Here is a 56790-nt window from a genome sequence, read left to right on the forward strand (position 1 = left end):
AACAAAATCAATGCCTTCTCTACACTCTTGATATTTCCTGCATCATAATCAATAATCGCTATCATTTGTCTGCCCTCGCTGTCTTCATTTGTAACTTGCATCATGTGATTATTATAGACGTTTTTCTCTATAGGGGCAAGAGTTTTCAATTACTTTACATCCAGCTCAAACCAGAATTCCACTCCATTATCATAATTTTTCTCACCATACGCCTGGTGCAGAGATTCCATAATTGCCTTGACGATAGAAAGCCCGATACCATTTCCTCCATATTCTCTTGTTCGCGCCTTATCCACTTTGTAAAACTTCTCCCAGATATGTTCCACGTCTTCTTCCGGAATCGGATTGCCTGTGTTAAACACACTGATATGTGCCTTTTCATTTATTTCTACGATTTTAATCTCGATAACCTTTTCGCCTTCCGCATGATTCAGTGCATTATTCACATAATTTCGCAGCACCTGCTCCACCTTGAATTCATCTGCCCATACATATACCGGATTTTCCTGTCTGAAAATAACGTGTACTTCCTTCTGGGTGATCATAATATCCAGGCTCTGCAGTACCCCACGAATCAGATCCGTAAGATTAAACCGTTCAAACTGCACATCATTATCTCCAAATTCAAGCTGATTCAGTGTCAGAAGGTTCTTCACCATCTGATTCATCTTTCCGGCTTCATCCATAATCACATCACAGTAGAATTCCCTGCTCTCCGAATCATCGCTGACTCCCTCTTTTAAGCCTTCCGCATATCCTTGAATCAGCGCGATCGGCGTCTTCAGTTCATGGGAAACATTCCCAAGGAATTCCGTTCTCATACGTTCGAGCTTCTCTTTCTGCTCAATATCCATCTGCAATTCATTATTCGCCTTCTTCAGATCGGAAATCGTCTGTTCCAGTTTTTCAGACATCTGATTAAAACTCTGACCCAGAATACCGATTTCATTGCTTCCCCCACTTGTATACTTGGCCTCAAAATCCAGATCCGCCATTTTCTGAGAAAGAGCAGCCAGCTCCATCAGAGGTTCTGAAAGTTTTTTCGAAAAATACCATGCAGCAAACAGGCTCAGTAAGATAACAATGCCCCCTACCATTCCGATAAACTGATTAAAGATTCTCACCGCCGACCGAATACTGTCAAGCGGACTTCTCAGCAAGAATACGGAGCCGTTCTCAAACTCTCCCCACATCTCAATGTACTCTGTACTGTTCTGCATATCCATTGATCTGCTGATAACATACTCATCCGTTTTTTTCAGAATCTCCTGATTGTTCTTATTAAACAGATATCCCATAAGCTGGTTCTTCATCACCGTTTCCAGATTCCTGGCATTCGTATAAATATAAGAAGCTTCCGGATCGATCACAACAACAGCAATATTGTTCTTTTCCGTCAATTTACTCAGCTCACTTCCCGGAGTTTCTTCCATCAATGTCCCGCTTATAACACCATTTTTCAAAAGAGAATAGGTTCTGACAAATTCCGACTGCTTCTCAGCAATATAGTATTTTTCCAGGAACCCCCCGTTCACCGCCATAAATACCAGCATCATAACGACAACAATACCGACGAATACCATCATCATCTGCTGCTTAATCGAATGTTTCATTATGCCACCTCAAACTTGTATCCCATACCCCAGATCGTCTTAATGTAATCCCCTTTATCCCCAAGTTTGCTCCTCAGTTTTTTTACATGGGTATCAATTGTACGGGCATCGCCGAAATAATCATAATTCCACACATTATTTAAAATTTTTTCCCTTGAAAGTGCAATTCCCTGGTTCTCCACAAAATACGTGAGTAATTCAAATTCCTTGAAACTTAACTCTACCGGCTTTCCATCGATTTTCACCATATGCGCGGTCTTATCAATCTCAATTCCACCGGCCGAGATCGTCTCTTCCGCCGCAAGCGCATTCGTTCTGCGCAGAATCGCTTCCACTCTGGCAACCAGGATCTTTGGGCTGAAAGGTTTGGATATATATTCATCCACTCCAAGCTCAAATCCCTGAAGCTCATCCCGTTCATCCCCCCGCGCTGTCAGCATGATGATCGGCACCTTCGATTCCTTGCGAATCTCCCTGCATGTCTGCCATCCGTCCATCTTCGGCATCATAACATCCAGAATAATAAGCGCAATATTCTTGTCCTCATAGAACCGGTCCATTGCTTCCAGACCATCGCCTGCCTCGATCACCTCAAATCCTTCCCTTTGCAGGAAATCTTTGACCAGTTTCCGCATCCTGCTCTCGTCGTCCACTACCAGAATTTTTAATTTATCCATAAAAATGCTCCTCTCACTTTGGTATCTTCTTTATTTTCCCATTGTAACACGAAAATGTGTTGCATATGTGAATTAATTTCCGATATCATTCTCATAAAAAGTAAGAAAACCACCAGTCGTTTTTGATACGACTGGTGGTTTTCTATATTATTTCTTTTCTCCGGCAAAGATAAATCCCATAAATCTGATAAATGTATATACTACCAGGACAACGGCGATAATAGTTTCAATCAGCACCAGATACTTGAGTGCCGGTATCGGCTGTCCCATATTAGCCAGACAGGCCATCGTCTGCTTCGTAGCAATCGCACTGATTACGAACGGGAATGTAAATGCAGCATAGCTTGGATAGAATTTTAATTTCAGATATCCGATTGCTTTTACAAGCGCGAAAATATAAATCACTGTCGCTACAACTAACATCGCAAGAAGGAACCCTCTTGACTTAGGTGTCACAGACTGTACATAACCTGCGATGCAGAGGCTTGTAGGCGCTGCGTAAATACAGATCAGCGGCTGTGCCGGTTCCGGTACTTCCGGACACTTCACATAACGGATCGTCACAAGTACCAGCAGAATAATCAGCGTTACGAATCCGAACCAGAACGCTGCCGTTCCGATTCCAAGCTGTTCATATGCCGGTGCCGTAACTGCCGCAACAGCAATTCCCACATATACAATGTAATAACTTGCAAATACCTTTGGAAGCTGAAGTTTTAAAACAAACTTCACTGTAAAATAGACAATCAGCACAATATGTAATGCAATGGCAAAGAACCAGATATACATAGCTGCCGCTCCGATATAAGGTTTCACATAAGTGCTAAGCAGCATAAGCGCCATCGGAAATGTTCCCGCAACACTCGCCATAATCGGATTCTTCATATCCTCTTTGATCATCTGAGGAAACAGAAGCAGTTTTGCAAATATCAGAATCAGCAAAAATGCTGCCACGATACCGCATACAGAACGGATTCCCTCACCATAGCTTTGTAATAAATTTCCCAGTGCCGCAAATCCCAGCATAACCCCACAAAGAGGTACCGGAACTTTTTTAATCATATCTTTCATGTCACTCTCATCCTTTCTGTCAAAAAAAACTGTTTTCAATTTGTGAACTTCCGGGCAGATACACCGCCGGAAGTTCACATATTCTTCTAGATTTCAGCGAGTGTTCTTCTTGGTGCCGGTTCATCAATCTCATCCAGATTCTTGATACCAAGCTCGCGACAGACAATCTGAGCAACTTTCCATGCACACAGTCCTGTGAAGAAAATACACTGTTCTTTGTGTTCGCCTTTCCCTTTGTCAAACTCCTTCGTCAAGACTCTGCAGCATATTGCATTTTTCTGGTTTGCAACCTTGAACCAGTCATGAAGTTCTTTGGTCAGCTCCATACATTTCACGCTCTTTGGATTTGTCGGGCCATCCTGCTCTGTACGTCCGAAGAACATTCCAAGTGCCATGATACCTCCGTTAAATGCTCCGCATACACATCCTGATTTTCCGGCTCCAACTGCCATACCGGAAGCCATTGCGATAACCTCTTCCGGAACATCCAGCTTGAATTCGTCACGAATCGCACTGATCAGTGCTTCACAGCAATAGTATCCACCTTTGAATTTTTTCTCCGCTACCTGCTGCACCGCTCTCGGGCTGATTTCTGTTACACCAATTTTCATTTTTGTTTCCTCCTTCGTGTATCAATTACCTGAAGGATATTTTATCATATTACATTTTTATACACTAATTTATAATTTTGATAAATATATTTGCGTTTTCTATAAGTTAAAATTTTCAAGAGAAAACCATCTGAAATCCTGTCAATTTTTGTGAATTATGTAGGATTTTCTAATTCAAGTCAACGTTTCGTTCCGCCCTTTCAACTATCTATTGATATCCCCTTCCCGGATTCTGTCCATCCATTCCTTCACATGTTTCTGGAAAATGTCAACACCGTTTCCAACCGTTTCATTCTTCCGCGTCAGCATACAGATCTTCCATTCATAGTCTCCGTCCGCAAACGGAATCAGTACCATGTTATCGTGCCCCATATCATCGGAAACAAAATCAACCGTAACAGAAATGCCCTTGTTTTCTCTGACCATTTTGTGGCATAAACTGAATCCGCTTGTTTCAAACATGATGTTCGGCTCAAATCCGGCTTCACGGCACTTATTCACGATCAGATCGTGAATCTTAAACTCTCTGCTTTCTATATAAAGAGGCTCTCCTCTTAAATCCTGTATCGTAACCGTTTCTTTTCTGCTGAGCGGATGGTTTTCATTCACCAAAAGTTTTACCGGAAAAGCGGAAAGCTCTGATACATCATATTTTTCTTCATCACAGGGTGCCAGCGAAAAGGCAACATTCCCTTCCCCGGCAAGAAACCATCGTTCCACCTGCTTATCAGGGCATTCTCTGCTGTGGAACTCAATCTCAGGATACTTCTTCTTGAAATCCAAAATGCACTCCGGAGTAACCAGACGCACGATACCAAATGCGGAAAGCAGATCCACCACCCCATGTTCTTTTTGTTTGATCCGAAGGAGTTCATTTCTCATATCAAAGTACTCTTTCATTGCCTTTTTTGCATACTCAAGGAAATGTCTGCCTGCTTCCGACAATTCCATCCCGTTTCCCGTACGCAGAAACAACTCACAGTCACATTCATTTTCCAGATTTTTGATGACTTTGCTTATTCCCTGCGGGGTCATATACAATAATTTGGACGCCTTCGTGAGGTGTTTCGTCTCAGCCACCGTAATAAACACATTGAAATCTTTGACATTCATCGATTATCATCTCCTGAAAATTTTATAAAATTATTATAATCCAACAATTGATTTATTTTCGTCCGGTGCTATAATATGATGTAACGAAATTTACATCACATGGAAGCATAGCTCAGCCGGGATGAGCGTTCGCCTCACACGCGAGAGGTCACGGGTTCGAGCCCCGTTGCTTCCACTTTGGGGTATTAGCGCAGTTGGGAGCGCGTTACATTCGCATTGTAAAGGCCACGGGTTCGAATCCCGTATACTCCATTTCATAAAGGAGTACCGCAAAGTCATTGTTTTTTTGCGATACTCCTTTTGTTTCTATAGATATTATACTGGGATACTCTTTTCTTGTAAAGAATCTGCAAATATATCCCAAGTAAAGTTTTCATCCCCCCTTGACATCACCCCGGCATCCCATTTATAATAACATATGCGTTGGAGCTTTCCGACCTCTGCATATTCATTTATAGTTAGAACATGCAGACAGATAAACCAGGGCTTGTACTGGTTTCGACGGGGGTTTGGAAGTTGGAGAAGCCATCCGCGGGACGGGACCGCGCAGTAAACCGTATTTAAAATTAAACGCAGACGATAATTACGCGTTAGCTGCCTAGTTTGCAGCAGTCGGCCTTAGGTCGCTCATCGCTTAAGTAACCGGCTTCGACCAGATGAGGCACTTCGTTCTCAAAGCTTTGAGGGAATGGAAGATTTTATGAAGCTACTGAATTCGGCAGCCTGTCATTAGGCGTCTGAAGGAGGGAATGTCAAAGTAATGACTGTGATGGGAGATGCTCTGATGGATGAGCTTTCGGACAGGGGTTCGATTCCCCTCAGGTCCATATGAGAAGAGCCTTGAAAATGCTGGATTTTCAAGGCTTTTCCTTTTGTATGTTAAAAACGATCCTTTTATATCATTGTGGAGTAGCACTTCTTTCCACGCATTCCTATAATTCATGATAATACGGACAAATATCTTCATATCTTCCGTCTTTCATGCGGAATCCCTTCGGGATCGTCCCGAGCTGAACGAATCCCAGCCGTTCGTAAAGATGCCTTGCATGCACATTCGTCGCTACAACCGCATTAAACTGCAGGACACCGAATCCATGCTTCTTCCCCTGTTCCAGACAATCAAGAACCAGTTTTTCTCCGATGTGAAGTCCTCTTTTCTCGGAACGAACCGCATAACTCGCATTACAGATATGCCCGCATCTTCCCACATTATTCGGGTGGAGAATATACAGACCCATAATTCGTTCCGTTTCTGTATCGACCGCTACACCGCAGTAACTCTGGCTGTCAAAAAACACTTTTCCCGACGCCTCATCCAGACATTCCTCCTGCGGAAATGCAATTCCTTCTTCTACAACTTCATTCCAGATCTCGACCATCTGATCCAGGTCTTCCGGTGCATATTCTCTTATTTCAATATCACGGCTCATCTGTCTGTTCCTCCTTCCCATCCCTTGCATACATCAATCCATTCTGTATAGGAAGAGTATTTTTCCAATTCTTCAATCGCAAGTTCAATCGCGCTGTTGCTGCTTCCGCACGCCGGAAATACTGTCTCAAACCGTTTCAGAGATTCGTCCAGATAGACAGTAACCCCTTCATTTACCGCAAATGGACATACGCCTCCGACAGCATGTCCCACCAGTTGTTCCGCCTCTTCTGGCGTAAGCATTTTTGCTTTCTTCGCAAACTTTTCTTTGTATTTATGATTATCAATCTTCGCATCCCCGGCTGCTACGATCAGAATCGGAAAATCATTTGCCATAAAAGACAGTGTTTTTGCAATTCTGCACGGCTCGCATCCCACCGCTTCTGCCGCAAGCTCCACCGTTGCACTCGATACCGGAAATTCCAGTATCCTGTCCTCCATACCATATGCTTTGAAATACTCTTTTACTTTGTCGATTGCCATATTCCTATGCCTCCTGTTGATGTAAAAAACCGTTATACCGGGTCTTCCCCTTAGTATAACGGTTTTCATATCGAATTACAATATCGAACCTTATGCTTCTTTTGTGATCAGAAGTCCACTTTTGAGCAGTACAGGACGAAGTGCATTGTAGATGATCGCTACCAGAATCGTAGAGACAATTGCATTGACAAATGTTGTCATGGTACTCCATTTTGCAAGTACAGATGCCATCTCCTGCGGCTGTCCAAGAATATACTGTTTATAGAAATATCCTACCAGAGGATCTGCGATCACATTAAATCCAAGTCCGAAGGCGGATGCGATCACGCTCCATTTGAAAATGTATTTCTTATCTGTGCTTTCGTTGATCTTTGCCACTTTGTGTGCCACCAGTCCTACGATCAGACCGATGCAGAATTTGAGGACAAATGTCTTCGGTGCTACGGTAATGTATACCGGATCCATGATGTCTGCAATTGACATACCGATTGCTCCTGCCAGTCCTCCGTACACTCCGCCGACAAGCAGCGCGCCAAGAACACAGAATGCATTTCCGATATGAAGGGATGTTGCATCTCCTCCCGGCATCGGAATCTTAATCTGTAAAAATGTAAAAGATACATAGCAAAGTGCTGCCAAAAGAGCAGTCTGTGCGATTTTTAATACGGTTGTATTTTTCTGTCTCATGTTACGTCTCATCCTTTCTTCTTGTTCCCTATTTTTATTTCTCAAGGATAGACCTATATTACCGCTTGACTGTCTTTTTAGAAATACACAATTTTCATTATTTTTTATATGTACAGTTTAATCCAGGCCCAGTATTTCCGCCAGCACTTCCACCATAATTTCGTTGGTGCAGGATTTGACATACCCCATCATATGCAGCGCAATCTCATCCCATTTCTCGGCGTCTGTCAGATCACCTCTGTTTTTCGTCATGTCGATCAGCTGTACAAGCTGTGGTGCCAGTTCTTCATATGTTTCCAATGTCTGCTGAGTTACCATTTTATTCAAATCTTCTTTTGTCCGTGGTACCAATTTTTCTTCCTCCTAATCATCAGATCTGCTCATCTTTGCTTTTACCGATATGAATCGCTTATCCGAAATTTCGTACTTTGAAGTCTCGCTCAGCTTCCCTCTTCTGGTCTTTTTTCGCGATGTCATCGCGCTTATCATATAGTTTTTTACCTTTTGCCAGCCCGATCTCCACCTTGACAAGGCTGCCACTGAAGTACACTCTTAATGGCACGATCGCCATTCCTTTTTCCTTGATCTTGCCAAGCAGTTTGTTGATCTCGCTTTTATGAAGCAGCAATTTTCTCACTCTGAGCGGATCTTTATTGAATATATTTCCTTTCTCGTATGGACTGATGTGCATTCCGTAAATGAATATTTCTCCGTTTTCGATCCGGATAAATGATTCCTTGATACTGCATTTTCCCATACGGAGAGATTTTACCTCTGTCCCTGCAAGGGCGATCCCTGCCTCGTAAGTATCGAGTATAAAATAGTCATGATATGCTTTCTTGTTATTCGCGATCAGTTTTCCCTGCGTTTTTGCCATCTTGCCTCTCCTTATACCAATTCAAAATCAATCGTTCTTGCTATCGTATCACAGCCCGTCACACGGACTTTCACTTTCTGACCCAATTCATATCTCTTACCTGTGTGAGTACCGACCATCTGAAAATGAGTCTCATCATAATCATAATGATCATCCATCATATTTGCAACATGAACCAGCCCTTCCACCGTATTCGGAAGCTCCACATAAAGTCCCCATTTCGTGATACCGGAAATAACTCCCTCGAATTCTTCTCCGTAGAATTTCTTCATATATTGAACTTTTTTCAGCTTCACCGTCTCACGTTCTGCTTCATCCGCACGGCGTTCCAGGCTGCTCGCCTGCATCGTAACCTCTGTCAGGATCTTCGCGTAATGATCTCTTCGGCTTTCTGTCATTCTTCCGCGCAGATTATCCTTGATAATCCGATGAATCTGCAGATCGGGATAGCGCCTGATCGGTGATGTGAAATGTGTATAGTACTGTGTTGCAAGTCCAAAATGGCCGTCATTATCCGGTGAATACTTCGCCTGTTTCATGGAACGAAGGGTCAGCCGGGAAATCATTGCTTCTTCCTGGCTTCCTTCTATCTTATCCAGCAGTTTCTGCACCTCTTTCGGACGAATCTCCCGTCCTTTCGGAACGTGCATCGTATAGCCGAAATTCTGGATAAATGTGATCAGTTTCTTCATTTTTTCTTCATCCGGCGCTTCATGGACTCTGTATACAAACGGGATTTCCTGCCAGAAATATTCTTCTGCCACCGTCTCATTGGCAAGAAGCATGAAATCTTCAATGATCTTTGTGGCTACATTTCTGTCATACGCCTTGATTTCCAGAGGTGTACCGTCTTCATCCAGCACCATCTTGGATTCCGGGAAGTCGAAATCAATTGCCCCTCGTTTGTGCCTTCTGTTCCTGAGGATCTCAGAGAGTTCTTTCATCATCTCAAACATCGGAAGCAGGGTCTGGTAGCGCCGGCATTCTTCCTCGTCATGTTCCTCCAGGATCTTCTTCACACTGGTATAACTCATCCGCTCATCCACATTGACCACCGTCTCTGCAATCTGATGGTCGACTACGTTTCCTTTTGCGTCCACCGTCATGATACAGCTGAGTGCCAGCCTGTCTTCGCCGGCATTTAAAGAACACATGCCATTTGATAGTACATGCGGCAGCATAGGGATCACACGGTCTGCCAGATACACACTGGTCCCTCTTTTTAAAGCCTCTCTGTCCAATGCACTGTTCTCCTGCACATAATTCGTCACATCTGCAATGTGCACGCCGAGGATATAGTTGTCCCCTTCCTTTGTCAGCGTGATCGCGTCATCCAGATCCTTGGCATCCTCACCGTCGATCGTGACCGTCTGCCAGTCCCGGACATCCTTCCTTCCTGCCATATCAGCTCCAGTCACCGGCTTTGCCACACGTTCTGCCTGATTCAGCACTTTTTCCGGGAATTCGATCGGAAGATCATATGCCTTCACGATAGAAAGGATGTCCACCCCCGGATCATTTGCATGACCAAGAATCTCTACGATCCTGCCTTCCGGTTTCTTTCTCTCTCCTCCATAAGATGTCAGTTCCACGACAACCTTATGTCCGGTCACAGCTCCTTTTGACTGCTCTGCCGGGACAAAAATATCCTGTAAGATCCGTTCATTATCCGGCACTACAAAACCGAAATTCTTTCTGCTCTGATAATAACCGACCAGTCTTTGCGTTCCCCGATTCACAATCTTCAGGATCTTTCCTTCTCTTCGTCTTCCTTCCGGTGCCTTCGTAATGGCGACTTCCACTTCATCCCCCTGCATGGCACCGCCCATATCCTCTTCACCGATAAAAATATCCTCCGGCTCTCCTTCCACCGTCACAAATCCGAATCCTCTTGCGTTCGCCTGAAAGATTCCGCGCAGATGCTTCGCTTCCCCTTTGATATATTTCCCTTTCTGAGTGACATGAACCTTGCCTTCTGCCTCCAGCGAATCCATTACTGCCTTCAGTTCATCTCTCTGATCTTTTGGCACCTGCAGCAGCATCGCAAGTTCTTTCAGCTTCATCGGCACATAGAACTCGTCACAGATAAATTCATATATAATTTTCTTCCGCTTTTCAAATATCTCGTCCATTTTTTCCGTCTCCTTATCTTACTCCCACGGCTTCTATATCGAAAAAAGAACACCCTATAATTACTATAGAGTGTTCCTCATTTTCAACCATTCATTCGTTAAGCAAATACTTTCAGATTCAGCACTGCAGCAAGTACGATAAAGAGAATTGCAAGAAACTTGGTAGACTTCACAAGTGCGCCTTCCATAGAACGCCCCTTATGCTGTCCCCAGTACGTATCGGCTGCTCCCGCGATCGTTCCAAGACCTGCTGACTTGCCTTCCTGAAGTAATACGATTGTTGTCAATGCGACACAGTCTATTGCAAAAAGTATTAAAAGAACCGTTTTCAAAATCTCCATTATTCACACCTCCTGATGGATAAACCATGATTATTCTACCATACTATGATGTGTTATTCAAGAAAATTTTTCCTCTTTTTAAATTAATATGTAACTGTTCAGAGCCAAGCAGATTTGATAAAAAAGGCCGATGAATGCTTGCATTCGTGAGAGCCTTTTTTGACAAATCTATTTGGCGGATACGCCACACTGAGAAAACACGAAGTGTTTTCGAGGTTGGCTCTGAACAGTTACATTAATATAAAAAGCTCTTTCTCATTTTCTATTGAATCCGAAAATGCCAGATTATATAATGATGTTATATGCTTTTTATTTTATATAGGCTCCTTCATAGAGCCGTCAGAATGTAAGTCACCCAAAGCACAAAGGAGTTCCTGCCATGAATATCATCAATAAGAAAACGGCTCAGCAAATCGTCGATACTGTCAAGGATGTCTGTGGGCACAATATAAATTTCATCAATGAAAACGGCATGATCATTGCAAGTACAGATTTAACGCGCATCGGCACCTTCCATGAGGGTGGAAAACAAGTGATCAAGACCGGAATTCCTCTGGAAGTTTGCGAAGACAACAGCCTTTCCGGCACACAAAAGGGTGTGAATATTCCGGTGGCACACAATGGCATTCTGACTGCCGTAATCGGAATCAGTGGGGAACCGGACGAGGTACGAAGTTATGCTTACCTTGCTGAGAAGATTACCCGTCTTCTGATCCGCGAGCAGGAACTGAATGACGCTTCCCGGACTCAGACTGAGAAAAAAACTTACTTGATTCAGACACTGTTAAATGGCAATATTGAAAATCCGGAATACATTCAGAAAATGCTTCAGGAATTTCATCTAAATGCTAAGAAGCCAAAACGTGTTCTTCTTCTACAAGTATGCTCTCACGAAGGACGTTCCGGGATTTCCACCGTCGAATCCGCCATTCATCATCTCTTTGAACGGATTCCGGATTCTGTATTCTGTTTTCAGTATCCGAACGAATTTGCAGCGATCATTGACAGTACTTCATTCGATACGCATCAGACAATTCTCGAGTCTTTTGTTTCTGCCAGAGATGATGTGCTTCTTGGAGTTGGACGAACAGACAGTATCTATCAGCTTGATGATTCTCTTCGTACCGCCCGGATTGCTCTGGAAAGTCTCTCCGGTTCAGAGACACATTTTGCCCTTTTTGACAAACTGACTCTGAAAATCATTCTGGCCAGGATAGATTCGGTAACCAAAAAAGACTTTTTATCTAAGGCAGCTGCAGGACTTTCCTCCGAAGATTTTTCTTTGCTGCGCACCTATTTCGAGGAAGAGCAATCGCTTAACCGAACCTGCGAGAAGCTTTTTCTACATAAAAATACACTTCAATATAAGCTTGACCGCATCTATCGCATTTGTGGATTGAATCCACGCCGATTTCAGGATGCTGTCATTCTCTACCTTGCAGTGAAACTATACTATACGATATCAAGGTAAGTCTTATGCTTAGGCATAGGAAACACTTCAATTTCTTATCATTTGTTTCTTGCATTTTATAACGATTTACGGATTTTTTGGGGAATCATCTTTTTTGACACGTAGTTTCAGCGCACTGCTACGGACTATTATAAATTTATTTCTTTTTGACACGTAACTTAAGGAAAATGCTACGGATTATTCTCTTTTTTCTTCTTTTCAATACGTAAACTATTATATAGCTAGCTACGCTGAGACTTTTTGCCATGTGCAATCGGAGAAATAGGCAAGTTATTTAGTATAGCGTCCGATAAATAACTGTACCAATCACACAGAATACTTCTTCGAGTGTGCAAGGCAAAAAACGCCTCAGCGTAGTAGTTTGAGTATGTTACGTAATACATATATCGTGTTTATTTTCATTCATATATTGTTCCGAATGACATTTTCAACTTTATCATTCCATGATACACTAAAACCATATACAAAGCAGAACACCATGAATATAAAAACGGAGGACATGAAAATGAAAGTTGTAGTTGCAATTGACTCTCTGAAAGGAAGCCTGACTTCCATGGAAGCCGGAATGGCAATTAAAGCTGGAATTCTTGCCGCGAAACCGGATGCTGAAGTTATCGTAAAACCACTTGCGGATGGCGGTGAAGGCACCACAGACGCACTAATCGAAGGTTTAAACGGGGAGCGGATCGATGTTACCGTAACCGGACCTCTCGATGATCCGGTGTCGTGCTATTACGGATACTTAAAAGAAACGAATACAGCTATCATCGAGATGGCATCAGCAGCCGGAATTACACTCACAAATAAAAAAGATCCCCTTCATGCAACCACTTACGGTGTGGGGGAAATGATAAATGACGCCATCAATAAAGGATGCCGAAACTTCATCATCGGAATCGGTGGAAGTGCTACAAATGATGGCGGTATCGGAATGCTGAAAGCTCTTGGCTTTGAATTTCTGGACGAAAACGGTCATGACGCCGGAGAAGGCGGACAAGCCCTTAAAAAAGTCAAATGCATCCTTACGCAAAACAAAAATTCCCTTTTGGATGAGTGTCATTTCCAGGTTGCCTGTGATGTAACGAATCCGCTGTGCGGCAAAAATGGAGCCACTTATATCTATGGTCCTCAAAAAGGCGTGACTGATGATATCAAGGAAAATCTGGATCAGGCCATGGCTCAGTATGCCAACGTTACTGCCAAATACCTTGGATGTGATTATTCGAATGCCGCAGGGGCCGGTGCCGCCGGCGGACTGGGATTTGCACTGCTCAGTTATCTGAACGCCAGCCTTACTCCCGGAATTGATCTGATTCTGAATGCGGTTGAATTGGAAAAAGAACTGAAAGACGCTGATGTCGCAGTAACCGGTGAAGGCCGGCTCGATCACCAGACCGCAATGGGAAAAGCTCCTATAGGAGTTGCAAAACTGGCGAAAAAATACAATGCAAAAGTTATCGCTTTTGCCGGAAGTGTCACTCCGGAAGCCACCGCATGCAACCAGGCCGGGATTGATGCATTTTTCCCGATTGTCCGCGGAATTACAACGCTTGAGGAGGCCATGAATCCCGAATGTGCCAAAACAAATATGCGTGCAGCGGTAGAACAGGTATTTCGCCTTTTATAGTGTGCTAATTTCTCCATTTCGTCTCATCCGCTATATCAGCAAATCAGCCAGAGAGTTCTTCTCTCTGGCTGTCTGACATTTTATTTCCGCCCAATATTTTTTCCCCCTTTTTCTCGGACGTTTTCTGTGCTATATTGGACATGGATTTTGATGCTCTCATCATATCTGCGGATTGTTCCGGAACTTATTTCCCTGCAATCCGGAAAACACAAATGGAGGATAAAAATATGAACTTTCTAAGTATTTTTGATGTCATTGGTCCCAACATGATCGGGCCTTCCAGCTCCCACACCGCGGGTGCTGTTTCCATGGCATTGCTGGCACGTAAAATGTGTCCGGAACCGATTAAAAAGGTAACCTTTACCCTCTACGGTTCTTTTGCCAAAACCTATCACGGCCACGGTACCGATCGCGCACTACTGGGCGGAATTCTTGGATTTTCCACAGATGACGCCAGAATCCGTGATGCCTTTGAGCTTGCCAAAGAATTCGGTGTGGAATATGAGTACATCATCGATGAGGAGACAGTAACCGATCACCCGAATACTGCCGATATCGCAATGACCGGAATTAACGGCTACGAACTGATGGTTCGCGGGGAATCCATCGGGGGCGGCAAGATAAAGATCGTGCGTATTGGTAATATCGATGTGGAATTTACCGGAGAATACAGTACACTCATCGTAAAACAGCTCGATACTCCGGGTGTCGTTGCACATATTACCCAGTGTCTCAGCAACCAGAATGTAAATATCGCTTTCATGCGCCTGTTCCGGGAAGATAAGGGTGCTACTGCTTATACAGTAGTAGAATCCGACGAACCCATTCCGGAGAGCATTCTGGATGATATTCGGACAAATGAAAATGTCCATGAACTGATGCTGGTTCAGATGTAGGAGGTGAGGACAATGGATTTTAGAAACGGACAAGAATTACTGGAACTCTGTCACAAAGAAAATATCAGTATTTCCGAGGTCATGAAGACCCGAGAGATTACTTGCGGAACACTCACTTCCGAGGAAATTGACGAAAAACTGAAAACGGTACTGACCATCATGAAGGATGCTGTGAATGAACCGTTGATGCAGCCGAAACGTTCTATGGGCGGCCTGATTGGTGGAGAAGCTAAGAAGGTTTCAGACTTCGGCAAGACAGACCGAAGTATCTGCGGTTCTCTAATGAGTAAGGCAATTTCCTACAGCATGGCCGTTCTGGAGGTCAACGCCTCCATGGGACTGATCGTTGCCGCCCCCACCGCCGGTTCTGCCGGTGTACTCCCGGGTGTACTACTCGCACTGCAGGAAGAAAAACAGCTGTCAAATGAACTCCTGCATTCTGCGATTTTGAATGCCTCCGCAATCGGTTATATTCTGATGCGAAATGCATCTGTATCCGGCGCCGAAGCCGGATGTCAGGCTGAGGTTGGTGCAGCTTCCGCCATGGCTGCCAGTGCGGTTGTGGAAATCATGGGCGGAACACCGGAAATGTCGCTTGAGGCTGCATCGATCGCCATGTCCAACCTGCTTGGAATGGTCTGCGATCCGATTGCCGGACTGGTTGAATCTCCGTGCCAGAGTCGCAACACCATCGGTGCTGCAAACGCAATCACCTGCGCCGAGCTTGCCCTTGCCGGGGTCACTCACCCGATTCCGTTTGATGAGATGGCAGAAGCAATGTACCGCGTAGGAAAGAGTATTCCGTTTGAGCTTCGGGAAACAGCAATGGGAGGATGTGCGGGAACACCGACCGGATGCACTTTGGGATGTCATGCCTGCTCCAAGGCTTAATGATTCGGAAATAAAAAAAACCCGTGGAATTCTTTTTACACATGAAATTCCACGGGTTTTTCTTTTTGCTATCCTCTATGTTTTCAAAATTAATACACCAGCCTGCTTCCGTTCAGCTTAATCACCCTGTCAATCTGATTCCACGATGCCATCCTGTAGGAATACGCCGCCGACTCAAACAAGGCATAAATACTGCTTCCGTCCTGATAGATCTGCTCCAGACGTTCCGGAAATTTGATCGTCTTATATGCCTCTGAAGATGACAGAATTCCATATCTTGAATAATTGAATATCTGTACTTCCGAAGGCATGATCCCCCAGGATATCGTAAGCAGGATCTTATTATTGTAAAATGCCATCCCCTGAACTTTTCCTGAAATCACCTGCATACTCACAGCACATGCCACCGGATCGATCACTCCTACCGTCCGCTTCAGATTCATATCCGATTTTTCATACAAGGTTCCGTCTGCGTTGATCAGGTATTTCTCAATAATACTCGCATTATCCTTGGTAAAAAATCCTACGAAGAGCGCTCCGTCATGATAGGTCATAAAAGAGGCCCTCTGAATCCGGTAAAGATTGTATGAGAGATCAAATTCAATGGGCTGATAATTCTCCGTAAAATCATAACTTTCCAGGTGCTTCAGCGTAATTGCATTTGCCTGCGCCCAGGTAGAACCCTGCCCGGTGATCCAGAGATTATGATTCATGGTGTCATATGCCATTCCACCGACATGAGCCCGGGTCCCCAGCACGATTTCTTTTACATACTCATGCGTTTTCTTATCAATCACATAAATGACAGAATTATGCTCCTTCGTTCTGCAGTACGCACTGATCAGGACATAATCCTCCGTAATCGCCAGCCCCTGCGGCGTCATGGACGTACAGACATGCGGCGTGCCTTCTTTCTTATACTGAATCGTCCTGGTCGCCTTGAGTCCCGGCACAACGTAAGTTCCGTATTCCTCATCCGCCTCATCTTCATCGCACGCATATTCATAAACCGTGCTGTTCCGCTTCAAGGTCCTCAGATATCGTTCCATCGTATAAACAGGATCTGTATTCGTCTCGGTCAGTTCCGTTTCCGGCTCTGTCTCGGCACGGTACTCCCACGCATAATACCAGTAACCCGTCCCGATAGCGGCAACAATCAGAAACGCTGCAAGCCTGCGCCGGAATCTTTTCCAGTTGATTCGTTTCTTTTTTTCTTTTTCCGACGGGTTATCTGTTCTGCCCGCCATTTCCTGTGTATCCTTGTGTTTCTTTTCCTTCATTTGCAGTCACTTCGTCTTTATATTCTTTCTGAGAGGAGAAACCTTTTCCCTTTACCTCATTCACATGCCCGATCACCATAAATGCTTCCGGATCCGTTTCCTGTACGAGTCGGTTCAGACGCACCAGTTCCCGGTTTGAAACCACCGTCATGATCATTTTCTGCTCATTTTTCAGATACCCCGTCTGCACATGGAATAAAGTGGTTCCCCTATCCAGTTTTTCCTGAATCTGTGCATTTAACTCATTATATTTTTCAGAAACGATGCTGACCTGCGTCTTCGTTGTCCCGATCAAAAGGATTTTGTCCAAAACCATGGTATAGACCAATACCAGCAGAATTCCATAGATGATCTGTTCTTTATCGGAAAACATCATCTGCATGAGCAGGATCGCGAAATCAAAAGCATACATCAGAACCGATACCGGAATTCCAAAATACTTGTTAAGCACCAGTGGCGGTATGTCCATACCACCGGTCGATGCTCCCGCTCGAATCACAATTCCGATTCCAAATCCGATCATCAGTCCTCCGCAGATCGTAGATAACATGCGGTCTGTTGTAATATCAGATAATACCGGGATGTTCTGAAAAGCGCCAAGAATCACCGGGTAATAGAATGTACTGATCAGTGTCGTTAATGCAAATTTTTTTCCCAGAGCAAGTGCCCCGACCAAAAACATCAGCACATTAAAAATCATTACAAATGTATGCAGCGGAACATTCAAATAATGTCCAAGCGTCAGACCGATTCCGGTTGTTCCTCCCATAATCAGCGAACTCGGCAAAATAAACACTACGATTGCCAATGCATAAATCGTATTCCCCAGTAATACCATTCCCCAATTCTTCATATCTTTTATTTTCATCATTCTCTCCCGATATTTTGATTCTTTCCTATGCACCTTCCCCGATGTGCATCTTTACAACAGTAATAGTATACTCGCGGAGTTATTGCATAACAAGTGATATTTCAATATTTTCTGTATTTTTTATTCGAAAATACTATGTCCCATTCTTTTATTCTGAGCTATAATAAAGATATAGTTTTATGGCAGGGCAGCACCGATTTTGCCCGGAATCTGCCAGAAGAAAAGAGGTATCATATGAATCAGATTGAGCAACTTCAGGAAATGATCGATGAAAGTCATAATATTGTATTCTTCGGCGGTGCGGGGGTCTCCACCGAAAGTAATATTCCGGACTTCCGCAGCGCTGACGGCCTGTATCAGCAGCAATACAAATACTCTCCGGAACAGATTGTAAGCCATTCATTTTTCATGAGAAACACAGAAGCTTTTTATGAATTTTACAAAGAGAAAATGATGTTTCTTGATGCGAAACCGAACCCGGCACACTATAAGCTCGCTGAACTTGAGGCTGCCGGAAAACTGACGGCCGTGATCACACAAAATATCGACGGTCTTCATCAGGCAGCAGGCAGTAAAAACGTACTGGAACTGCACGGAAGCATTCATCGCAATTATTGTATGCGCTGCGGTAAAAAGTACGATGCCGCCTATGTTAAAAATTCTGACGGAATTCCAAAATGTGAATGTGGAGGGACCATCCGACCGGATGTCGTGCTCTATGAAGAAGGGTTAGATTCCGTTATTATTCAGAAAAGTATCAGTGCGATCGCAAATGCTGATATGCTGATTATCGGTGGAACCTCCTTGGTCGTTTACCCTGCTGCGGGATTTATTGATTATTTCCGGGGAAAGAACCTGGTTGTGATCAATAAGGATACTACGGCTCGGGAAGTGGGAGCATCGCTTACGATACATGAACCGATTGGGGAAGTGCTTTCTAAAATTTGTTGTTGAGAAGAGGGACGCCCCCACGCTCCCCGGTTTTATTCCGGACTCGCTTTCGCTCGGGGGAAAACGCAGCGGTACTATGATGCCAGGTTGTCGCCTGCCGGCGACTCCTGCCATCAAGTGCCGGCGTTTTCCACGGTCCGGAATCAAACTGGGGAGTGTGGGGGCTGAGATTCTTATGTTGTACGTGGGATAAGTATTAGACGGGAGATATTGGTACATATGAAGGGGGCTGCGGCTTCTTTGGGAAGCGCAGCCCTCTGAGTTTAAACGGGATTATGCCTTATGGGACCTGTTGTTAGCAGGTTTTGAAGAATTGGTAAAGACCTTCGAGGGCTTTGGTGAGGACGGGAATCTCGTCTTCGGTGATGTGTTCCAGGATGGCTTCTACCATTTTTTTGTGGAATTCGGCGTGGTGGTGGTAGGCTTTTTCGCCTTTGGGGGTGAGGTGGATGTTGACCACGCGTCTGTCTTCTTCGCTTCGTTCGCGGAGGACGTATTTTTTGTTGACCAGGGCGTTCATGGAGGTGGTGAGTGAGCCTACGGTGATTCCGAGTTTGCGGGCGATGTTGGACATTTTATCTCCTTCTCCGAGACCGACGGCTTCGATGATATGCATATCGTTGTTCGTCAGGTCTTTGAATTCTTCGGTGATGACCGCTTTTTCTTCTAATTCTAATATATCGTTGAACAAATGTACAAATAATTTGTTAATGCTCTCGTATGCGTCCACGAATTTTCTCCTCTGGTACTTGTTTTTCTTTTATTATACACAGCTTTCGAACAAAGAATCAATCACTTCTTTTACAGTTTCTATTTTTTCTGCTTTCCATGCATCAGCGCCGCAGAAAAGTAATGCATTTTCAATGTTGCCTTTTGCTGCGTTGATGAGAGCCTCTGTAATGCAGTATGGTGTTTTTGCCGGGTTGCATGTTTTGATGCATGCAAGACATTTTTTGGGAGGACGGCGCTCTCCTTCCATGATGTGTCGGATGAAGGGATTGGCGATGGCTCTTCCGGGCATTCCTACCGGGCTTTTTACGATCAGGATATCTTCCGGTGCGGCGTTCAGATAGCTTTCTTTATACCGGATGTCTGCGTCGCATTCCCATGTGGTTACAAAGCGGCTGGCTACCTGGATTGCATCGGCTCCAAGCTCAAATGCGTGTCTGGCTGCGTTTGCATCGCTGATGCCGCCTGCCAGTGCGACCGGAATTCTGCAGTTATATTTCTCTTCGTATGATTTTACGGCTTTGATGATCTTCCTGATTTCTTCATCATATGTGTTCTGATCGAACTGTTCCAGCTGTGCCTCGTCAAATCCAAGATGTCCTCCGGCTTTTGGCCCTTCTATGACGACCAGGTCTGCGGTGCGGCTGTATTTTTTGTCCCAGTATTTGAGGATCACTTTCACGGATTTTTCTGTTGATACGATCGGAGCGATCTTTGCATCCGTACCTTTTACGAATTCAGGCAGTTCTGTCGGCAGACCGGCTCCGGATATGATCAGATCTGCGCCTGCCCTTGCTGCTTCGCGCACATATTCTCCATAGTGCTGCATGGCAACCATAATATTAAAACCGATCACGCCTTCCGGCGCAATTGCGCGGGCTTTTTCGAGTTCACTGTGAATGGCTCTTAAATTTGCCGCCTTGGAATCTTTCTCAAAATCAGGATCACGAAATCCGATCTGTGCAGCGGAAATGATCCCGATTCCACCTTCTTTGGCAACATTTCCGGCAAGATTTGAGAGACTGATTCCGATTCCCATTCCGCCCTGGATCAATGGTTTTTTCGCCGTCAGATTTCCTATTTTCAATGATGGATATTCCATATCTGTACCCCGTACCTTTCTACATGTTCCGGAAGCGCTGATATCGTTTTTCCGTCAGCTCTTCTGTTGACAAAGCTCCATATTTTTTCAGGAATTCCTGTATGGACCTGTCCATCTCTCCTGTCAATCCTCCCATATTTTCCACAGTCAGATGTTCCGGTTCTTCAAAAACTTTCTCCACAATTCCCGCCTGATACAGGTGGGCTGCTGTAAGTTTCATGACTTTTGCAGCTTCTTCCGCGCGTTTGCTGTCTTTCCACAGGATACTTGCAAAGCCCTCCGGTGACAGGATAGAGTAAATGGAGTTCTCCAGCATCCAGACTTCATCCGAGGTTGCCATGGCGAGCGCTCCGCCGCTTCCACCTTCTCCGATCACAACCGAAAGCACCGGAACTTTCAGACCGGACATTTCAAACAGGTTTCTGGCAATCGCTTCTCCCTGTCCGCGTTCTTCTGCCTCCAGTCCGCAAAATGCACCCGGAGTATCTACAAAGCAGATGATCGGGCGTGCAAATTTTTCCGCCTGTTTCATCAGTCTCAGTGCTTTTCTGTATCCGTCCGGAGACGGCATACCGAAATTTCGTTCAATATTTTCTTTCGTATTTCTTCCCTTAGCCTGCGCAATGACCGTCACCGGCATGCCATGAAACCGTGCAATTCCTCCGATGATCGCTTTGTCGTCCTTGTAGTATCGGTCACCATGAAGTTCTGCAAAATCTGTAAATAAAGCATCAATATAATCGGAACCTACCGGTCTGTCTTTCAGCCGGGAAATCTGAACACGCTTCCAGGCGCTTTTCGCCTTTGGAGTTTCTCTGTGTTCTTCCAGTCCGGTATTGTCCTTTCCTACATTTTCTTCCAAATTCCGCTTTGTACGTCCTTCTGAGCTTTCCGTAAATTGTGACATTTTCCCCGCCTCATGCATGCTTACAAGCTGAGCAAGTGTCTGACGCAGTTCTTTTCGTTCTACAATCTTATCCACAAACCCGTGTTCCAGAAGAAATTCAGATCTCTGGAACCCTTTCGGAAGTTTTTGTCCGATGGTCTGTTCAATCACACGCGGTCCCGCAAAACCGATCAGCGCATTTGGTTCAGCCAGAATGATATCTCCTAACATGGCAAAACTTGCTGTAACCCCTCCTGTCGTAGGATCTGTCAAAACACTGATGTAGAGCTGTCCGGCGTCATGATGCCGTTTTAAGGCTGCAGAAGTCTTGGCCATCTGCATCAGAGAATGAATTCCCTCCTGCATTCTCGCTCCTCCCGAGCATGCAAAGATAATCACCGGAAGCTTTGCCTGCGTCGCGCGCTCAACAGCACGTGTAATCTTCTCACCGACTACTTTCCCCATACTTGCCATCATGAATCGTCCGTCACATACAGCCAGCGCCACTTCACGTCCTTCTATTTTTGCCTTACCGGTCACAACCGCCTCATCCAACCCGGTCTTCTCCTGAAGCATTTTTACCTTTTCTTCATAGCCTTTATAATGCAGTGGATTTCCGGAGGTAAGGCCCTCGTCCCATGCCTCAAATGTATCTGGATCAGCGATCATTTCTATACGTCGCATCGCATGTACTCTGAAATAATTTCCGCATTTCGGACAAATATAGTATCCTTTTTTCACATCTTCCGTGAAAATCGCCGCTTTACAGGCATTACATTTTTTCAGAATTCCTTCCGGCACTTCCGGAGATGTCATTCGCTTACCGGATCCTTCATTTTTCCCAAGGTTGATTCCCTTTTTAAACATATTTGCCAACTGCATTTTTCTACTCTCCTGACTCCTGCTACATTACGAACTGCTAGGCCTCTGTATTTCCCAGAAGTTCCTGTTCTTTTTCTGCTACAAACTCTATATCAAAATTCCCATCCTGATAATCCGGGTGGCTCATGATCTCATACTGATAATCAACATTTGTATCGATTCCCTCAATGATGATCTCACCAAGCGCACACTGCATCTTTCTGACAGCTTCTTTACGGGTCTTTGCGAAAACAATCAGTTTCGCCAGCATATTATCATAATATGGCGGTACGCTGTAACCACTGTAAATAGCGGAATCGATCCGCACCCCTTTTCCTCCCGGGAGGTACATATCCCGAATGGTACCCGGGCATGGGCGGAAATTCTTTGCCGGATTTTCCGCGTTGATCCTGCACTCGATGGCATGACCTGTCAAATGCACGTCTTCCTGCTTTATTGCAAGTTTTTCTCCGTCAGCAATGCGAATCTGAGCCTTGATCAGATCAATTCCGGTCACCCACTCTGTCACCGGATGCTCCACCTGGATCCGGGTATTCATTTCCATAAAATAGAATTTTCCGGTCTTTTCCAAAAGGAACTCGATGGTACCGGCATTTTCATAATGGGCCGCTTTGGCTGCGCGAACTGCTGCGGCTCCCATTTCCGCACGAAGTTCTTCGGAAATGGCCATACACGGGGATTCCTCCACCAGTTTCTGATGGTTTCTCTGAATCGAACAGTCACGTTCTCCCAGATGGATGACATTTCCGTATTTATCTGCAAGGATCTGAAATTCAATGTGTTTCGGATGCTGTACAAAATGCTCCAGATACATGGTGCCGTCTCCGAACGCTGCCTTTGCTTCTGACTGCGCAGTGTGGAATGCATTTTCAAATTCGTCCGGCGTCTGTGCCACGCGCATTCCCTTGCCGCCGCCTCCAAGTGCTGCTTTGATGATCACCGGATACCCGGTCTCTTCTGCAATCTTTGCGCCTTCTTCTGCATCATAAATCGCATGGTCACTTCCCGGAATGACCGGCACATTTGCCTGTACCATTGTGGTTCGCGCCTGGGATTTGTCTCCAAGGCTGCGGATCACATCGGCTCCCGGCCCGATGAAAATAATATTGCATTGTTCGCACAGTTCTGCAAAACGGCTGTTTTCAGACAAGAATCCGAATCCGGGATGAATCGCATCGGCTCCCGAAATAATCGTCGCACTGATGATCTGTTCCATATTCAGATAACTGTCTGAGGACGGCGCCGGTCCGATACAGACTGCTTCGTCTGCAAGCTGTGTGTGAAGCGCCTCTTTGTCAGCTTCCGAATACACCGCAACCGTCTCGATTCCCATTTCTCTGCACGCACGAATGATACGCACTGCAATCTCGCCACGATTGGCAATCAGTATTTTCCTAATCATATCTATCCCCTATCCGATCATCAGCGACAACTCTGCTTTTACAGCCACTTCTCCGTCAACAGAGGCAATTCCTTCCCCGATGACCAGAGGGCCTTTCTGCCGGATGATTCTCGCCTCCAGTTTCAGCTTATCTCCCGGAACGACCTTGCGGCGGAACTTGCAGTTCTTGATTCCCCCGAAATATCCGAGCTTTCCTTTGTTTTCTTCCTGCATCAGAACCGCTACTGCTCCGGTCTGCGCCAGTGCTTCCACGATCAGAACGCCCGGCATGACCGGCTCCTGCGGGAAATGTCCCGCAAAGAAATCCTCACGGTATGTAACGCATTTGTACCCGATGGCATACTCGCCCGGTTCATAGTCCTCAATGTAATCCACCAGCAGAAACGGATGTCTGTGCGGAATGATTTCTTTAATCTCTGTAATACCCAAATGTTTCATCGCTGCCTCCTTACGCAATTCTGAATAACGGCTGTCCGTATTCTACGGCTTCCCCATTCTTTACCAGCACTTCTGTAACAGTACCGTCAAATTCAGATTCAATTTCATTCATCAGTTTCATTGCTTCTACGATTGCCACAGTCTGCCCCTTCTTCACACGGTCGCCCACAGACACAAAAGGCTGGGCATCTTCTGCCGGTGCAGCGTAAAATGTTCCGACAAGTGGAGATTTAACTAGATTTCCGTTCGGTTCCATCGCCGGGATCTCTGCTTTCGCGGCCTGCGTTTTCTGTTCTATTGTAACAACCTGAACGTTTTCATTCGTACCCTTTACCGGTTCTTTTTCTTTTCGGATATTCAGTTTTACATTTCCTTCTTCATATTCAAAGCCACTCAGTGCCGAATCGGAAACGGCCTGAATTAATTTCACCAGATTCTCTAATTCCATCATCCTGCCCCTCTAACCTTCATATTTTTTCATCAGCAGGACCGCATTGTGTCCGCCAAATCCCAGAGAATTACTCATTGCATATTTGATTTCCTTTTCCACCGGAGCACCGACTGCATAGTTCAGATCACATTCCTCATCTGTTTCTTTTGTTCCGATCGTCTGATGAATGAATCCGTCCTGGATGGATTTTACACAAGTCACACACTCTACCGCGCCTGCCGCACCGAGCAGATGACCGATCATGGATTTCGTCGAGTTGACTACAAGATCTTTTGCCGCATCACCGAATGCTCTCTTGATCGCATAGGTCTCGAACAGATCATTGTGGTGTGTGCTGGTTCCGTGTGCATTAATATACTGAACCTCCGACGGAGTCACACCTGCTTCTTCCATGGCAAGTTCCATCGCTTTGGCAGCTCCGCTTCCATCCTCCGCCGGGGAAGTAATATGGTATGCATCTCCGGTGGAACCGTATCCTACAAGCTCTGCATAAATCTTCGCGCCTCTGGCCTTTGCATGTTCCAGTTCCTCCAGAACGACCACGCCTGCCCCCTCTCCGAGAACGAACCCGCTTCTGTCCTTATCAAACGGAATAGAAGCTCTCTTCGGATCCTCACTGGTCGTAAGCGCAGTCAGCGCGGTAAATCCTGCCACACCAGTCGGACAGATACAGCTTTCGGTTCCGCCTGCAAACATCACATCCGCATCGTCGTACTGGATTGCACGGAACGCATCACCGATACAGTTGGTTCCGGTCGCACAGGCTGTGACAACATTTGTGCATTTTCCCTTCAGTCCAAGCTGAATCGAAACATTTCCGGCTGCCATATTGGAGATCATCATGGGAACCATCAAAGGAGCAACTCTTCCCGGCCCCTTCTGCAGAATCGTGGTGTACTGTTTTTCAATCTGCTGAAGGCTTCCGATACCGGAACCGATAATCACACCGCAGCGGTACGGGTCTTCCTTTTCAATCTCGAAACCGGCATCCTCACAGGCTTCTTTTGCAGCCACAACCGCATACTGTGAGAATGTTTCCATACGTTTTGCCGCTTTAAAATCCATGCGTTTCTTCGCAGAAAATCCTTTTACTTCTGCCGCGATCTTTACTTTATAATCTGATGTGTCAAATTTGGTGATCGCACCGATTCCGCATCTGCCTTCTTTGATCCCTTCCCAAAATTCATCTACCGTATTTCCAATCGGCGTAATCGCTCCAAGACCTGTAATCACTACTCTGCGTTTCATATTTCCACCCTCCTATATCGCCATGCCACCGTCTACTGCAAGCACCTGGCCCGTGATATACCCTGCTTCGTCGGATGCAAGAAATGCTGCTGCTGCTGCAATATCTCCGGTCTGACCCAGACGACCCAGAGGAATCTGTTTCATTGTTTCTTCTTTCACTTTGTCGGATAACACGTTGGTCATATCCGTCTCAATATATCCCGGAGCAATCGCATTCACCGTAATTCCACGACTCGCAAGTTCCTTTGCCGCGGATTTTGTCATGCCGATCACACCTGCTTTTGATGCTGCGTAATTGATCTGTCCTGCGTTTCCGGAAAGTCCCACTACAGAAGACATATTAATGATTCTTCCGCTTCTCTGCTTCATCATCTGTCTGGACGCAAACCTTATGCAGTGGAAAGTTCCTTTCAGATTCACGTCTACAACATTCGTAAAGTCTTCCTCACTCATCCGCATGATCAATCCGTCTTTCGTGATACCTGCATTATTTACAAGAATATCGATTCTGCCGAACTGATCGATCACTTCCTTAATAAATGCTTCGCACGCGTCATAGTCCGCCACATTGCACTGCTTGATCACGGCCCGGCCGCCATCTACTATAATACTTTGTTTTACTTCCTCCGCTTTCTGTGCAGAACCGTTATAATTAATGACCACCGTCGCTCCAAGCTGCGCAAACTTCATTGCTATTGCCTTCCCGATTCCGCGGGATGCACCGGTCACTACTGCGATTTTTCCGTTTAACATATTTCTTCTCCTCTACTAAACAGTCAATTCCAAGACCACCTTGTCTATGTCTTCCCAGGTTCCAATGTTGTAAACCTTTACGCTGCGGTCAATTTTCCTCAGAAACCCTGCCAGCGTTTTACCCGGCCCGATTTCTACAAACGTATCCACGCCTTCCGCGATCATACGCTCTACACTTTCCTGCCAGCGCACGGAAGCCGCAACCTGTTCAGCCAGAAGTTTCTTCGTTTCACGAATGTCGGTTACATATTCGGCCGTTACATTTGTCACATAAGGAATCTGAAGTGGTTCCATTTCTACTTTTTCCATTTCTTTCGCAAGTTCTTCACCTGCTTGTTTCAGCATCGGTGAATGGAACGGACCGCTGACATTCAGAAGCACCGCCCTTTTAGCTCCCGCTTCTTTTAATATTTCTGCCGCTTTCTCCACCGCTTTCGTCTCACCGGTGATAACGATCTGGCCCGGGCAATTGTAATTTGCCACCGTGACTCCTTCCAAATCCTTAATCCCTTCTTCGATTACCGATGCATCCATTCCAAGGATTGCCGCCATGGCGCCTTCTCCTGCCGGAACCGTATTCTGCATCAGAATCCCTCTTTTTCTCACCAGATAAATTGCATCCTCTTCCTTCATGCCTCCAGCGACGCTGATCGCGCAATACTCGCCAAGACTAAGTCCCGCCGTCACATCAGGTTTCAGACCTCTTTCCTCCACAACCTTCGTCATGGCAAGGCAAGTCGTCACAAGCGCTGCCTGTGTATATTCGGTCAGATCCAGTTTCTCATTTTCTTCAAAGCATAATGCTTTCATATCTATCTGCAAAAGTTCGCTTGCCTTATCATAGACAGCCTTTGCAAGTTCACTATTTTCATAAAAATCTTTTCCCATGCCGGGTTTCTGAGCGCCCTGTCCTGGGTAAATAAATGCAATCTTAGCCATAGATGTTCAGTCCTCCAATCAGCGCATCTGTCTCCTTCACCAGTTTCTGAATCAGCTCCTCGCAGCTTAAGATCTCTTTCACCATCGCCGCACTCTGTCCGGCCATCACACTGCCGTTTACAACATCTCCGTCAACGACCGCTCTGCGAAGTCCGCCCAGAGTCAGATGCTCCAGTTCCTCAAAGCTAGCTCCCGCTTTCTCCATATCCAGATACTGCTTCGTCATCTGATTTCTCAGAGCACGCACCGGATGGCCGGTTGTTCTGCCGGTTACTCTGGAATCGATATCCTTTGCTTTAAGGATTGCATTTTTATAATTTTCATGAACCATAGATTCTTTCGTTGCCACAAAATGGGTCCCCATCTGTACCGCTCTTGCTCCAAGCATAAATGTAGCCGCAATTCCTCTTCCGTCTGCAATTCCACCCGCAGCAATAACCGGAATGTTCACCGCATCAACGATCTGCGGAACCAAAACCATCGTCGTATTCTCGCCGATATGTCCTCCCGCTTCTGTTCCTTCCGCTACCAGCGCATCCGCACCGCAGCGCTCCATTCTTTTTGCAAGTGCAACGGAAGCCACAACCGGGATGACCTTAACCCCTGCTTCCTTCCACATTTTCATATATTTCTCTGGATTTCCAGCACCAGTGGTAACCACCTTCACGCCTTCTTCCGCTACCACTTTTGCCACTTCATCCGCATAAGGACTCATGAGCATAATGTTGACACCAAATGGTTTGTCAGTCAGTTTCTTTGCTTCTCTGATCTGTTCGCGTACCCATTCTGCCGGGGCACTCGCAGCTCCAATGAGTCCAAGCCCACCGGCATTTGATACGCCGGCCGCAAGATGATACTCAGCAACCCAGGCCATTCCTCCCTGGATAATCGGATATTCTATTCCAAGTAATTCGGTTACTTCTGTCTTCATATTACAACCTCTTTTTTCTTAAATGACTTACTCTGACTAATGATTCACTTATTCGGATTTATTTCTCTAATCCTTTGATGTAAGTTACAACGCTGCCGATCGTAGTAAGATCACCGATCGCTTCTGTATCGATTTCCACACCGAACTCATCTTCAAATGACATAACCATGTCCATAAGATCCAGAGAATCTGCTCCAAGTGATTCAAACGTTGTTTCCTCTGTAAGGTCTGCTGCGTCTACTCCTAAACCTTCTGCTACGATTGCTTTTACTTTCTCTAACATGTGATTGTCTCCTTCTTCTCTTTTCATTTTTTCTATTTAATCATATATGTAATCCGTCCTGCGCCTGCGCCGACAGCTATTACCTTGTTACCATTCAATAAGGGATGCTCCCCAGGAAAGCCCTGCTCCAAATCCTGCTATAACAATCCTCTGCCCTTTTTGCAGCATTCCGCTTCGGTTCATTTCATCCAGAAGAATCGGAATGCTGGCAGAAGATGTATTTCCAAATTCAGAAATATTCATCGGGAATTTACAAATATCAATTTTCATTCTCTTTGCCACCGATTCGATAATTCTCTGATTCGCCTGATGAAGGACAAACCAGTCGATATCCTCTTTTACATAATCTGTCCTGCCAAGGAGTTCTTCTATCACTTCCGGGACTTTCTTCACTGCGAATTTAAACACTTCCTTACCATCCATCGATAAGTAAGTCTGCTTTGCTGCCTCTTTTTCTTCCCAGCCCTTCTGATGTCGGCTTTCACAGGCCAGTACCTCTCCCATAGTGCCATCTGAATGTGTCACACATGGGAAAACTTCTCCTTCCTCCCCGCGAATCACTGCGGCTCCCGCACCGTCGCCGAACAGGATACAGCTTCCTCTGTCTTCCCAGTTCACGATGTTAGAAAGCGTCTCACTTCCTATGATCAGAATGGTTCTGTACATTCCTGATGCGATATATGCCTGCGCAGCATTATAGGCAAACACAAATCCTGCGCACGCAGCGCTCATATCAAAACAGGTCGCGTTCTCTGCCCCCAGTGCCTTCTGAACTTCACACGACACACAAGGAATGATTGTATTCGGTGTGATCGTTGCTGTCAGGATCAGATCCAATTCTTTCGCTTCTACTTTTCCATTCTCCAGAGCCGCCCTGGCAGCCTTAACAGCCATACTCATCGTTGTGTCTTCATCTGCAATATGCCTTCTCACAATCCCAGTTCGTTCACGAATCCACTCATTACTGGTCTCCACTATTTTCGCTATGTCATGATTGTCGTAAAAGTTTTCCGGGGCGTACGCTCCGATACCACATATTTTTCCTCTCATACTGTCCTCTTGGTCTTAAATATAGATATTTTTGATTTAAAATACTTTGAGTTTCAAACTATTTGACAATATAACATATATATAAGCGTTTGGCAAGAGGTTTTTTGATTTTCTTTTCGACATGAATTATTTTGGTAATCTAACAAGAATAGAAATAAGATTTGAAGAAAGAAAAAACGAGAACACATTCTCATGTATTCTCGTTCATCTATTTATGCGGAAGATGGGACTTGAACCCACACGCCCTTGCGAGCACTAGAACCTGAATCTAGCTCGTCTGCCATTCCGACACTTCCGCGTCAACAATAGGTATATTACCACATCATTTTTAAAAATGCAAGAGGAAAATCAAAAAAATTATTTTTTTCGCTCCCATCATATTTTAATTACCCAGAATAAATCAAGATATTCCAAAGCTTTTTTCGTATCACCATTTTTAATGGCTTCGATTACTAAATCATTCAAAAACTTATCTTTTCTTAATCCGTCCTTATATTGCATATCTGTTGGCATGTGCTCATTCATCCTTTCACACCCCTTTCATATAGCCTGTTCTTATCTATATTATAGGGATATTTTTTATCAGTGTAAAGCCTTATTAAACTATCAAAGTACCTTTTTGGTTCAGAACATATTTCTATTCAAAATACAAATATAATATTGACATACCTGTACCAACTGTATATACTGTATATATACAGATTAATCAACCGAGGTGATAGAGTCTCATGAATATCTTTATTGACAACAAAAGCGGCGCACCTATTTATGATCAGATCTATTCCCAGATTAAGAATCAGATCATCAGCGGCGACCTTAAGGAGGATGAAGCCCTGCCTTCCATCCGCAATCTGGCGAAGGATCTAAGAATCAGCGTCGTCACGACAAAGCGGGCCTATGATGAACTGGAACGGGAAGGATTTATATACACGATCGCCGCAAAGGGATGCTTCGTCGCACCCAAGAATGTGGAACTTCTGCGTGAAGAAAACCTGAAGAAGATCGAGGAATATATGCAGAAGATCAATCAGCTTGCAGCTTCCTGCAATCTCAGTAAGGAAGACCTTATAGAAATGTTTCATTTGAGTTGGGAGGAATCATTATGAATGCACTGGAAATCAAAAATCTTACCAAAAGCTACCGGGATTTTACTCTGGATAATCTGAATCTAACGCTGCCAAACGGATGTATCCTGGGACTCATCGGGGAGAATGGGGCCGGCAAGAGTACGACGATCAAATTGATCCTGGATATTATCCACAAGGATTCCGGTACGATCACGCTTCTCGGTCATGACAGCGAACATATTCCGCTGCAGGCCAAAGAAGATATCGGAGTCGTCCTGGATGAAGTCGGTTTTCCGGAATGTCTGACCGCCAAACAGGCAGACAACATTATGAAATACACGTTTTCGCGCTGGGATTCTGCTATGTATAGGCAGCTTCTGGTCAAGTTATCAATTCCCGAGAATAAACCTTTCAGTGATTTTTCCCGCGGAATGAAGATGAAGCTCGGGATCGCCGTTGCGCTCTCACACCATCCGAAGCTTCTGCTCCTTGACGAGGCGACCAGCGGTCTGGATCCGGTTGTCCGTGATGAAGTAGTAGACATGTTCAGTGAATTTACAAGAGATGAGAGTCATTCCATTCTGATTTCATCCCATATCGTCAGTGATCTGGAAAAGCTCTGCGATTACATTGCTTTTCTTCATAAAGGTAAACTGCTGCTGTGCGAGGAAAAAGATATCCTATTGGAAGAATATTGCATCATCCATTGCTCGTTTGAGCAATTCCGTGAACTTGACCCTGCTGCTATCAAAGGCGAGAAACGGACTGCCTACGGAATCGAAGTACTGATCCGCCGGGACGCTGTTCCTGCCGGTATCCCGGTCAGTCCGGTAACAATCGAAGAACTCTTCATTTTCATGGTTAAGGAGGTAAGATAAGATGAAAGGTTTGCTTCTGAAAGATATGTATATGACGCGCAAATACTGCCGCTCCTTCTTCTTTATCATTTTTATATTTATTGCGGTATCCGTATTTGCCGATGGGAACTTCTTTTTCACCCTCTATCCGATCGTCTTTGCCAGTATGATTCCGGTCACGCTGCTTGCCTATGACGAGCGAAGCAAATGGACGATCTACAGCGAGACGCTTCCATACTCCAGAGCACAGCTGGTCTCCGTGAAATACCTGATGGCGTTGATCTTAATAAGCAGCGTGTGGATTTTTTCCTTTGCAGGAATGCTTCTGAGATGTGTGGTATCCCACAGCGAATTTACCCGGGGATCATTTTTTTCAGGAATCACACTTCACTCTGCCGGGCTGCTCTGCGTCTCGCTTCTGCTGCCGGTCATTTTCAAATTCGGTTCTGAAAAGGGGCGTCTGGCCTATTACATTATTATTATCATAACCTGTGTAGTTGGCACCCTTATGATCAACATCAGTGAAGAGATGAATATTTCCCTTCCGAACAGGATCCCGGCATTCGCGATACCTGCCGGCGCAGCTATTCTGTTTGTCCTTTCATGGCTCCTCTCCATCCGGATCTATGAAAAAAAAGAACTGTAAATTAAAGAGGCATCATATGATGCCTCTTTTTCGTCTCTATCGTTATGACTACTCTGATTCATACACATACAGTTCATGCAGTGCCCTTGTCGCACAGATGTAGCGGAACTGCTTAAAAAACGGATTTTTCTCCTGCCCGCCTGCCACAAAGACCTGATCGAATTCCAGCCCTTTTGCCATATAATATGTCGTAACCGTAATCCCTTTACGGAATACCGAACTGTCCCGATCAATATAACAGACGTCTTCCCTCTGATTTTTCAGATAGGAAAACGCTTCTTTCGCCTCACGCTCCGTCATAGTCAGCACAGCCGCTGTCTCATATCTGTCGCCGCCGATCCGAACCTTCCCCAGTATATCATCCAAAGCCGCCGCAGGCGTACTGCAAGTCATTTCCTCCACCGGCTTTCCGTGCCGCTGCATATATTCAATTCCTTTCACATCAGACACATTCCACGCATACTCTGCAATTTCTATCGTATTCCGGTAACTTTTGTTCATTTCAATCTTTCGCACATCTCTTCCAAAGATTTTCGGAAGGAACTTCAGCACATCCTGCTGACGCGTATCCACCGTCTGTGCTTTATCTCCCAGAATCGTCATCCTGCAGTCGAACAGCTTTTCCAGTATCACATACTGCAAATAAGAATAATCCTGCATCTCATCGATCACCAGATGGCGAATCGTTCGTCTGGATTCTCCTTTGCAAAGGCGGTATTTCAAATACAGCATCGGATATACATCTTCATATTCCAGCAGCCGCTTTTCCAAAGGAACCGACGGCAAGGCCGGAAGTCCATTCGCCTCCATAAGCCGGTTATAGATTTCATAAACATCGGTCGTCACATACATGTTCCGGAACGTTTCCCGAACCAATTCCAGCTCGTCTTCACAGAGCGTTTTTCCATAAAGCGTCTCATATTCATCCACGAAATACTCCATCACCGCGTCCATTCTTGACAAAAGCGGCACTTCACCGAATTTAAAATAAAACAATTTCAGGAGTTCTTCTTCTGTTTTGACCATTCCTTTGTATTCAACGTCTTTCAAATCGACCAGTTCATCCTCCAGACCGACCAGGAATCCTTCTACCGCTCCGACAAATGCCTCTGACTGCTTCCACTGGAATCTCGCCTCTTCTTCCTCCGTAATTCCCTGCATTCTTCTTTCTATCTGATGATACCGGTCCTCACAGTCCGCAGCCACATCCTGAAGTTCCCGATAGGCAAATAAATCGAAGCTCATCTCCTGAATATTTTCTTCTCCCAGTTCCGGAAGAATATGGGAAATATAATCCGCAAAGACACTGTTCGGAGACAGAATCAGAATATTAGATGACTTAAGTCTTTTCCTGTCATGATACAGTAAATACGCGATCCTGTGAAGCGCGACAGATGTCTTCCCGCTGCCTGCCGCCCCCTGAATGATCATGATCTTATCCTTTGTATTCCGTATGATCTCATTTTGTTCTTTCTGAATCGTGCGCACGATATTCTTCAGCTTGACATCACTGCTTTCTCCCAGCTCCTGTTTCAGAATATCATCATCGATCTTCATGTCACTTTCAAATTCATAGATCATCCGGCCGCCCCGGATCTTATACTGCCACTTTGAGCTGATCTCTCCCTCCAGAACGCCCGCAGGCGCTTCATAGGAAGCCGGGCCTTTATCATAATCATAAAACAGACTGCTGACCGGAGCCCTCCAGTCATAGATCAGCGGAACGCTTCCGCGTTCTTCTGCAAAATTTCCGATTCCTATATAGAATGTCTCCGCCTCATCTTCTCCGGCATATACAAAATCCACACTTCCGAAAAAAGGCGAATCAAGCATTTTAAGCAGGCGGCTCTTCATTCGCTGATTTTCCTGATTCGCATTGACCTGCGCAAGAAGCGCCTGCTGATTGTCAAAATTCTCATATCCGTACTGATCCATCTCGGTATAGTTTTCCCAATAATACTCATTCATACCTTCGATGTCTTTCCGAACCGTCTGAATCGTCTCCCCTATTTCCCGAATCTTCTTCCTGAGTTTTTCTGTCACCTCATTCAGAAACTCTGTGCCTCTCGTCATATAGTTCTACCCTTCCTGCTTCTCATTTTCACCGGGCCTTTCTCCCGTACGTACTATCTTAACACAGCCACGAAAGATAGGAAAGGTCAAAATGTTACTCTTCTTTTTTCTTCAACATTCGCAGGATCAGATCAACCGAACCATTGATTCCATAACTGGAACTGTTGATCAGCAGATCATAATTCGATGCCTTTCCCCATTCCAGTCCGGTATAGAATTTATAATAATCCACATGCTTTCGATCCAATGCATGCAACATTCTCCGGGCCTGTTTTTCTGTCAGATTCTTATTGACCTCCATGACCCGCTGTACCCGCCGCTCAAATGGCGCCGTGATAAAAATACTGATATGAGGAATGTTATTATTTGCCAGAATCACATCAGCACACCGGCCCATGATAATAAAATCCTCTTCTTTTGCCATATCGCAGAGCAGTTTACTCTGATTAAAGAAAACAGCATCTTTCTTCGGCAGTCCGTGATACCGGTTGAATTCTTCCAGTCTCTGTGCCAGCGTTACCTTCTGAGCTTTTGTAAATGCCTGGCTGGTTCCAACATATCGTGCGCGGTTCTCCTCATCATGAATGTACGGATATCCTCCCTTGTCATAGACAGTATCCTTCTCCGCCTCCAGTCTCCGGAGTACCTCATTGAATATTTCCACATCATAATAATTGATTTTTAACGCATCTGCCAACTGGAATCCGATCTCACTTCCGCCACATCCGTAAGTACGTCCGATACAGATGATCATATGGTCCTTCTCCCCGAACCGCTGTGTCAAAGTATTCAGTTTCGCACGTTTGACATCCAGAACATCCCCCTCTGCGAAACTGGTAGGCAGTTCTTCCACAGCTTTTAATATTTGATCGTATTCCCGCATAATCTCGCTTCGAACCGGTTTTTCCCGAATCGTGCGCGCCATGTTGCTGATCAGGGCAAGTTCACTTCTCAGTGTATGCCCTTCATTTCTTTCACGCAGTCTCTCGACAATATCATTGATGCACCGTTCCCTGTCTCCATTAAACACTCGTCCCAGAGAAGATCCCAGACTTTCATATACTTTCGCATCCAAATCATAAATTCGTTCTGCCAGCCTTAACAGGCTGTTATTACTATTCTGCATATACTCTTCCCCTCCCTATCTAAAAAAAACGAGTGTATCCAGCAGGAACACCGGAACCAATACACAAACAGACCATAACAGATAATGGAAAAATGACGGCATACGAATACCATTTTCTTCTGAAATGGATTTCACCATAAAGTTCGGAGCATTTCCAATGTATGTGTTCGCTCCCATAAATACCGCGCCGCAGGAAATCGCCGTCAGCATTTTCACCGGAACCGTTCCCAGTGTAGTCGCAATTCCTTTTGTGAATCCCATAACGCCTGCCGTTGTAAGGAACACAAGATAGGTCGGCGTGTTATCCAGAAAACTGGAAAGCGCACCGGTCACCCAGAACATTTCCATCGGTTTGGTAAGCCCCAGACTCGCCCCCATACTCTTTAGAATCATAAGCGCCGGCTGCATCGTGATAAATATGCCAATAAAAAGCACCGCAACTTCCTGAATTGCTCCCCATGTGAAATGGTTTTTCTTCCGCACTTCTTGATCCGTCGTTTTAAATGACAGAAATGCTGCCAGAAGAATGATCGCCATTTCGATTATCGCAGGCCAGGTCAGTGTGACACTTCCAAACACAGGAATTCCTTTTACATTTCCCGACGCATCCCGGAAAAGCGGGAGCTCTGGCAACACGCCACTCAGTATAACAGCTGCAACGATCATCACAAGAAAAATAATATTATGCAGACCTTTGATCGTAATCTTTGTGCCCGGTCTGCTGATATCCGGCATCCGCCCTGAAGCAATATCCCTGCAATACGCACGACGATCGATCCAATAAAATACTGTTAATAATACTACCATGTTAAAGAGTAAAATCGGGAACAGATGCAGGCTCCAAAAAAACGGCACTCCTCTGGAAAATCCCATCAAAAGCGGCGGATCTCCCACCGGTGTCAGACACCCTCCGATATTGGACACCAGGAAAATGAAAAACACCATGATATGTGCTCTCTTCTTACGCCACGAGTTCATCTTTATGACCGGGCGCACCATCAGCATACTTGCTCCCGTCGTTCCGATCAGACTTGACAAAACGGTTCCAAGTGTAAGTAATATCACATTCACTCTGGGCGAACCTGCAAGGTCTCCTTCCATCGTAATATTACCAGCCACACAGAAAAGTCCGAACAAAAGCACAATAAATGTTAAATAATCCCCGATGATACATTCCAGAACTGTTTCTGCGGCAGTCCCCATCCCATATACAACCGCATAAGGTATCACAAAAAGAACAGACCACAAAATCACGGCCCACGGCTGATGTTTCTCCCACCACGCCGGTTTGATCAGTGGCATAACTGCAATACAAAGAAGAAGTCCGGCAAACGGAATACACATCCAAAGCGGCGGAACGATTGCCTCTGCCTTTTTTACAGCATGATCCGCTGCCAATACCGCCATTGGACTTGCTAGGTTGACTAAAATAAGAGTGAACAAAGTAGTCATAAAATAATATCGTTTTTTCAAGCTAACACCCTCCCTGACTCATTTTCTCAAAGTATTCTCATACAATGACCGCCCTTTGGGGCACTCCTAATATAGCACACGAAGAGTAAATAATACATCGTCAGATTCACTAATTTTTTCCATTTATCGGTTTTTATAAACAGCTAAATGCTCAGAAAAAGCACGCTGCCGACGGTAAAGTCTGCAGCGTGCTCCTTTATTTCACTGATATAAGAGAGTCCTAAAAAATTATCCTTCAATCGTGATATACTTTTTCGTCTCTACTACGGGCTTTGCTTCCTTTTTCGGAATCTCCAGTTTCAAAATGCCATGCTTAAATTCTCCTTTAATATCTTCCTCCGTCAGATCTTCACCTACATAGAAGCTTCTTTGGCAAGCTCCGGAGAAACGTTCCTGACGGATGTATTTTCCGGTCGCTTTATCCTTCTCATTCTCCTCCTGCATCTTCGCAGCATTGATCGTAAGGTATCCATCTTCCAGCGATACCTTTACTTCATCTTTCTTAAAGCCCGGAAGCTCCACTTCAATCGTATATCCTGTATCATGCTCTCTGATATCCGTTTTCATGATATTTTTAGCGCCACGCCCATAGGCTTTCTTTTCCATTCTCTTTACATCTTTGTCATTATAAAACGGGAAACTCCAAAAATCATCAAAAAAGTCATTTCCAAAAATACTCGGTGTCATCATAAGTCATTCCTCCATTCAATTCAAATCAATTAATATACTATTGTTATCTGTTATCCATTATCCTTCAATCGAAATAAACCTTTTTGTCTCAACGGCAGGTTTGGCTTCTTTCTTCGGGATTATCATCTTCAGTGTTCCGTCTTCGAATTTTGCTTTGATATCTTCTTCCGTCACATCATCTCCTACAAAGAAACTTCTGCTTCCGGTTCCTGAATATCTTTCCCTGCGGATGTAATGTCCTTTCTCATCTTTGTCATCTCTCTTCGCATTTACCGAAGCATGAATGGTAAGGTAACCATCTTTCAGTTCTGCCTGTACATCTTCTTTATTCGCACCCGGGATATTCATCGTAATCTCATATGCGCCATCCTTATCCTGGATATCTGTACTCATCAAATCCGTTGCCCCGTAACTTCCGAATGGATCCTCAAAAAAGTTATCAAATACATCGTTTCTAAAAATACTAGGCATTAACATAAAACATCGCTCCTTCTTAAAATATATATGTATGTTATATTGTTTGTAGATTTGAACTTCGAGATTCAGTTTCTGTTCTTTTATTTTTCCTCTTCCCTTGTTCTAGTTGTAATATAACACTTATTGTTAGCACTGTCAATAGGTGAGTGCTAATTTTTTTAAATTTTTTTTCTCTCCTCAGAATCAAAAACAGCCATTGCAGGAATTGAAATACAGCGTCCAATATTCTGCAATGACTGTTTCTATTCTTTATTTTCTAATTATCTTTTCTTCTAAATTCAGAACTCGCTTATAACTCCTTATAGTGAAAATTCTTCCAATAATTTCTTCTGATACTCCGGATCATTTGCTGCTTTTATGATATCTACCGTCCGATTCTGCTCTTCAAGAAGAATATTCAACTGATTAATCTGCTGCCTTCCAATCGCTTCGCCCTTTATCATTCCAGCGGCTTCGCCATCCTCATACCCCTCCGCGCGGGTCTGGCGCATATTCATCAATTCTTCATTGTGTCCCGTACAGATTCGCATTTTTCGTAATGTTCGCATAAATATCTGCAAGCATTGAGATTTCTAAAAAATTCTGATGTATGAGATAAAATCAGACACTTTTCGCTTAGACAAATAGAACTAAATGCTTTGTCTGTATTCTAACATAAGGAAATACGAAATACAATTCCTTACTGTTCTAAATCAACATAAAAGATGCCCCAAAACACCGTTCAGTTTCGGCATTTCAGGGCATCTTCTGATTCAATATTCTTATTGCGTGTTACGCACAACCACACATCTTCCTCTACGCAATCGGCTCAAAATCCGCCACTCCATGCTTGCACAGCGGGCAGATAAAGTCTTCCGGCAGTTCATCGCCTTCATAGATATAACCGCAGATCTTGCAGACAAATCCTTTCTTTCCTTCAGTCTGTGGTTTCGGTTTTACATAATTCTGATAGTAAGTATAGGTCATCGTTTCCACATTAGAGATCACACGGGATTCTGTAATACTGCAGATGAACATTCCATGTGTATCCAGATCTATATACTGTTCTACCTTTAACGACATGAAGGAATTAATGTATTTCGGCAGGAATACCAGTCCATTATCAGAGCGAAGTGTTTCAACGCCTTCGAATTTATCAACCGTTCTTCCGCTCTGGAAACCATATCTCTCAAATACACGGAACGGCGCTTCCGTAGACAGGCAGTTCAGATTCATGATTCCTGTCTGTTTGATCACATGATGAGAATAATTTGCCTTATTGATCGTTACAGCGACCCGGTTCGGAGTATTCGTAACCTGAGATACCGTATTTACGATCAGACCATTATCCTTCTTTCCATCGTTGGATGTAATCACATACAACCCGTATCCGATGTTGAAAAGTGCAGACAGATCATTTTTATTCGCTGTATCTGCATTTTGTGCAATATAGTCTGCACAAAGCTCATCAGCCAGTTTTTCAAGTTGCTCACTGCTCTCTTCATTCAGTGCTGACATGATACGTACTGTATTCTCTGTATAGGTCAGATTTTTACTCTTTTCCAGCATGCCTTTCATAACCTTTGTAGCCATCGGAGCCCAGGAGCCGTTTTCGATAAATGCCACCGTTCTCTTCTGATAATTGCGTTCGGTCAGATGATTGATAAATTCGCGCATGAACGGGAAAATGTCTGCGTTATAAGTCGTAGTGGCAAGTACCAGCTTGTTGTAGCGGAATGCATCTTCCACAGCTTCAGCCATATCCGTACGTGCAAGGTCATGCAGTTCTACTTTCGGGCAGCCTTTTGCACGGAGTTTATCTGCCAGTGCATTGACGGCTTTCTTTGTATTGCCATATACGGAAGTATAAGCGATCACAATTCCTTCTGATTCTGCTTCGTAAGAAGACCATGTGTTGTAAAGTCCAAGGTAATATCCCAGATTTTCTTTCAAAATCGGTCCGTGCAGCGGACAGATCGTCTGAATATCCAGTCCTGCTGCTTTCTTCAGCAGATTTTGTACCTGAGCGCCGTATTTTCCTACGATTCCGATATAATAACGACGAGCTTCGCATGCCCAGTCCTCTTCTACATCCAGAGCGCCGAATTTACCGAAACCGTCTGCGGAGAACAGCACTTTGTCACAGGTATCATATGTCACCATAACTTCCGGCCAGTGAACCATAGGCGCAGCAACAAATGCCAGGGTATGCTTTCCGAGTTCCAACGTATCTCCTTCTTTGATCACGATCTGTCTATCTGCGAAATCGGTTCCGAAAAACTGTTTCATCATTGCAAAAGCTTTCACACTGGATACGATCTTCGTTTCTTTGTAAATATCCATGAAATTCGCAATATTTGCGGAATGATCCGGTTCCATATGCTGAATAATCAGATAATCCGGCTGGCGGTCTCCCAGTAAAGCACCGATCTGATCCAGCCATTCATGCTGAAATCTTGCATCTACGGTATCCATAACGGCTACTTTTTCATCCACAATAACATAGGAATTGTATGCCATGCCGTTCGGAACATCATACTGACCTTCAAACAGGTCAATTTCATGATCATTGACACCTACGTATTTAATGTCGTTTGTAATCTCCATTATCGTCCTCTCCTTTTCGCTGTTTGCTATAAGGTATTGTATCAAATCATGAGTGTAATGACTAGTCCTATGTCTTATTATGTTGAATTTTTTTGAATACACGAAACGTCTGTTCTCCGCACCCTATGCAAAATGCAGCATATAGAAGTTCTGACATACTCTGATTATCTATGCTTTAGGGTACTCCGTACAAAGCAGACGGTATGGCTCTTCATCTTCTTCTATCTCCGGAAATCTTCCGATCATTTCATAGAACCGGTTGTCATTCTCATCGTCAGAAGTTTTTCAGCGTATGTTTTCGTGTACTTATCCATTTTCAGATTTCCATTCCGGATCGTGATCAACAAAAATCCGACTTCGTCAAATTTGCCCAGGCCGTAATCCGTGATATCCCATCCCAGCATATTGTCACGAATCTTATCGTATTCTGCGCCTTTATCCGCCCAGTCTGCTGGTGTCCATTTACAAAATGTTGGAATTTCAAATATTTTCATCTTCGATACTTTTTATTTATTCTTCCACTTTCTTCAGATAGAAGAGCCGTGAAAAATAATCCCCCTGCTGCTCCCTTGCAAGCATTGGAATTCCAGCAGAGCAATCTGATACACTAAGGCCCGCATACATCAATTCATCTCCGTAATGCTCTCCGCAATCCATATGTGCACCAAAGCATTCCCGAACAGAATACTTCGCAGTTTCTTCCAGTCCCTTCAAATAAATTCTTTCGAATTTACCCTGTGCCGGTTCCAGCAGCCTGAAGTAAGCCATCAGCACCTCATCTTTTTTCCCGGAAGCAACCTGCCATGCCGAATTATTCCCTTCAAACGGACTCTCAAGGCGTGTAAATACTCCTTGCTGAATCAGCTTTCTGTGCTCTTTCATAAAGGAAATCTGTTCTTGCATCTTTTCAATCTCATCTTCCGGAAGCTTTGTGATATCCAGTTCGTAGCCAAACGTTCCAAAGAATGCCACATTTGCTCTCGTCTCAAGCGGTGTGTCGCGGAATACCTGATGATTCGGAGCCGCAGACACATGGCTGCCTATGCTGCTGATTGGGTATACATAGGAAGTTCCATACTGTATTTTAATTCGATCTATCGCATCGGTGTTGTCTGATGTCCACGCCTGCGGAGCGTAATACAACATACCCGGGTCAAATCTGGCCCCACCGCTTGCACAGGATTCAAACAAAATCTCAGGAAACTCTCCGGTCAGACGTTCATATAAATCATAAACCCCAAGTATATATTTATGTCTTACTTTTCCCTGCCAACTTCTTCCGTTTCCATTAGAAAATACTTCGGAAAATGCTCGGTTCATATCCCATTTCACATAGGAAACCGGAGCGTCTTTCAGAATCGCTCTCATCTGCGCATGAATGTGATCCACCACTTCTTTTTTTGAGAAGTCAAGCACATACTGATTTCTGCTGTGGCAGTATTTTCTTCTTGTGTCTGCAAGCAGCCAGTCCGGATGCTCACGGTATAAGTCACTGTCCTTGTTCGTCATCTCCGGTTCAAACCAGAGTCCGAACTTCATGCCCATTTCTTCAATCTTTTTTGCAAGCCCTGTTATACCATTCGGAAGCTTTTCAAGGTTCGGATACCAATCCCCAAGAGAGCAGTTATCCCAGTTTCTCTTTCCAAACCATCCGTCATCCAGGACGAATAATTCCACACCGATATCTTTTGCTTTTTTTGCAATATCCAGGATTTTCTCTTCGTTAAAGTCAAAATACGTAGCTTCCCAGTTATTAATTAAAATCGGTCTTTCCTTATCACGCCATGTGCCGCGCGCAAGTCTCGTCCGGTATAATTCATGATAGACCTGACTCATTCCGTTCATACCATTCTCAGAATAAACCATGACCATCTCCGGAGTCTGAAAGCTTTCCCCCTGTTTCAGTTCCCACCGGAATTCATTCGGATGGATTCCGAGTACCACACGTGTCACATCAAAATTATCGACCTCTACCTGTGCCAGGAAATCCCCACTATATACAAGACTGAAACCTAAAACCTCTCCACTGAACTCATCTGCATTCTTTCTCTTCAGCATGAGGAACGGATTAAACTGATGGCTGCTGCACCCACGCATACTGTACACACTTTGTACTCCATAGTTCAGTTCCCGTGTATGTGGGTGGCGCTCCCTGGACCATGTACCTGCCAGTTCTACCATTTCATATTCCTTGTCCGGGAGATCCAGACATCCGCTCATACAATTAAGAAGTGTGATTCCTTCCGAATGCTCACACGAAAAGCGCACATGCTTTGTAATAACCGGAATGTCTTTAAATATAGTATATGACAGCAGAATCTGTGTGTGTATCAGTTTGTCTTCCAGCACGATCTCCAACGTATCCGCTTCATCTTCACTTTCAACATAAACTGCCGGGAGTCCTTCAAGTCCTTTCTTTCCCCTGAAGATCTCATGCGTTTTATACTTGAAATCAACTGCGCGGCTTCCATCTTCCCGTTCCAGTTCAAATGCCGGATATCTGGTATCTCCCGAACCAAAAGTCGGATATTCTTGTTTCAGGTGTTCCAGAGAAAATGTACTATTTCCTTCGAACGGATACGGAGCCATATCCCTTCTCGCATATTCGATCAGATAGCCAAAATCCTCTTTATCGGTAATATGTTTCCCATAATATACGTGGCCGAGCTGTCCATTCTCTAAAACACGAATGATATAGCTGGTCTGTTCATTATATAAATGAAACTCTTTCGTTGATTCATGAAATTTAATTGCCATATTTTACTCCTTTAAACAAATCGTTCTTCACATCAGATACAAAGGGAAGCAATGATCCCTCACCGCTTCCCTCAACTATCTCCCCCAAATATTTATTTAATAGAACCGCTGGTTCCCTCAACAATATATTTTTGCGCAAATAAGAAGACAATGATTGGCGGTATGATCATGATAATCGTAATACACAACATAGGAATGATCTTTTCTGAATGTACTCCCTTAAATGCTGCAAGTCCCAAAGCCAGAGTATATTTGTCTCTGTCCTGTAAGAAAATCAATGGTCCCAGATAGTCATTCCATGCTGCAATCATATTCAATACACCTACCAGTATAAGTGATGGTTTCATAATTGGCACGAATATTTTATAAAAAATCTGGAAATCATTGGCCCCGTCGATTCTGGCTGCCTCTTCATAATCTCTCGGAATACCGGCAAGGAACTGACGCATCAGGAATATGTAGTATGCCGAACCGAACCATGATGGCACGATCAGCGGTTTCAACGTATTGATCCATCCGAACCATTTAAACTCCATGTACTGTGGAATCATGGTTACATCCCACGGAATCATCATCGTTGATAAAAGGATCATAAACAGAATGTTTTTACCTTTAAAGTTATATCTGGCAAATCCGTAAGCAACTACGGCTGCTGAAGCCATAGATCCCACCGCAGAAAGTACAGTTACCGTTAAGGAATTCAAAAAGAATTTTCGAATGGCTGCGCCTTCCACGCATCAATAAAATTCCCCCAGTTCCAGTTCTCCGGGAAAAAGTTCGGCGGATATGCTACTGCTTCTGCCTCTGTCTTAAATGCAGAAAAGAACATATAGATGAAAGGGAACAAAAAGTAGATTGCAACAAGTGTCAATAATACATAAATGATTATCTTCGATTTTTTAGACATCTTCCCCCGGAAAAATTCAGTGCTTTAATATACGAAATGCTGGAAGCTCACCAGATGACGCTTACCAACGAATTGAAAAGATGCGGGACTTTGTTTCATCTGTTTGCTTTACTTACAGAATCAAAACAAGCCTCCACTTCAACACCGGAAAAACCTCAGTATGACTACTCAAGCAGCACTTACTTTGAGCATGCTCTGCAATTTATACAATTTAACTATAACCGTAATATCCAGATCTCAGATATCGCAGATTACATCGTAATATCCAGATCTCAGATATCGCAGATTACATCGGAATCACACGTTCTTATTTATTTAACATTTTTAAGCAAAATCTGAATCTGGCACCAAAAGAATATTTATTGCAGTACCGCATGGACAAAGCGAAAGAATTCCTGGAGGAAACCACCGATTCTATTCAGGATATCGCATTAAGCGTCGGATATAATGACGCTCTGGCTTTTTCCAAAATGTTCCGGCACATTGTCGGAGTTTCTCCTTCCCAATATCGAAAAAGCTTTCTGAATCAAAAATAGCAAACCGTCACACTGACAGATCATATTGCCTGCCCGTGTGACGGTTCTCCTATGCAGCACTGCTGCTGCCACAACTTTTTTCTCTTCCACTCAAAGCCTGACTGTACTCACGCAGCTTCTGCCTTGCTTCAGGACTTAGTTGTCCCGGAGATGGCACCTGGATCTGCACCGTGACATACTGATCACCATGTACAGTTGGATTCTTCATAGAAACGGCACCCTTTCCTTTCAGACGGATCTTGCTTCCCGATTGTGTTCCTTCCCGTATTTTACACACAACACGCCCATCCACGGTAGGCACTGTCACTTCTCCACCAAACACCGCTGTTGTAAACGGAATATTGACTGTAGTATAAATATCTGCTCCTTTTCGTTCAAATCCTGCTTTCTGCCCGACATGCACTTTAAGAAGCAGGTCTCCCGGTTCTCCGCCACCGCTTCCAGGCATACCCTTTCCTTTCAGGCGAATACTTTTGCCATCTTCCATTCCTGCAGGAACATGAATCTGAAGGGACCGTACTTTTTGACCTTGTGTTCCCTGTTCCTGCAGACTAATAATCTTATCACACCCGTGAAATGCCTCATCAAAGCTGACAGAAATATCTGCATGGTAGTCTTCACCTTTCTGCCGGAAGTCCTCCTGACGGAATCCTCCCCTTCCAAAACCTCCTTCATAAAATCTGCTTCCATTTCCCCTAAAGCTTTGGCCTCCAAAGCCACTTCCTGCATTTCCTCGGAACATGTCTCCAAAAACATCTCCGAAAATATCATCCATATTGCTTCCTTCAAAATGGTATTCCCGATAATTTCCATTCGGATCACGGTATGAGCCACTATAGCTTCCATTAAATCCATTGCCATAAGGATTATAACCAGTTGTATTTCCATCCAGACCTGCATGCCCGAATCTGTCATAAACTTTCTTCTTCTCCGGATCACTTAGCACATCATACGCTTCATTGACTTCCTTGAAACATATTTCTGCTTCTTTATTTCCCTGATTGGTATCTGGATGATACTTCTTGGCCAGTTTACGATATGCTTTTTTAATCGTGGCAGCATCTGCATTTTTATTAATTCCAAGTATTTCATAATAATCTCTTTTTGTTCCCATATCCACTCACCTCTGTTCTATTTGTAATATAACACCCGTTTTCAAGGAAGTCAACACAAGAATTAAAAATTCTGAATTTTTTTCATTAGAAAAGGGAACGATTCCTCTAAAAGAATTCGTTCCCGCTCTGCTCAATACAGTTCTGAAATTATAATTTACTCATTCCCTGCAATCATCTTCGCTCCGCCGTAGATTCCGGCATTATTTCCTAATGTGGCAAGCTTAAATTCGGTATCTCTTGCTGCATGGAATGCATATTCTTTAAAATATTTTTCGATAGGATCCAAGAGTACACTTCCTGCCCTTGATACTCCGCCGCCAATAACAAAAGCTTCCGTATTCACTACACATGAAATACACGCCAATGCTTTGCCGAGTGTTTTGCCCACCAGATCGAGGATTTCAATCGCTATAGCATCATTCTCTTTCGCAGCATCACAGACTTCTTTTGCAGTGAAGTCATCATATTGCCGAAGAATACTTGGCTCATCATGCGCCTTAAGATATCTTTTCGCCACACGGACGATACCCGTTGCCGAACCGTACTGTTCCAGGCATCCTCTCTTTCCGCATCCGCACATTTCTGTTTCATCATCCCAAACCGGAATATGTCCCACTTCACCGGCTGCTCCGTTTGTTCCAGAAAGAATCTCTCCATTCAGGATGATTCCTCCTCCGATTCCGGTTCCGAGTGTGATCATGACAATACTGTGACAACCTTTACCGCCTCCTTGCCACATCTCACCCAGAGCTGCAACATTGGCATCGTTGCCCGCTTTCACTTTCAATCCGGTCAATTCCTGCAGACGGTCAGCCACATTGAACACACCCCATCCAAGATTCACACACTTGAAAACAGTTCCGTCTGCTCCTACCGGTCCCGGAACACCGATTCCGATTCCTTCCACATCGTCTTTACTGATTTCTCTTTCTCTTAAGGTTTCAATCACGGAGTCCGCTATATCTCCCAGAATATATTTTCCGCCTTTCTCAGTTCTGGTAGGTATCTCCCAGGTATGTAACAATTCTCCTGAAGATAAAAATAATCCCATCTTAACCGTCGTTCCTCCAAGGTCAACACCAAAAATATATTTCTTCATAGCCCCTGTCCTCCTATTGAATATTTCTTCTTCACATTATACAAAAAAACCCTGGAATTTACAATGTCTTTACAACATCACACGTTCCAAAATTTTCTTTATTTTTTCTTTCGTCGGCACCTGCCCACTGATAACCACTTTTCCGTCTATCATGATGGACGGCGCAGACATTACTCCCAGTTTTACAATTTCAATCAGATCTTCTACCTTTTCAATCTCTGCTTCCAGTGCCAGTTCTTCCACTGCTTCCTGCACCAATGCATAGACCTTATCGCATTTGTCGCATCCGCTCCCTATCACTTTAATATTCATAAGCAACCTCCCGCATTCTAGTTCTTCAATTTCATCGGTAATCCTACTTTATCTTCCCAGGCAGCAAAAATCTTCTTGATCACCGCCGTACCAATCTTAGAAATAAAAACAAGCTGTGACTTTTCCTGGGGTTCATATGGTGCATAATCAATTTTCTTTCCAACAACATCTACTTTCTGCCATCCTTCCTCCTGCACTTGGAAGAATCCTTTGATTCTGTGCACATCCGGTGACATCGTTCTGAGGAATTCATCCAGACTTTCCTTCGCGACCTCACCTTCAAATTCCATATAAAGTGTCTTCGGTTTCGTTTCAACAGAATTTGTCGTCTCTTCACACTCTGCCCACTGATATTTCAGCAGATCTTGATTCAGAAAATCCAGACTCAAATTACCATTTTCACTTTGTACAATCGGACATACCGGATTGATTTCCCGAATTTTTCCACAGATTTCCATGATTTTCTGTTCATCCGACAAGTCTGTTTTTGTAAGAACCGCCAGGTTACAATGTTTCAACTGACGATCTACCGTCTCCTGATCAACAATCTGATCCATAAAATTCACACAATCAACCAGGCAGATGGTTCCCTGAAAATCATACACATCTCCGCCTGCCGTGATTCTTACCGCCTCCAGAATTTCTTCCAGATTAGACGGATCTCCAAATCCGGAACTTTCTACAAAAAGGTAATCAAACGCTTCCTTTGCCATTTCTGTCAAAGCCTGTACGAATGAAAGCTTCAGACAACTACAGAAAATCGATCCGCGCGTAAGCTCAACCATTTTGATATCATCATCTCTTAAAACGGTTCCGTCAATACTCAGCTTCCCCAATTCATTCTGAATGATTCCTGTTCGTTTTCCTTCCAGTTTTTCCAATATTTTCTGCAATACCGTAGTTTTCCCGGATCCTAAAAATCCGGTCAGAATGTACAATTTTGTTTTCCCCATTTTCCTTTACACTACCTTTCTTTTTATTAGTTATACAGATTATCCTGCCAGTTTGTTCTTATACTCTCATTCTCACATTGAAGCATTTCTATACATTAGTTTATCACATACATAGAATCTTTTCAATATGATTAGAAAAAAAGAAAGCCCATGATTGACTTTCCTTTTTTTCCTGTGTAATATCTTTATAGTAACTATGATTCTTTAACTCTGCCATCTGACGGCATACTTGAAAGGAGATTTATCCATGACTAAAGCAAGCTGCTGCGATACCTGCACTTATTACATCTATGATGACGATTATGAATGTTACACCTGTGACCGGAATCTGGATGAGGACGAGATGGTGCGTTTTATGACAGACCACAGCTATCAGTGTCCTTATTATCGTTGTGGTGATGAATATCGCGTCGTACGCAAACAGATGTAACTATTCTTTTTCCGGTTTTGTCCAATTTACAATAAAAATACCTGCACATACCAGAACCAGTGCAATCCCCCCACTCATTCCAAACGCACTTCCTTCTCCCAGAATCAATGCCGAAAGAATTACTCCGAATACCGGATTGGTAAATCCGAAAATTGACACTTTAGAAACCGGATTATATTTCAGAAGAATTCCCCACAATGTGTAAGCGACTGCCGAAATCAGTGCCATATAAAGGAGGAGCATCCCGCCTTTTACGCTAACCGCCGTAAGACGGCCTCCCGCCGCAGTCGCTCCTGCCACCATAATGATTCCACCAAGCAGAAACTGATATCCGCTTAGCATAACCGGATTCTCCGTCTGAGAATATTTCTTGATCAACACTGAGGAAAACGCATAAGCGAGTGCGGAAATAAATACAAATCCATCCCCCATCAGGTTAAAGCTCATACTCACATCGTTTCCGCTCAAGTTAATAATCACCACTCCTGCAAAGCCGATCATGCATCCGATTATTTTCTTTGCATCCAGTTTCTCCATGCGGAACAACATGCTGGATACAAGAATCGACAAAAACACATTGGACGCCTCTACGATAGACCCCTTCACACCTGTTGTGTGTGCAAGCCCCACGTAGAAGAAGAAATACTGCAGTACCGTCTGAAGCAGGGAAATCTTGATGATCTTTGCGATTGCTGTTCTTCCCGGCTTCAGGAATGTTCTCTGGAGAACGGCTCCAAACAGAATCACGAGCACCCCTGCCAGTGTAAATCTGCATCCCGCAAACAATATTTGTGCCGCCGTATCAGTCGAATCCACCTGAAACAACTTATATCCAACTTTGATACATGGAAATGCGCTTCCCCATAACAGACAACAGATCATGGCAAGCAGGCATACTACCCATGTCTTTCTCATTGTACTTTCTTTTAATTTCATCATGCTTTTCATTCCTTATCCATCAAAATTTTTGAAAGCCGGAAGTAAAACTCCCGGCTTCTCTTCGTTTTTCTATTCATTTTTTATCATACCACAGAATTCTATGACTTTCAACGCAAAGCAAAAATGTACGAAAATAAATTTTCTATCCTGCACAAGCCACAGACGACTGATCTCGGATTACAAACGGCGCGTCAATCGGACTTTCCATATCCCAGAGATGATAACTGCCGTTTGCATAATAAGCCGGACGGCATTTTCTTTCTTTTACTTGTTTCACCAGCTCTTCAACCGTCTGAATTTTTTCCGGGAAAAATGTCGCATAAAGTCCCAACTTCTCCGGTACATGACAATCACTAGAACCAATCGTTGCCAGTCCCAGCATTCTGGCGTACTCCGCAGCCTTTTTATTCGCATCATAGAGCGTACTTCCATTCAGCACTTCTACTCCGTCCAAACCATGAACCAACTTCAGATTCTCTTCCAGTCCGCGATTGTTATTTCGGAACGGATGTGCAGAAAAGCACATTCCCCCCTGCTCCTTTACCATAGTAATAAATTCCTGAGCCGGAATTCTTTCCCTGGGATACTCCTTTATTCCCATTGCCACAATATCTCCCTGAAGCGAGAAAAATTCAATACCCGTAAAAATCGGAAAACCCGTCTTTTCTGAATACTCTTCCGCAAAGTCCCGGATTCCCATATTATCATGATCTGTAATACAGATTGCATCCAGACCTCTTGCTTTCGCCAATTCCACCATAATCTCCAGCTTAAGAAAACTGTCTCCCGAATATCTCATCTCATGCATATGCATATCAATTAACATCTGGTTCCCTCCATATTTACCGCCAATAAATATTCGTTGTTTCCGCATAATTACTAAGCTAATCTTAGCACGAAACCATGCAGCCTTGCTAATTGATATTTGCAATATATTTCCTTCACATATTGATATTCTCTATAATTCAGTTTTCTACCGCATCAACTCTGTCAATCTTTCACAGAGTCCATCCCACGACACTGCTTCCAGTCCTTCTTTCTGTGGGAGCGGCATACTCTTCGCTTTCAAAATAGCATCCGCCAGATTTTTTTCAAATTCAGGAAGGTCTTCTTCCAACGGCTCATCTTCATTCACCATACAAGGAGGTTCTACAAAAACAGTGCCATTCCCCGGTATATTCCTATCCAGCCACGGCCGAATTCCAGGGAGATCCGTACACACTGTATGCAGACCACACGCCAGTGCCTCAATCACAACAAGCGGAAGTCCCTCATAGAACGAAGGCAGTACAAAAATATCGCTTCGATTCAGTTCTGCGGCAAGTTCTCTTTGTGCAAGTTTTCCCAGAAATCTTATCTGGCAGGGACATTCCTCCGCCACCTTAAGAATCGTACGGAATTCCTCCTCATCTCCATAGCCTCCCGCCAGAACCAGTTCCACGTCTCTTCCTGTTTTTTTCAACTTCTCGTCCACCCTGTCCATGGATCGGATCAGACTTTTTACTCCCTTTTTCTCAGAAATCTTCCCGGCAAAAATAATTCGTACTTTGTCTTCTTTTTTCTGTTTCTTACGTTCCTCATCAATGCAGAATATCTCACTGTTATACCCGGTTCCAACCACCTCAATCAGCTCCGGATGACAGCCGTAACACTCACAAATTTCCCAGCTCTGCTCCTGATGTAAAGCAAAAATACCATCCAGCTTTCGGATCTGTTCCCGAATATATTCTCTCTCCCATGCATTTTTCTTAATCTGCCGGATATCTGACCCATGCGCAATTCCATATACCCGGATGCCCGGACAGATTTCCCTGGCCATTGCTGTCAGGAAATACAAATGATGGCATAAAATTACATCCGGTCTGAATTTCTTCACTGCATAACGTATCTGACTGCGAAATGTTCTCATAAACTGCTCTGTCATCACATCCGTCATATCAGAATATCTGGTGCTTTTATACGGCATCTCGTCTGACATGCCCGCAATTGGGAACGGCAGATCGCCAGATTCAAAGTATACCGGAAAGCATTCTACACCGTCAGGAAAACGCATCGTATCTTTCCTTCCAATTCCGGCTATGACAGCCTGCTCATGTCCCATTTTTTCAAATCCCCTCACCAGCTCTGTCAGATAGATACCACTTCCGGTACTATCGGGCTTCTGAGCGGTAACGCTTAATATTCTCATATCATCATTCTCTCCTGCATCCGATTTATGACAGCATCATTCTATCATTTGCGAATTCGCCGCCACTTACTTCTTCGAACTTAGCCAGCAAATCTGATACATGCAATTTCTTTTTCTCTTCTCCTGAAACATCGTAGATGATCTTACCTTCATGCATCATGATCAGTCTGTTTCCATGTGCAATAGCATCTTTCATATTATGTGTGACCATCATTGCGGTCAACTGATGTTCCTGAATGATTTTATCTGAAATAGCAAGCACTTTCGCTGCCGTCTTTGGATCCAGCGCCGCTGTATGCTCATCAAGAAGAAGTAGTTTCGGCTTCTTAAGAGACGCCATCAACAAAGTAATCGCCTGTCTCTGACCACCTGAAAGAAGTCCCACTTTACTATTCAGTCTTTCTTCCAGCCCCAGGTCCAGCTCACGAAGTGCCTCTTTGTAGCTTTCTCTTTCTTTTCTGGTAATGCCCCAGCCAAGCCCTCTTCGTTCTCCGCGCCTTGCAGCAATTGCCATATTTTCCTCGATCGACATCGTTGCCGCAGTACCAGTCATCGGATCTTGGAACACTCTTCCGAGATAAATTGCACGTTTATGTTCAGAAAGCTTTGTAATATCCACGCCATCGATAATAATCTTCCCTTTATCCACACTCCAGACACCCGCGATTGCATTCAATGTTGTGGATTTTCCGGCACCATTTCCACCAATAACAGTAACAAAATCTCCGGGATTCAGATTCAGATTCACTCCATCAAGCGCCACCTTCTCATTGATCGTTCCCGGGTTAAAAGTCTTATGTATATCCTGAATTTCAAGTAAATATCCCATTACATTGTCCTCCGTTTCTGTAAGTACTTTTCCTTCATGTAAGGAATCGCAAGGAAGCATGCAACTACAACTGCAGAGAACAGTTTCATGTAATCTGACGGCATCTTCAGCCAGAGTACAAAGGCGATTACAATATAATAAATAATTGCACCAACAAATACTGCGCCAAGAGTCAAAGCAAATGCGATTTTCTTTCCTGAACAGAATTTACCGAAAAGTACTTCGCTGATAATAACTGCTGCCAGACCAATTACGATTGCTCCACGTCCCATATTGACATCGGCAGCGCCCTGATACTGAGCATATATTCCACCGCTGAGTCCCACAAGTCCATTGGAGATCATAAGTGCCAGAACTTTGTTGAACCCAGTATTGATTCCCTGAGCTCGTGCCATCTGCTGGTTGCATCCGGTTGCACGGATGGACGCTCCGAGTTCTGTCCCAAAGAACCAGTAAATAACAGCAATCAGTAAAACAGCCCAAATCAGCAATTTCAGAAAGAAATAACCCCTTCCTTCTCCGGTAACATATCGAAGAGATGCCACCAGATCATACTGCATAACATTGATTGCCTGATTCGATTTACCCATGATTCCGAGATTGACCGAATACAAACTGATCTGAGTCAGAATACTGGCCAGGATTCCCGGAATTCCGAATACGGTGTGCAGTATCCCTGTAACAAATCCTGCAGCCATTCCCGCAAGAAAAGCAAAAGCAAGTGCCAGTGCCGGATCCATGCCGCCGCGGATCAACATAACAGCCACCGCTCCTCCTGTTGCAAGGGATCCATCTACCGTCAAATCCGCGAAATCAAGGATCCGGTATGTAATATACACTCCAAGTGCCATAATTCCCCAAATGACTCCCTGCGCAATATTTCCTGGAAGTGCACGCACAAGAGACATTGGATCAAGAGATGCAAAATACGTTGTTACCATGTCTTCTTCCTTTCTTTTTGCCTCCTTTCCTCAAAATCTACAGAAATTCAGCTTGTAATGATTTATTTCCATTTCCCAAGAAAGGACTGTCCCTCCAAACCCACTTGTTCAGAGAGGCAGCCCTGTCCGGAAATCAGATTCCGTTATTCTCAAAAACTATTCTTCAATTGCTTCGTATCCTTCCGGAATCTCGATGCCAAGTTCTTCGCAAATCGTAGGATTGTACATCTTGGTTACTTCCGGAGCTGTTTCAATTTCCATCGTTGATATATCAGCGCCATTTACCAGAACCTCGTAAGCCATCTCACCAGCTCTGTATCCGATATCATAATAGCTGATAGACAGAGTTGCGATACCGCACCCTGAACAGATTCCCTGTTCTCCAGCAATGATCGGCTTCTTAGCCGGCAGGCAGATGTTATTAATTACTTCTGTATTTCCAGCCATTGTATTATCTGTTGGAATGTAAAGTGCATCACATTCAGAAATTGCTGAATTGACGACAGATTGAATCTCATTCGAATCTGCTGCTGTAAATTCTTTACATTCAATTCCTTCTTCTTTCATAGCTTCCGTAAATAATTTTGCCTGATATGCAGAGTTCGGTTCCGCTGAGCAAAAAAGAATTCCAACTGTCTTTGCATCCGGTAAGAGCTCAACCAGCATCTTAGCCTGTTCATCAATCGGAGCCAGGTCGCATGTTCCGGAAATGTTCATTCCTGTAGATCCACTCCAGTCCTTAATATCAAGAGCTGTTGCATAGTCTGTTACAGATGTTCCCAGAATCGGAATACTGTCCGTTGCTGCCGCTGCACACTGAAGTGCTGTTGTTGCGTTTGCAAGAATCAGATCTACATTATCAGCAACAAAGTTATTTGCAATCGTAGCACAGTTAGCCTGCTCGCCCTGTCCATTCTGAACATCAAAGGTCACATTGTCTTTACCAAACTTTTCTTCACAGGCATCTTTGAATCCCTGTGTTGCCTGGTCCAATGCCGGATGTTCCAACTGCTGACAAATACCAATCTTATAAACCTTTGCGGAATCTCCTGATGATTCTGCTTCACTTGTCGTTGACTTGCCGTCGCATGCAACAAGTGCCAGTGTCATTACAGTTGCAAGAAACACTGCTAATGCTTTCTTCATTTTCATAATATTGCCTCCTGTCATTTGTCTTACTTTGTCAGAGTAAAACCGTCGCACTTTAACGCGCTAAATTTTTCACGTGTCTGATTATACAACTTTTTACTGATTTAGTCAAGATATTTTGCCGGCCCCCATCTATAACTGTCAGCCCTCATGGCCAGAGAACAACTATTTTCAGATAATAAAAAGTCGCAACCCCTTGACTATTCAAAGAATCACGACTAAACTGCGGATGACAGGAATCGAACCTGCACGGTTGCCCACCAGATCCTAAGTCTGGCGCGTCTGCCAGTTCCGCCACATCCGCATAATCTTGAATCCACTCGCTTTCCTCTAAATCGAACTGGATTATTAATCCGGAAATCATTTCTTTCCGACTCATGAGCGTGCGGGGATTCGAACCCCGGACAACTTGATTAAAAGTCAAGTGCTCTACCGACTGAGCTACACGCCCTTACCTGGGCCAGTTGGATTCGAACCAACGAATGCAGGAGTCAAAGTCCTGTGCCTTACCGCTTGGCGATGACCCAATAAAATCCCATTTAATAAAAAAAATGCCAGCATCTCTGCTTGCCTTTTTTTACCCTCTATAAATGGAAGGGTGGATACAGGGATTCGAACCCTGGGCCTCCAGAGCCACAATCTGGCGCGCTAACCAACTGCGCTATACCCACCATAAAACGTGCTTGGAGGGATTCGAACCCCCGACCCACGGCTTAGAAGGCCGTTGCTCTATCCAACTGAGCTACAAACACATATGGCATTCAGCCAAGCGGGTGATGGGAATCGAACCCACGTATCCAGCTTGGAAGGCTGGTGTTCTACCATTGAACTACACCCGCATAACCTATCGGGGTGACAGGATTCGAACCTGCGACCTCCTGGTCCCAAACCAGGCGCTCTAGCCAAGCTGAGCCACACCCCGATAACACTTCGCATGATTCATCATTTGCGATCAACATCACTACCCGTGACGCAAGAATTATTATATAATATGTTTTCTCGCTTGTCAACAATAATTTTTATTATTTTTCAATATTTTTTACAGTTATTTATCCAGATATTTAATCTCGCATTTCACATCACAATCCGGTTCGATCTCCATCATAATATAACTGCCTTTTCTTCCTTCCTGCCGAGGATAAGAAAGGCTTCCCGGATTCAAGACAATCATGCCGTCAATCATTTCCAGAAACGGCTTATGCGTATGTCCAAACATGACAATATCTGCATTTCTCATTTTCCCCTCTTCGATGATCCGCTCCGGGCCCAATGATACATAATAATAATGCCCATGTGTCATAAACGCTTTTTTAGTACCGAACACAACCTCCATTTCTCTGAGATTATCAGAGAAAAAATCATTATTTCCCGCAAGCACGTATGCCGGGCATCCACAAACTGCTTCTATGTAATCTTCGCCACCTTCGGTATCGCCAAGATGAACCAGCGCATCAATCTTTCCCGCTTCTTTTAATGCCTTGTCAAACGCTGAATGTCTTCCATGTGTATCACTCACAATCAGAAT

Annotated in this window: 57 protein-coding genes, 10 tRNA genes, 1 other RNA gene and 2 pseudogenes (2 of these 70 cut by a window edge); 13 read left to right on the forward strand and 57 right to left on the reverse strand. The window is 44.2% G+C overall.

Annotated features, from left to right (window positions below; all coding sequences use genetic code 11):
- The 6 genes from hisH to ACTNB3_RS01375 form a co-directional block, all read right to left on the reverse strand.
- Nucleotides 1-65: the 5' end (the start) of an imidazole glycerol phosphate synthase subunit HisH gene (gene hisH / locus ACTNB3_RS01350; protein WP_427818849.1), read on the reverse strand. The gene continues 541 nt to the left of window position 1, outside the view; only the first 65 of its 606 coding nucleotides appear in the window; it begins with the start codon at nucleotides 63-65; its stop codon lies off the left edge, out of view.
- 84 nt (nucleotides 66-149) lie between these two features.
- Nucleotides 150-1613, reverse strand: a complete 1464-nt coding sequence (locus ACTNB3_RS01355; RefSeq protein WP_441024227.1) for an ATP-binding protein — start codon at nucleotides 1611-1613, stop codon at nucleotides 150-152.
- Nucleotides 1613-2290 carry a response regulator transcription factor gene (locus ACTNB3_RS01360; protein ID WP_427806224.1) on the reverse strand — a complete coding sequence of 226 codons (678 nt, stop codon included), beginning with the start codon at nucleotides 2288-2290 and terminating at the stop codon, nucleotides 1613-1615. The genes ACTNB3_RS01355 and ACTNB3_RS01360 overlap by 1 nt, the downstream gene beginning before the upstream one ends.
- Before the next feature lie 147 nt (nucleotides 2291-2437).
- Nucleotides 2438-3361: a TDT family transporter gene (locus ACTNB3_RS01365; protein ID WP_427818847.1), complete on the reverse strand. Its 924-nt coding sequence runs from the start codon at nucleotides 3359-3361 to the stop codon at nucleotides 2438-2440.
- 86 nt (nucleotides 3362-3447) lie between these two features.
- The gene (locus ACTNB3_RS01370) at nucleotides 3448-3972 is read right to left on the reverse strand and encodes a C-GCAxxG-C-C family protein (RefSeq protein ID WP_427806222.1); all 525 of its coding nucleotides are present in this window, start codon (nucleotides 3970-3972) and stop codon (nucleotides 3448-3450) included.
- Nucleotides 3973-4176: 204 nt separating this feature from the next.
- Nucleotides 4177-5085, reverse strand: a complete 909-nt coding sequence (locus tag ACTNB3_RS01375; protein WP_427806221.1) for a LysR family transcriptional regulator — start codon at nucleotides 5083-5085, stop codon at nucleotides 4177-4179.
- A gap of 101 nt (nucleotides 5086-5186) precedes the next feature.
- On the opposite strand from ACTNB3_RS01375, the gene ACTNB3_RS01380 reads away from it, so the two are divergent.
- The 3 genes from ACTNB3_RS01380 (at nucleotide 5187) to ssrA (ending at nucleotide 5915) form a co-directional block, all read left to right on the forward strand.
- Nucleotides 5187-5260, forward strand: a tRNA-Val gene (locus ACTNB3_RS01380).
- 4 nt (nucleotides 5261-5264) lie between these two features.
- A tRNA-Ala gene (locus tag ACTNB3_RS01385) sits at nucleotides 5265-5337 on the forward strand.
- 231 nt (nucleotides 5338-5568) lie between these two features.
- Nucleotides 5569-5915: a transfer-messenger RNA gene (gene ssrA, locus ACTNB3_RS01390) on the forward strand.
- Nucleotides 5916-6017: 102 nt separating this feature from the next.
- Here the strand turns inward: ssrA and ACTNB3_RS01395 are convergent.
- The 7 genes from ACTNB3_RS01395 to secG all read right to left on the reverse strand — a co-directional run bounded on the left by ACTNB3_RS01395 (nucleotide 6018) and on the right by secG (nucleotide 11034).
- A complete protein-coding gene (locus tag ACTNB3_RS01395; RefSeq protein ID WP_441024230.1) occupies nucleotides 6018-6515 on the reverse strand; it encodes an N-acetyltransferase family protein in 498 nt (165 codons plus the stop codon).
- Complete coding sequence (locus ACTNB3_RS01400) at nucleotides 6512-6997, reverse strand: YbaK/EbsC family protein (protein ID WP_441024232.1); 486 nt, start codon at nucleotides 6995-6997, stop codon at nucleotides 6512-6514. The genes ACTNB3_RS01395 and ACTNB3_RS01400 overlap by 4 nt, the downstream gene beginning before the upstream one ends.
- Before the next feature lie 90 nt (nucleotides 6998-7087).
- Nucleotides 7088-7684 (reverse strand): ECF transporter S component, encoded by a 597-nt coding sequence (locus tag ACTNB3_RS01405; RefSeq protein ID WP_427806218.1) that lies wholly within the window; start codon nucleotides 7682-7684, stop codon nucleotides 7088-7090.
- 117 nt (nucleotides 7685-7801) lie between these two features.
- Nucleotides 7802-8035 carry a hypothetical protein gene (locus ACTNB3_RS01410; RefSeq protein WP_427806217.1) on the reverse strand — a complete coding sequence of 78 codons (234 nt, stop codon included), beginning with the start codon at nucleotides 8033-8035 and terminating at the stop codon, nucleotides 7802-7804.
- Nucleotides 8036-8093: 58 nt separating this feature from the next.
- Nucleotides 8094-8561, reverse strand: a complete 468-nt coding sequence (smpB, locus tag ACTNB3_RS01415; protein WP_427818844.1) for an SsrA-binding protein SmpB — start codon at nucleotides 8559-8561, stop codon at nucleotides 8094-8096.
- A gap of 11 nt (nucleotides 8562-8572) precedes the next feature.
- Nucleotides 8573-10693, reverse strand: coding sequence for a ribonuclease R (gene rnr, locus ACTNB3_RS01420; RefSeq protein ID WP_441024235.1), 2121 nt, complete (start codon nucleotides 10691-10693; stop codon nucleotides 8573-8575).
- Between the two features lie 98 nt (nucleotides 10694-10791).
- A complete protein-coding gene (secG, locus tag ACTNB3_RS01425) occupies nucleotides 10792-11034 on the reverse strand; it encodes a preprotein translocase subunit SecG (protein ID WP_441024238.1) in 243 nt (80 codons plus the stop codon).
- Nucleotides 11035-11413: 379 nt separating this feature from the next.
- On the opposite strand from secG, the gene ACTNB3_RS01430 reads away from it, so the two are divergent.
- From ACTNB3_RS01430 to sdaAA, 4 genes are all read left to right on the forward strand, one after another.
- Nucleotides 11414-12505 (forward strand): CdaR family transcriptional regulator, encoded by a 1092-nt coding sequence (locus ACTNB3_RS01430; RefSeq protein WP_441024241.1) that lies wholly within the window; start codon nucleotides 11414-11416, stop codon nucleotides 12503-12505.
- A 505-nt stretch (nucleotides 12506-13010) separates the two neighbouring features.
- On the forward strand, nucleotides 13011-14132 hold the full coding sequence (locus ACTNB3_RS01435) for a glycerate kinase (protein ID WP_427818841.1): 1122 nt from the start codon (nucleotides 13011-13013) through the stop codon (nucleotides 14130-14132).
- Between the two features lie 227 nt (nucleotides 14133-14359).
- Nucleotides 14360-15028, forward strand: a complete 669-nt coding sequence (sdaAB, locus tag ACTNB3_RS01440; RefSeq protein WP_427818840.1) for an L-serine ammonia-lyase, iron-sulfur-dependent subunit beta — start codon at nucleotides 14360-14362, stop codon at nucleotides 15026-15028.
- Between the two features lie 12 nt (nucleotides 15029-15040).
- Nucleotides 15041-15919: an L-serine ammonia-lyase, iron-sulfur-dependent, subunit alpha gene (gene sdaAA / locus ACTNB3_RS01445; RefSeq protein WP_441024243.1), complete on the forward strand. Its 879-nt coding sequence runs from the start codon at nucleotides 15041-15043 to the stop codon at nucleotides 15917-15919.
- Between the two features lie 89 nt (nucleotides 15920-16008).
- Here the strand turns inward: sdaAA and ACTNB3_RS01450 are convergent, their stop codons facing one another.
- Together ACTNB3_RS01450 and ACTNB3_RS01455 are read right to left on the reverse strand one after the other, a co-directional pair.
- Entirely contained in the window at nucleotides 16009-17199 is a 1191-nt protein-coding gene (locus tag ACTNB3_RS01450) for a YncE family protein (protein ID WP_441024245.1), read from the reverse strand.
- Nucleotides 17147-18067 (reverse strand): YitT family protein, encoded by a 921-nt coding sequence (locus ACTNB3_RS01455; protein WP_427807837.1) that lies wholly within the window; start codon nucleotides 18065-18067, stop codon nucleotides 17147-17149. Before ACTNB3_RS01455 ends, ACTNB3_RS01450 begins: the two co-directional genes overlap by 53 nt.
- Nucleotides 18068-18304: 237 nt before the next feature.
- Here ACTNB3_RS01455 and ACTNB3_RS01460 point away from each other — a divergent pair, with 237 nt between their 5' ends.
- Nucleotides 18305-19024, forward strand: a complete 720-nt coding sequence (locus ACTNB3_RS01460; protein WP_427807721.1) for an NAD-dependent protein deacylase — start codon at nucleotides 18305-18307, stop codon at nucleotides 19022-19024.
- A 292-nt stretch (nucleotides 19025-19316) separates the two neighbouring features.
- Here ACTNB3_RS01460 and ACTNB3_RS01465 read toward each other — a convergent pair whose 3' ends face one another.
- The 14 genes from ACTNB3_RS01465 to ACTNB3_RS01530 form a co-directional block, all read right to left on the reverse strand.
- Nucleotides 19317-19751 carry a MarR family winged helix-turn-helix transcriptional regulator gene (locus tag ACTNB3_RS01465; protein WP_427818836.1) on the reverse strand — a complete coding sequence of 145 codons (435 nt, stop codon included), beginning with the start codon at nucleotides 19749-19751 and terminating at the stop codon, nucleotides 19317-19319.
- 33 nt (nucleotides 19752-19784) lie between these two features.
- Nucleotides 19785-20852: an NAD(P)H-dependent flavin oxidoreductase gene (locus ACTNB3_RS01470; RefSeq protein WP_441024247.1), complete on the reverse strand. Its 1068-nt coding sequence runs from the start codon at nucleotides 20850-20852 to the stop codon at nucleotides 19785-19787.
- Nucleotides 20853-20871: 19 nt separating this feature from the next.
- Complete coding sequence (locus ACTNB3_RS01475) at nucleotides 20872-22620, reverse strand: acetyl-CoA carboxylase carboxyltransferase subunit alpha (protein WP_441024250.1); 1749 nt, start codon at nucleotides 22618-22620, stop codon at nucleotides 20872-20874.
- A gap of 37 nt (nucleotides 22621-22657) precedes the next feature.
- Nucleotides 22658-24022, reverse strand: coding sequence for an acetyl-CoA carboxylase biotin carboxylase subunit (locus ACTNB3_RS01480; protein WP_441024252.1), 1365 nt, complete (start codon nucleotides 24020-24022; stop codon nucleotides 22658-22660).
- 9 nt (nucleotides 24023-24031) lie between these two features.
- Complete coding sequence (gene fabZ / locus ACTNB3_RS01485) at nucleotides 24032-24460, reverse strand: 3-hydroxyacyl-ACP dehydratase FabZ (RefSeq protein ID WP_427807733.1); 429 nt, start codon at nucleotides 24458-24460, stop codon at nucleotides 24032-24034.
- Nucleotides 24461-24470: 10 nt separating this feature from the next.
- Nucleotides 24471-24908, reverse strand: coding sequence for an acetyl-CoA carboxylase biotin carboxyl carrier protein (accB, locus tag ACTNB3_RS01490; protein ID WP_427807839.1), 438 nt, complete (start codon nucleotides 24906-24908; stop codon nucleotides 24471-24473).
- Between the two features lie 12 nt (nucleotides 24909-24920).
- On the reverse strand, nucleotides 24921-26159 hold the full coding sequence (gene fabF / locus ACTNB3_RS01495; protein ID WP_441024254.1) for a beta-ketoacyl-ACP synthase II: 1239 nt from the start codon (nucleotides 26157-26159) through the stop codon (nucleotides 24921-24923).
- A 12-nt stretch (nucleotides 26160-26171) separates the two neighbouring features.
- Nucleotides 26172-26912 (reverse strand): 3-oxoacyl-[acyl-carrier-protein] reductase, encoded by a 741-nt coding sequence (fabG, locus tag ACTNB3_RS01500; protein WP_441024256.1) that lies wholly within the window; start codon nucleotides 26910-26912, stop codon nucleotides 26172-26174.
- A 15-nt stretch (nucleotides 26913-26927) separates the two neighbouring features.
- On the reverse strand, nucleotides 26928-27851 hold the full coding sequence (fabD, locus tag ACTNB3_RS01505) for an ACP S-malonyltransferase (RefSeq protein ID WP_441024258.1): 924 nt from the start codon (nucleotides 27849-27851) through the stop codon (nucleotides 26928-26930).
- Nucleotides 27844-28782, reverse strand: coding sequence for an enoyl-[acyl-carrier-protein] reductase FabK (gene fabK / locus ACTNB3_RS01510; RefSeq protein ID WP_441024260.1), 939 nt, complete (start codon nucleotides 28780-28782; stop codon nucleotides 27844-27846). The genes fabD and fabK overlap by 8 nt, the downstream gene beginning before the upstream one ends.
- Nucleotides 28783-28840: 58 nt before the next feature.
- Nucleotides 28841-29065, reverse strand: coding sequence for an acyl carrier protein (locus ACTNB3_RS01515; RefSeq protein WP_441024262.1), 225 nt, complete (start codon nucleotides 29063-29065; stop codon nucleotides 28841-28843).
- 87 nt (nucleotides 29066-29152) lie between these two features.
- On the reverse strand, nucleotides 29153-30115 hold the full coding sequence (locus ACTNB3_RS01520) for a beta-ketoacyl-ACP synthase III (protein WP_441024265.1): 963 nt from the start codon (nucleotides 30113-30115) through the stop codon (nucleotides 29153-29155).
- Nucleotides 30116-30330: 215 nt separating this feature from the next.
- A tRNA-Leu gene (locus ACTNB3_RS01525) sits at nucleotides 30331-30413 on the reverse strand.
- Between the two features lie 77 nt (nucleotides 30414-30490).
- Complete coding sequence (locus ACTNB3_RS01530; protein ID WP_427807747.1) at nucleotides 30491-30628, reverse strand: hypothetical protein; 138 nt, start codon at nucleotides 30626-30628, stop codon at nucleotides 30491-30493.
- A 215-nt stretch (nucleotides 30629-30843) separates the two neighbouring features.
- Between ACTNB3_RS01530 and ACTNB3_RS01535 the strand changes: the two genes are divergently transcribed.
- The 3 genes from ACTNB3_RS01535 to ACTNB3_RS01545 are packed head-to-tail and all read left to right on the forward strand — an operon-like array spanning nucleotide 30844 to nucleotide 32685.
- Nucleotides 30844-31221: a GntR family transcriptional regulator gene (locus ACTNB3_RS01535; protein WP_427818828.1), complete on the forward strand. Its 378-nt coding sequence runs from the start codon at nucleotides 30844-30846 to the stop codon at nucleotides 31219-31221.
- Entirely contained in the window at nucleotides 31218-32060 is an 843-nt protein-coding gene (locus ACTNB3_RS01540; RefSeq protein ID WP_427818827.1) for an ABC transporter ATP-binding protein, read from the forward strand. Before ACTNB3_RS01535 ends, ACTNB3_RS01540 begins: the two co-directional genes overlap by 4 nt.
- Before the next feature lies 1 nt (nucleotide 32061).
- Entirely contained in the window at nucleotides 32062-32685 is a 624-nt protein-coding gene (locus tag ACTNB3_RS01545; protein WP_427807753.1) for an ABC-2 transporter permease, read from the forward strand.
- Nucleotides 32686-32733: 48 nt separating this feature from the next.
- Here the strand turns inward: ACTNB3_RS01545 and ACTNB3_RS01550 are convergent, their stop codons facing one another.
- The 10 genes and pseudogenes from ACTNB3_RS01550 to ACTNB3_RS01595 form a co-directional block, all read right to left on the reverse strand.
- On the reverse strand, nucleotides 32734-34758 hold the full coding sequence (locus ACTNB3_RS01550) for a HelD family protein (RefSeq protein WP_441024270.1): 2025 nt from the start codon (nucleotides 34756-34758) through the stop codon (nucleotides 32734-32736).
- Nucleotides 34759-34852: 94 nt separating this feature from the next.
- Nucleotides 34853-35884: an AAA family ATPase gene (locus tag ACTNB3_RS01555; protein ID WP_441024272.1), complete on the reverse strand. Its 1032-nt coding sequence runs from the start codon at nucleotides 35882-35884 to the stop codon at nucleotides 34853-34855.
- A gap of 15 nt (nucleotides 35885-35899) precedes the next feature.
- Nucleotides 35900-37291 carry a sodium:proton antiporter gene (locus tag ACTNB3_RS01560; protein WP_441024352.1) on the reverse strand — a complete coding sequence of 464 codons (1392 nt, stop codon included), beginning with the start codon at nucleotides 37289-37291 and terminating at the stop codon, nucleotides 35900-35902.
- A gap of 294 nt (nucleotides 37292-37585) precedes the next feature.
- The gene (locus ACTNB3_RS01565) at nucleotides 37586-38047 is read right to left on the reverse strand and encodes an Hsp20/alpha crystallin family protein (protein WP_427807759.1); all 462 of its coding nucleotides are present in this window, start codon (nucleotides 38045-38047) and stop codon (nucleotides 37586-37588) included.
- Between the two features lie 57 nt (nucleotides 38048-38104).
- Nucleotides 38105-38524 (reverse strand): Hsp20/alpha crystallin family protein, encoded by a 420-nt coding sequence (locus tag ACTNB3_RS01570; protein ID WP_441024274.1) that lies wholly within the window; start codon nucleotides 38522-38524, stop codon nucleotides 38105-38107.
- 299 nt (nucleotides 38525-38823) lie between these two features.
- Nucleotides 38824-39072 (reverse strand): hypothetical protein, encoded by a 249-nt coding sequence (locus tag ACTNB3_RS01575; RefSeq protein ID WP_427807763.1) that lies wholly within the window; start codon nucleotides 39070-39072, stop codon nucleotides 38824-38826.
- A 247-nt stretch (nucleotides 39073-39319) separates the two neighbouring features.
- Nucleotides 39320-41110 (reverse strand): flavin reductase, encoded by a 1791-nt coding sequence (locus ACTNB3_RS01580; RefSeq protein ID WP_427807765.1) that lies wholly within the window; start codon nucleotides 41108-41110, stop codon nucleotides 39320-39322.
- 168 nt (nucleotides 41111-41278) lie between these two features.
- Nucleotides 41279-41604: pseudogene (locus ACTNB3_RS01585) on the reverse strand (D-lyxose/D-mannose family sugar isomerase).
- Between the two features lie 16 nt (nucleotides 41605-41620).
- A complete protein-coding gene (locus tag ACTNB3_RS01590; protein WP_441017899.1) occupies nucleotides 41621-43867 on the reverse strand; it encodes an alpha-galactosidase in 2247 nt (748 codons plus the stop codon).
- Nucleotides 43868-43959: 92 nt separating this feature from the next.
- Nucleotides 43960-44774, reverse strand: a pseudogene (locus ACTNB3_RS01595) (carbohydrate ABC transporter permease).
- A gap of 290 nt (nucleotides 44775-45064) precedes the next feature.
- On the opposite strand from ACTNB3_RS01595, the gene ACTNB3_RS01600 reads away from it, so the two are divergent.
- On the forward strand, nucleotides 45065-45310 hold the full coding sequence (locus ACTNB3_RS01600) for a helix-turn-helix domain-containing protein (RefSeq protein WP_441024355.1): 246 nt from the start codon (nucleotides 45065-45067) through the stop codon (nucleotides 45308-45310).
- Between the two features lie 49 nt (nucleotides 45311-45359).
- Here ACTNB3_RS01600 and ACTNB3_RS01605 read toward each other — a convergent pair whose 3' ends face one another.
- The 4 genes from ACTNB3_RS01605 to ACTNB3_RS01620 form a co-directional block, all read right to left on the reverse strand.
- Nucleotides 45360-46424: a DnaJ C-terminal domain-containing protein gene (locus tag ACTNB3_RS01605; RefSeq protein ID WP_441024277.1), complete on the reverse strand. Its 1065-nt coding sequence runs from the start codon at nucleotides 46422-46424 to the stop codon at nucleotides 45360-45362.
- Nucleotides 46425-46579: 155 nt separating this feature from the next.
- On the reverse strand, nucleotides 46580-47524 hold the full coding sequence (locus ACTNB3_RS01610) for an ROK family glucokinase (protein ID WP_441024279.1): 945 nt from the start codon (nucleotides 47522-47524) through the stop codon (nucleotides 46580-46582).
- Nucleotides 47525-47593: 69 nt separating this feature from the next.
- A complete protein-coding gene (locus ACTNB3_RS01615; RefSeq protein ID WP_427818820.1) occupies nucleotides 47594-47836 on the reverse strand; it encodes a thioredoxin family protein in 243 nt (80 codons plus the stop codon).
- 17 nt (nucleotides 47837-47853) lie between these two features.
- A complete protein-coding gene (locus ACTNB3_RS01620; protein WP_427807779.1) occupies nucleotides 47854-48789 on the reverse strand; it encodes a CobW family GTP-binding protein in 936 nt (311 codons plus the stop codon).
- 247 nt (nucleotides 48790-49036) lie between these two features.
- On the opposite strand from ACTNB3_RS01620, the gene ACTNB3_RS01625 reads away from it, so the two are divergent.
- The gene (locus tag ACTNB3_RS01625) at nucleotides 49037-49219 is read left to right on the forward strand and encodes a DUF6472 family protein (protein WP_427807781.1); all 183 of its coding nucleotides are present in this window, start codon (nucleotides 49037-49039) and stop codon (nucleotides 49217-49219) included.
- Here ACTNB3_RS01625 and ACTNB3_RS01630 read toward each other — a convergent pair whose 3' ends face one another.
- The 14 genes from ACTNB3_RS01630 to ACTNB3_RS01695 all read right to left on the reverse strand — a co-directional run.
- Nucleotides 49220-50158, reverse strand: a complete 939-nt coding sequence (locus tag ACTNB3_RS01630) for a DMT family transporter (RefSeq protein ID WP_441024281.1) — start codon at nucleotides 50156-50158, stop codon at nucleotides 49220-49222. It lies immediately after the preceding gene.
- Between the two features lie 142 nt (nucleotides 50159-50300).
- Complete coding sequence (locus ACTNB3_RS01635; RefSeq protein WP_427807784.1) at nucleotides 50301-50984, reverse strand: PHP domain-containing protein; 684 nt, start codon at nucleotides 50982-50984, stop codon at nucleotides 50301-50303.
- A 147-nt stretch (nucleotides 50985-51131) separates the two neighbouring features.
- Nucleotides 51132-52346, reverse strand: a complete 1215-nt coding sequence (locus ACTNB3_RS01640; protein WP_427807786.1) for a glycosyltransferase family 4 protein — start codon at nucleotides 52344-52346, stop codon at nucleotides 51132-51134.
- Nucleotides 52347-52371: 25 nt separating this feature from the next.
- Nucleotides 52372-53175, reverse strand: a complete 804-nt coding sequence (locus ACTNB3_RS01645; protein WP_427807788.1) for an ABC transporter ATP-binding protein — start codon at nucleotides 53173-53175, stop codon at nucleotides 52372-52374.
- Complete coding sequence (locus ACTNB3_RS01650; protein ID WP_427807790.1) at nucleotides 53175-54116, reverse strand: ABC transporter permease; 942 nt, start codon at nucleotides 54114-54116, stop codon at nucleotides 53175-53177. Before ACTNB3_RS01650 ends, ACTNB3_RS01645 begins: the two co-directional genes overlap by 1 nt.
- Before the next feature lie 156 nt (nucleotides 54117-54272).
- Complete coding sequence (locus tag ACTNB3_RS01655) at nucleotides 54273-55268, reverse strand: ABC transporter substrate binding protein (protein ID WP_427807791.1); 996 nt, start codon at nucleotides 55266-55268, stop codon at nucleotides 54273-54275.
- Between the two features lie 221 nt (nucleotides 55269-55489).
- Nucleotides 55490-55569: transfer RNA gene (locus ACTNB3_RS01660), tRNA-Leu, on the reverse strand.
- A 74-nt stretch (nucleotides 55570-55643) separates the two neighbouring features.
- A tRNA-Lys gene (locus ACTNB3_RS01665) sits at nucleotides 55644-55716 on the reverse strand.
- A gap of 4 nt (nucleotides 55717-55720) precedes the next feature.
- Nucleotides 55721-55792, reverse strand: a tRNA-Gln gene (locus ACTNB3_RS01670).
- A gap of 70 nt (nucleotides 55793-55862) precedes the next feature.
- A tRNA-His gene (locus tag ACTNB3_RS01675) sits at nucleotides 55863-55936 on the reverse strand.
- 7 nt (nucleotides 55937-55943) lie between these two features.
- A tRNA-Arg gene (locus tag ACTNB3_RS01680) sits at nucleotides 55944-56017 on the reverse strand.
- Nucleotides 56018-56033: 16 nt separating this feature from the next.
- Nucleotides 56034-56104 (reverse strand) — tRNA-Gly (locus tag ACTNB3_RS01685).
- Nucleotides 56105-56112: 8 nt separating this feature from the next.
- Nucleotides 56113-56187, reverse strand: a tRNA-Pro gene (locus ACTNB3_RS01690).
- Between the two features lie 123 nt (nucleotides 56188-56310).
- A protein-coding gene (locus tag ACTNB3_RS01695) for a metallophosphoesterase family protein (protein WP_427807793.1) crosses the window boundary here: on the reverse strand, nucleotides 56311-56790 show its 3' portion. It continues 6 nt past the right edge of the window; the window shows 480 of its 486 coding nt (coding positions 7-486); its start codon lies beyond the right edge, outside the window; its stop codon occupies nucleotides 56311-56313.

Origin of the sequence: Bariatricus sp. HCP28S3_D3 (assembly GCF_052065755.1) — a bacterium.
GTDB lineage: Bacteria > Bacillota > Clostridia > Lachnospirales > Lachnospiraceae > Allocoprococcus.

Bases quoted from the DNA above. Each gene is read 5' to 3' on its own strand.
- ACTNB3_RS01355 (WP_441024227.1), bottom strand. From the start codon at position 1,613: ATGAAACATTCGATTAAGCAGCAGATGATGATGGTATTCGTCGGTATT.
- ACTNB3_RS01360 (WP_427806224.1), bottom strand. From the start codon at position 2,290: ATGGATAAATTAAAAATTCTGGTAGTGGACGACGAGAGCAGGATGCGG.
- ACTNB3_RS01365 (WP_427818847.1), bottom strand. From the start codon at position 3,361: ATGAAAGATATGATTAAAAAAGTTCCGGTACCTCTTTGTGGGGTTATG.
- ACTNB3_RS01370 (WP_427806222.1), bottom strand. From the start codon at position 3,972: ATGAAAATTGGTGTAACAGAAATCAGCCCGAGAGCGGTGCAGCAGGTA.
- ACTNB3_RS01375 (WP_427806221.1), bottom strand. From the start codon at position 5,085: ATGAATGTCAAAGATTTCAATGTGTTTATTACGGTGGCTGAGACGAAA.
- ACTNB3_RS01395 (WP_441024230.1), bottom strand. From the start codon at position 6,515: ATGAGCCGTGATATTGAAATAAGAGAATATGCACCGGAAGACCTGGAT.
- ACTNB3_RS01400 (WP_441024232.1), bottom strand. From the start codon at position 6,997: ATGGCAATCGACAAAGTAAAAGAGTATTTCAAAGCATATGGTATGGAG.
- ACTNB3_RS01405 (WP_427806218.1), bottom strand. From the start codon at position 7,684: ATGAGACAGAAAAATACAACCGTATTAAAAATCGCACAGACTGCTCTT.
- smpB (WP_427818844.1), bottom strand. From the start codon at position 8,561: ATGGCAAAAACGCAGGGAAAACTGATCGCGAATAACAAGAAAGCATAT.
- rnr (WP_441024235.1), bottom strand. From the start codon at position 10,693: ATGGACGAGATATTTGAAAAGCGGAAGAAAATTATATATGAATTTATC.
- secG (WP_441024238.1), bottom strand. From the start codon at position 11,034: ATGGAGATTTTGAAAACGGTTCTTTTAATACTTTTTGCAATAGACTGT.
- ACTNB3_RS01430 (WP_441024241.1), top strand. From the start codon at position 11,414: ATGAATATCATCAATAAGAAAACGGCTCAGCAAATCGTCGATACTGTC.
- ACTNB3_RS01435 (WP_427818841.1), top strand. From the start codon at position 13,011: ATGAAAGTTGTAGTTGCAATTGACTCTCTGAAAGGAAGCCTGACTTCC.
- sdaAB (WP_427818840.1), top strand. From the start codon at position 14,360: ATGAACTTTCTAAGTATTTTTGATGTCATTGGTCCCAACATGATCGGG.
- sdaAA (WP_441024243.1), top strand. From the start codon at position 15,041: ATGGATTTTAGAAACGGACAAGAATTACTGGAACTCTGTCACAAAGAA.
- ACTNB3_RS01450 (WP_441024245.1), bottom strand. From the start codon at position 17,199: ATGAAGGAAAAGAAACACAAGGATACACAGGAAATGGCGGGCAGAACA.
- ACTNB3_RS01455 (WP_427807837.1), bottom strand. From the start codon at position 18,067: ATGAAAATAAAAGATATGAAGAATTGGGGAATGGTATTACTGGGGAAT.
- ACTNB3_RS01460 (WP_427807721.1), top strand. From the start codon at position 18,305: ATGAATCAGATTGAGCAACTTCAGGAAATGATCGATGAAAGTCATAAT.
- ACTNB3_RS01470 (WP_441024247.1), bottom strand. From the start codon at position 20,852: ATGGAATATCCATCATTGAAAATAGGAAATCTGACGGCGAAAAAACCA.
- ACTNB3_RS01475 (WP_441024250.1), bottom strand. From the start codon at position 22,620: ATGCAGTTGGCAAATATGTTTAAAAAGGGAATCAACCTTGGGAAAAAT.
- ACTNB3_RS01480 (WP_441024252.1), bottom strand. From the start codon at position 24,022: ATGATTAGGAAAATACTGATTGCCAATCGTGGCGAGATTGCAGTGCGT.
- fabZ (WP_427807733.1), bottom strand. From the start codon at position 24,460: ATGAAACATTTGGGTATTACAGAGATTAAAGAAATCATTCCGCACAGA.
- accB (WP_427807839.1), bottom strand. From the start codon at position 24,908: ATGGAATTAGAGAATCTGGTGAAATTAATTCAGGCCGTTTCCGATTCG.
- fabF (WP_441024254.1), bottom strand. From the start codon at position 26,159: ATGAAACGCAGAGTAGTGATTACAGGTCTTGGAGCGATTACGCCGATT.
- fabG (WP_441024256.1), bottom strand. From the start codon at position 26,912: ATGTTAAACGGAAAAATCGCAGTAGTGACCGGTGCATCCCGCGGAATC.
- fabD (WP_441024258.1), bottom strand. From the start codon at position 27,851: ATGGCTAAGATTGCATTTATTTACCCAGGACAGGGCGCTCAGAAACCC.
- fabK (WP_441024260.1), bottom strand. From the start codon at position 28,782: ATGAAGACAGAAGTAACCGAATTACTTGGAATAGAATATCCGATTATC.
- ACTNB3_RS01515 (WP_441024262.1), bottom strand. From the start codon at position 29,065: ATGTTAGAGAAAGTAAAAGCAATCGTAGCAGAAGGTTTAGGAGTAGAC.
- ACTNB3_RS01520 (WP_441024265.1), bottom strand. From the start codon at position 30,115: ATGAGAGGAAAAATATGTGGTATCGGAGCGTACGCCCCGGAAAACTTT.
- ACTNB3_RS01530 (WP_427807747.1), bottom strand. From the start codon at position 30,628: ATGCCAACAGATATGCAATATAAGGACGGATTAAGAAAAGATAAGTTT.
- ACTNB3_RS01535 (WP_427818828.1), top strand. From the start codon at position 30,844: ATGAATATCTTTATTGACAACAAAAGCGGCGCACCTATTTATGATCAG.
- ACTNB3_RS01540 (WP_427818827.1), top strand. From the start codon at position 31,218: ATGAATGCACTGGAAATCAAAAATCTTACCAAAAGCTACCGGGATTTT.
- ACTNB3_RS01545 (WP_427807753.1), top strand. From the start codon at position 32,062: ATGAAAGGTTTGCTTCTGAAAGATATGTATATGACGCGCAAATACTGC.
- ACTNB3_RS01550 (WP_441024270.1), bottom strand. From the start codon at position 34,758: ATGACGAGAGGCACAGAGTTTCTGAATGAGGTGACAGAAAAACTCAGG.
- ACTNB3_RS01555 (WP_441024272.1), bottom strand. From the start codon at position 35,884: ATGCAGAATAGTAATAACAGCCTGTTAAGGCTGGCAGAACGAATTTAT.
- ACTNB3_RS01560 (WP_441024352.1), bottom strand. From the start codon at position 37,291: ATGGCGGTATTGGCAGCGGATCATGCTGTAAAAAAGGCAGAGGCAATC.
- ACTNB3_RS01565 (WP_427807759.1), bottom strand. From the start codon at position 38,047: ATGATGACACCGAGTATTTTTGGAAATGACTTTTTTGATGATTTTTGG.
- ACTNB3_RS01570 (WP_441024274.1), bottom strand. From the start codon at position 38,524: ATGTTAATGCCTAGTATTTTTAGAAACGATGTATTTGATAACTTTTTT.
- ACTNB3_RS01575 (WP_427807763.1), bottom strand. From the start codon at position 39,072: ATGCGAACATTACGAAAAATGCGAATCTGTACGGGACACAATGAAGAA.
- ACTNB3_RS01580 (WP_427807765.1), bottom strand. From the start codon at position 41,110: ATGGAGATTACAAACGACATTAAATACGTAGGTGTCAATGATCATGAA.
- ACTNB3_RS01590 (WP_441017899.1), bottom strand. From the start codon at position 43,867: ATGGCAATTAAATTTCATGAATCAACGAAAGAGTTTCATTTATATAAT.
- ACTNB3_RS01605 (WP_441024277.1), bottom strand. From the start codon at position 46,424: ATGGGAACAAAAAGAGATTATTATGAAATACTTGGAATTAATAAAAAT.
- ACTNB3_RS01610 (WP_441024279.1), bottom strand. From the start codon at position 47,524: ATGAAGAAATATATTTTTGGTGTTGACCTTGGAGGAACGACGGTTAAG.
- ACTNB3_RS01615 (WP_427818820.1), bottom strand. From the start codon at position 47,836: ATGAATATTAAAGTGATAGGGAGCGGATGCGACAAATGCGATAAGGTC.
- ACTNB3_RS01620 (WP_427807779.1), bottom strand. From the start codon at position 48,789: ATGGGGAAAACAAAATTGTACATTCTGACCGGATTTTTAGGATCCGGG.
- ACTNB3_RS01625 (WP_427807781.1), top strand. From the start codon at position 49,037: ATGACTAAAGCAAGCTGCTGCGATACCTGCACTTATTACATCTATGAT.
- ACTNB3_RS01630 (WP_441024281.1), bottom strand. From the start codon at position 50,158: ATGATGAAATTAAAAGAAAGTACAATGAGAAAGACATGGGTAGTATGC.
- ACTNB3_RS01635 (WP_427807784.1), bottom strand. From the start codon at position 50,984: ATGTTAATTGATATGCATATGCATGAGATGAGATATTCGGGAGACAGT.
- ACTNB3_RS01640 (WP_427807786.1), bottom strand. From the start codon at position 52,346: ATGAGAATATTAAGCGTTACCGCTCAGAAGCCCGATAGTACCGGAAGT.
- ACTNB3_RS01645 (WP_427807788.1), bottom strand. From the start codon at position 53,175: ATGGGATATTTACTTGAAATTCAGGATATACATAAGACTTTTAACCCG.
- ACTNB3_RS01650 (WP_427807790.1), bottom strand. From the start codon at position 54,116: ATGGTAACAACGTATTTTGCATCTCTTGATCCAATGTCTCTTGTGCGT.
- ACTNB3_RS01655 (WP_427807791.1), bottom strand. From the start codon at position 55,268: ATGAAAATGAAGAAAGCATTAGCAGTGTTTCTTGCAACTGTAATGACA.